The sequence below is a fragment of the Wenzhouxiangella sediminis genome, assembly GCF_003410055.1.
In the GTDB taxonomy this organism is placed as follows: Bacteria; Pseudomonadota; Gammaproteobacteria; order Xanthomonadales; family Wenzhouxiangellaceae; genus Wenzhouxiangella; species Wenzhouxiangella sediminis.
Genome location: NZ_QUZK01000052.1, coordinates 55,948 through 112,036 on the forward strand (window position 1 = coordinate 55,948; position 56,089 = coordinate 112,036).

A 56,089-nucleotide genomic window follows, 5' to 3' on the forward strand; every position below is an offset into this window, starting at 1 on the left:
GCAGGCTACCCGCGCTGCCGAAGCGGCCGGGGAAGCGCCTGGTTCAGGGGATCAGCGCTAGCTTGCCGACGGTCTGGCCCGATTCGATCCGGCGCTGGGCTTCGGCGGCCTCCGGCAGGGGGCGCGACTCGACCGGCAGCGGTTCGAGGCGGCCGTCGGCAAAGCGCTCGAGCAGCCATTCCATGCCCTCGCGCATGGTCGGCGCGTGAGACTGCAGAAAGCTCAGGTTGGCGGCCAGCACGCTGCGGTTGGACTGGGTCATGTCCATGGGGTTGAAACGCGGGGTGCGCAGCCAGTCCAGAGCGAGCGAAAGCCAGTTGCGCCGGCCGTTTTTCGGCAGCATGGAGGCGAAGCCGTAGACCACTAGCCGACCGGTCGGCGCCAGGTGCTCGTAGCTCTGCTTGAGCGTGGCCACGCCGTTGGCGTCGAACACGGCATCGAATCCGTCCGGGGCCAGGCGCTCGGCCTCTTCCCAGAGATCGCCCCGGGATTTGTCGATCACGGACTCGGCACCCATCGTGCGGGCGTGCTCGACCTTGTGGGCCGCGCCGACCACGCCGACGGCGCGAACGTCGGCCAGGTGGGCCAGTTGCAGCAATGCCGAACCCACGCCGCCGGCGGCGGAGTGGATCAGCCAGGTTTCTCCCGCCTGCGGATGGAGCTGTCGGTGCACCATCCACCAGGCAGTCAGGAAGACCGTGGGAACCGTGGCCGCCTGCTCGAAATCCAGTCGGGCCGGTTTGGGGAAGACGCCTTCGGCGGGCAGGCACAAGTGGCTGGCGTAGCCGTTGAACAGCGTCAGGCCGATCACCTCGTCACCGACTCGCCAGCCCTCGACACCGTCACCGAGCGCGGCAATCGTGCCGGCCACTTCGAAACCCGGCGTGATGGGATAACCGTGGAGTTTCCTGGCCGAGGCATAGAGACCCATGCGGATGATGCCGTCGGCGTAGTTGACGCCGCAGGCCCGGCAGGCGATGACGACTTCGCCTGCTGCAGGTTCGGGAACCGGCTTCTCGAGAAGTCTGAGCACGTCGAAGCCGCCCGGCCGGTCGATCACGATCCGGCGCATCGGCCCGCCGGTGTTCACGCTTCCTCTTCTCCTTCCTCTTCTTCCTCGTCCTCGTCGTCCCAGCCGTAGTCGAAGGTGATCTCCTCGTCGGGCTCGATCGCGCGCAGGGCGTAGAGTTCATCGCCCCACCAGTCGGCGTTGGGCTCGGCGGAATGGTTGAGGAAGCGCATCTCGTTGACCCCGTCGATGCCCTCCCATTCCTCCGTGTCCTCGTTCCACAGCCACAGGACATGCATGCCGTCGTCCTCGGCGTCCGGTCCCTCGTAGGTGCCGATGTACTCCTCGGGCTGGATGCGACGGCGGGCGAACAGGCCGCGGCCGTGAATCTCGGAATCGGCCACGTAGGCGACCGGGTTGTTGTCGTATCGTTCTTCGTTCATGTTTCTGCGGGCCGCAGGCGGCCGGTCTCCGGATCGGTGTGGAGTTGGTCGGTGGCGTCGAAGCGCGTCAGCCCGCGCGCGGCGAGATCGCGCATCACCCGGTTGGCCGACTCCGGTCGCAACGGGTAGATATGCATCATCCGGCCGTCCTCGACCACGGTCCATGCGACCAGGCCGATGTCGGGATGGTGGTGGACGGTAATGCCGTCGGGATGCCCGGTGGCGCCGGTGGATTCGATCATTGCACTGTAGTCTTCGTCGAAAACGACGGGGCCGGCCGGATGGGCCTGCCATGCAATGCCGTGGCTGTCGAGCAGGGTGGTCAGCGTTCGGAACGCGCGCAGCCACAGCGCGTAGTCGTCGGGCTCGCCGTCGAACTGGTCGAGGCTTGTGAAGGGCAGTTCGATGCGCCGGGTCCGGGCGTCCCAGCGAGCCGTCAGCCCGGCCGGCAGTTCGTGCTGGTGGTCGCGATCCCCCTCGACCAGCGTCTGTTCAACCACCGGCCAGAAGCCGCCCAGCCCGGCGCTGTCGAGCTGGACGTGCTGCAGGGCGACCAGGTCGGCCAGGGTCAGCAGCTGGCCGTGCACCGTATCCACCCCCGCCGCTTCAGCCAGGAGGGCGCGGGCGGGCGGGTCGATGCTGCCGCGCTCGAAAAGCGCTTCCTCGAGCTGTTCCTTCAGTGAATCGGCCTGTTCGGCCGGGCACAGAAGCGTCATCGGCAGGGCAATGAACTGGCCCTGCGGGGATTCCGCGGGCGGCTGCAGTTGCTCGTGCGGCATCTGCGAACGATGCGAGCCGATTGCCAGGATGCGCGGTTCGAACCCGCGCTCGCGAAGCGTCGACTGGGCCAGGTCTTCCAGCGCACACCAGGCCGGAAAGCCGGGGCGCATCAGCTCGAAGGGTTCGAACAGGCTCGCGCCGAGCACCAGCATGCAACTGTCGACCGATGGGACGACCCGCTGCAGGTCGGTAGCGAGATGGCCGGCCAACTGTTCGGCCCGGTGCCGATCGAGGGTTCTGCGGGGGCTTTCACCGGGCTGGATTTCCAGTCCGGCCAGGAGCCGGATATGATGCACGCTTTCATTCATGACGGGGTATCCCGAAGTGGCGAAGACCGGCCCTCTCGATTGGCGCGTGGAGCGCTACGAAGAACTCTCGCTCGATCGGCTCTATGCCATCCTCGCCGCCCGCGTGGCGGTGTTCGTGGTCGAGCAGGACTGTCCCTACCAGGATCTCGACGGGCTCGATGACTGCGGTTTGCACCTGAGCGCCTGGTCGGGTGAGACCGTGCTGGCCTACGCCCGGTTGTTGCCGCCGGGCAAACGTTTTGCCGAGCCTTCCATCGGCCGCGTGCTGACCGCGCAGGCCGCGCGGGGAACCGGGTTGGGCCGGGAGCTGATGCGCCGCAGCATCGATACGGCGGCGCGGGAATTTCCGCGTCGGGCCCTGCGGATTTCCGCCCAGCAATACCTCGAGCGGTTCTATACCGACTTCGGATTCGAAACGGTCAGCGAACCCTATCCCGAGGACGGCATTCCGCACGTCGAGATGTACAGGGCGCCTTCAGAACAGTGAGATGGGCGACTTGCCGCCACCGCCGCCGCCGCGAACGCGCCGACGCCGGCGCCGCATGCGCGACAGCAGGGCCTGTTCGCGGGACTTGAGGAAGTCGCTCCGGTTGAGCTCTTCGGGCTTCATGCCGCGGCGCTGGGCTTCGGCATCCCGGTACTTGACGAAATCCTGGTAGGCCTCGATCTCCGGCTTGAGCTCGCGGGTCATCAGCTCGATCATGATCGCGTCGTCGAGAAAGCCCAGGCCCGGGATGTTGTCGGGGATCAGGTCGTGCGGGTCGTTGAAGTAGGCCAGTGCGGCCAGCACGCGCTGGCGACCGACCTCCTGCATGCCCCAGCCTTCGTCTTCGAGCATGTCGATGAGCATCCGCAGCATGTCGAGGCGGCCGCGAACGAATTCGCTGCTCTTGCCCCGCCCCGAGGCTTCCTCGATCAGCTTGCGCGCGCCGGCGATGATCTGCTTCGGTTCCTGGTCGCGCGTGGTGTCCATGGCCTTCCTGGCCATGTCGCGAAAGCGTTCGAGATCCTTTTCGGAAAAGTCGAGAGTGATTCTGAGGCTCATGGGTCGTTTCCCTGCGATTCTTTACGAGAGCTGGCGGGTCAGGCGCATAGCCTAGAGCGCGGCCCGCAAGGCGTCAATGGCTCGCCCGGCGTCAGGCGCCCGCCACGAACAGCCAGATGCAGCACACCATCCCGCCCGTCCACATCAGTGATCGAGCGAGGTGGATGTCGGCGAGGTAGCAGATGCCGTAGGCGATCCGGAAGGCGATGAAGGCGATCGCCAGCGCGTCGATCGTGTTCTGGGCGGCCCCGGCCAGGTGGGCGACCAGCACGGCGGCGGCAAACAGCGGAAAGGCTTCGTGCGAGTTCTGCTGGGCCCACCAGGCCCGCTTGCGGTAGCCGGTGACGGATTCGTACCAGTCTCGCGGCCGTCGATTGTTGAACGACTTGTCACCCGCCTTGGCGATGCCCGCAAAGATGATCGGCATCAAGCCGGCGACCAGTACGCACCAGAAGGCGATGGTCATGGTCGGAGTTTCCCTCAAAAATTCAAGTCTACACCAGCCCGGCCGGAGTGTCCGGCTTGCCGAACGCTCGCCCGGGCCTTACTCTGGCTTGCCGAGGGATATTGAGCCGAAAGCGGGGATTCATCCTGGATGAAGTCGTTGATTAGCCGCCGTGCCGGAGCGCTCGCGTGCGTGCGGGACTGAGTCTGCTTGCCGCCCTGGCGGTATTCGCCGGCGGACAACTGATGCTGGCCCGTTTCATCCACGGCGAGCAGCAGCGTGATGCCGACCTGCAGCGCTTTCTGGCACTGCAGGCGTTGTCGACCTACCGGGCCCGGGTCGAAGGACGGCTCGACGCCAATCTGATCAGCGTTCGGACCCTGCGCGCGGAAATAGCGCTCAATCCCGACGTCGATCCGCGTCGTTTCGAACGGCTCGTGTCCGAACTGCTCACGGCCGATCTGCACACACAGCACATTGCCGCCGCGCCCGACCTGGTGGTGCGCTACATTTTTCCGCGCGAAGGCAACGAGGCCGCGCTCGGCTTCGACTATCGCACGAACCCGGAACAGTACCGCTCGATCCAGGCAGCCATCGAGGCCGGCGACATCGTGATCAACGGGCCTGTCGACCTGGTTCAGGGCGGCCGCGCCATGATCGGACGTGTGCCCGTCTATGAGCGCAGCGGGGGCGACTTCTGGGGCGTGCTCTCGGTGGTGATCGACCACGAGAGACTGTTCAGGGACGCCGGCCTGATGGATGCGCAACGCTGGCACATCGGCCTTCGCGGAACCGACGGCAAGGGCATGGAAGGGGGTGTGATCCTCGGAGAGGCCGATTGGTGGCGGCTCGATCCGGTGACCGTACCCGTCGAATTGCCGGTGGGTCGGTGGATACTGGCCGCGGTCCCGGCCGAGGGAGGATGGGATCCGCCCATGGGCTCCTATCCGTGGCAGTGGCTGGGTGGTTCGGTCCTCAACCTCGCGCTGGCCCTGTTGATATTCGGTCTGCTGGTCAGCCGCAGGCGACTGCAGGGAGCGCTCTCGACGATCAGTCACCAGGCGCGCTTCGACAGTCTCACCGAGTTACCCAACCGGCAGTATTTCATGTACCAGCTCGGCGAGGCGATCCACTGGTCGAGGCGCCGGCAGGGTCGCTTCGCGCTGCTGTTCATCGACCTGGATCACTTCAAGGAAATCAACGATTCGCTGGGGCACGAGGCCGGCGACGAGTTGCTCCAGGCGGTCGGGGAGCGAATCAGGGCGGCCGTGCGGGGCCAGGACCTCGTTGGCCGTTTCGGCGGCGATGAATTCGTCGTGCTGGTGCACGAGTTGGGCGATCCGGTCGACGCGGAGATCGTGGCCGACAAGTTGCTTCGTGCCTTGCACCCGGTGATTCAGATTCACGGGCACGATGTCACCATCGAAGGGTCGATCGGAATCGCCGTCTATCCCGAAGACGGACAGTCGGCAAGCGACCTGCTCAAGCATGCCGACCTGGCGATGTATGCCGCCAAGGCCGCGGGCCGCGGCACGAGTCACTTCTTCAACGACTCGCTGCGGCAGCAGGCCGAATCGCATCTGCGCCTGCACAACGAGATCAAGCGCGGCCTGGCCGAGAACGAGTTCGCGGTGCACTATCAGCCCATCGTGGATGCCGCGAGCCGCCGCCTTGTGGCTGTCGAGGCGCTGCTCCGGTGGCGCCACCCGCGGCGGGGGCTGGTCGGTCCCGGTCATTTCATTCCGGTCGCCGAGCGCACCGGCGTCATCCGCGCCCTGGGCGATTTCGTCCTGCGACAGAGTTGCCGCGATCTCGTGGCCATGCAGCGGGCCGGCCTGGATATCCGGCTCGCGATCAATCGCTCCTCGCGTGAATTCAACGACCGGCGGACGGTCATGAACTGGCTGGAGATCATCGACGAGAGCGGCGTCGCGCGCGACCGCCTCACACTCGAGATTACCGAGTCGGTACTGATGCCCGACAAGGCGCGGCAGCACCGCCTGCTTCGCCGGCTCAACGCCGAAGGTGTCGGACTAGCGATCGACGATTTCGGGCAGGGCTATTCCTCGGTGACCTATCTCAAGAAGTTCCCGGTCAGCCAGATCAAGATCGACCGGGTGTTCGTCCAGGACATGGGCGAAAGCCCGGAACAGCGCGCCCTGGTCGAAGCGCTGGTCAAGATGGCCCAGGCGCTGCACCTCCAGGTCGTGGCCGAAGGTGTGGAAACCACTGAACAGGCCGACCAATTGACCGGGCTGGGCTGCCAGATGCTGCAGGGTTTTCACTTCGGCCGCCCCATGCCGCTTGCCGAACTGATCGAGCGCTTCGGCCCGGCCAGATCCTCACGGGAGTGAAACCACCCGGATCTTGCCGGGGCGGCCCTGCCACGTCACGCGCGAGGCCATCGCCGTCGTCGCCGTGATGCTGCCGTCGGCTTCCACCCGCAGTACCGCATCGACCCCGAGCCCGGCCGCAACGACCGGCCATTCCTCGGTTCCGGCCACCGCCAGGGCCGTGGCGGCAGCATCGGCTTCGCCACCGTCCCCGTGGATCACCGTCACCGAGCTGACGTGATCGGCCGGATAGCCGTCCCGCGGGTCCAGGATATGGCCGTGCCGGACCCCCTCATGCTGGCGATAGCGCCGGTAATTGCCCGAGGTGAAGACGAACTCGCCCGGATTCACTTCGACCGTGCCGAGATAGCGGCCGCCTTCGCCGTCGGGATGCGCCACGGCCGCCCGCCAGGGCCGATGGCCGCGTCGTCCGATCGCGCCGAGGTCGCCTCCGGCGTTGACGATGGCATGCTCGATGCCGGCCTCGGCGAGGATTTGCAGCGCGCGTTCGACGGCCAAGCCCTTGAGGTAGGCGCCGAAGTCGAGTTGAACGGCCGGGTTGCGGCTGGTGAGCGTTCCGTCGCGGATGTCGAGGTCGGACATCGAAGGCGACAGGGCCACGAGTCGCTCGATTTCGTCGGATGGCGGTGGCGGACCCTCGGGCAGGCTGCTGGCATGGAAGCCCCACAGCGCGAGTAGGCGGCCGATCGCCGGGTTGAACCGTCCCCCGCTGCGGCGTTCGAGCTGGGCGGCTTCCTCGATGACCCGCACGGCTTGCGGCGACAGGGCGATCGGGTTGCCGGCGGCGATGGCGCGATTGATCTCGCCCAGCATGCCGGGTTCCCAGGCGTGCCAGTCGCGGTGCAGGCGCTGCAGTTCGCGATCGACTCGGGTGACGACGGCGGCGGTGTCCACCGTGCCGGACGAACGGATGGTCAGGGTGGTCTCGGTGCCGAAAACCGCGATGCGGTGGCGCCGGATGTCCGTCTCCCCGCCGCAGGCGGCGAGCAGGGCGAGGAGCGGCAGAAGCGCGAGGATGCGCAAGGGCTTCCCCGTCAGCGGAATCGATTCGCCTGGCCGGGCACCGGATGGAGCCAGCCTTCGGCTCGCGTCGAGCGATCGCGGCTGCCGTCGAGTTGGAGTTTCACCTCCATGGTCCAGGGCAGCTGCTCTACGTCGCCTTTTTCGAGGGCCTCCAGCCGCTGCCTCCCGGCCGGGTCGGCGGGCAGGTCGAAACGGATCACCTCGCGGCCCCGGGCCGAGATCGTCAGCGGCAGCCGACGCTCGCCCTCGGCAAGCGCTTCGCCGTCGAGACCGAGCTTCAGCCGGGTTCCGGACAGGCTCAGCGGCGCGTCGTTGACGTTGCGCAGCGCCAGCTCGATGACGACCGAGCCGTCGTGTCGCTCGAGCCCGTAGAGGGAAACCTGTGGCGGTTCGCCCACCACCTCGCGCAGGTTGCCGCTGCAGGCCGCAAGCAGAAACGTGGCCAGGACCAGTCCCGGCCACCTCGGAGTGAGATTGTTCATGTGCGTTGTTCCGCCCTTTTCGGATTGCTCCGGTCGATGTCGTTCATTATCACCTCCAGCACCGCGGACAGGCTTGCCGTCAGGCCAGTCGTTCCGTCGGGGTCCGGCGGACGCGGGGATCCAGGCGTTCCTGCAGCCCGTCGCTCAGGCTGTTGATCGACAGCACGAGGACGAACAGTGCCAGCGAGGCGGCGATGAAGTTGGTGAAATGTCCGGCGAGAATCTCCTGCGACGCCTCGGCGATCATGATGCCCCAGCTGATCGAGTCCTGCAGGCCGATGCCGAGGAAGCTGAGTACGACCTCGGCCTTGACCGCCGCCACGAATGCCAGCGAAGCCTGGACGAGCAGCAGCGGCGCCAGGTTGGGCAGGATGTGGCGAAGCAGGATGCGGCGGTTTGTCGAGCCGCTCGCCCGGGCGGCGGCGATGAACTCCCGCTCCCTGAGGCGCATTGACTCGGTGCGAACCAGGCGAGCCGTCAGCGTCCAGAAACTCAGGATCATGGCCAGTTGCATGGCGCCGGGCCAGCCTCTCATGGCGAAGGCGATCGCGGCGACGAACAGGTAGAAGGGGATCGCGTCGATCGTGCCGATCACCCAGGTCAGCAACGTGTCGATGCGTCGCCCGGCGTGGAAGCCCGCCAGTCCGCCGAGGGCGGCGCCCAGCGCCACGCTTGCGACGGCGACCAGCAGGCCCACTTCGAAGGCGGTCGCCGTGCCGGCCAGGAGGCGTTCGAGGATGTCCTGGCCGAGCCGATTCGTGCCCAGCCAGTGCTCGGGAGAGGGCGGCTCGCGCAGGGTCCCGCTGATCGTCGACCAGTCGGTGCCCCACAGGCCGCACCAGACGCCGGCCGCGGCTGCCAGGAAGACTGCCATCAGGGCGACCGGCAGTCGGTCCAGGCCGGCCAGGCGCCGGCGTAGCGTGACCGGGGCCGTCATGCGCCGCGTACCTTCGGATCGAGCAATCCGGTCAGCAGGTCGGTCACCGACAGCGCGAGCACGAAGAGGACCGAGGAAAGGCTCACGACGGCCATCATCACGGGCTGGTCCCCCGACATCATGGCGTTCCAGGTGACCATGCCGATGCCCGGGATGCCGAAATGCTTCTCGATGATCAGGCTGCCCGAAATCACGATCAGCGGAACGGCGACGAGGATGCGCGTCAGGATCGGCGGTGCGGCGGCCCGCAGCACGTAGCGAATCGCGATCCGGCCGTCCCCGAATCCATAGGCGCGGGCGGTTCTCACGGGCGGGTCGTGCAGGACGTTCCTGAACACCGAGCGGAAGAAGCGCAGGTTGTAGCCCAGTCCGGCGACGATCAGGCCCAGGCTCGGGACAGTCACGTGGCGCAGGTAGGAGGCAAGGTCGTGGACCCGCCAACCCCGGGCGGGAAACCAGTCAAGCCATACCGCGAAGACGGCCTGGAGCGCGATGACGATGATCACCAGGGAAAGGCTCATGCCGGTTGCTGAGACGATGGTGCACAAGCGGTCGACGAAGCCGCGCGGGCGCCAGGCGGCGACCATGGCCAGTGCCAGGGCCAGGACGATGCCGATCAGGAATCCCGGGGCCAGCAGCAGCAGGGAAACCGGGATGGCGCGGGCGAGCAGGTCGACGACCGGTTCCCCGCTGGCCAGCGCGTGACCGAGATCCAGGCGCGCCAGGCGAAGCAGGAAATCGGCGTAGCGCGGCAGGAATCCGCGATCCTGGCCGAGTGCCTGGCGAACCTGCTCGATCTGCTCGGGCGTGGGATTGCGGCCCAGCTGCTCCCAGGTGGGGTCGGGTCCGAAATGAACGGTCAGGGTGAAGCTGATCAGCGTCACGCCCAGCAGTAACGCCGTGGCCGTGACCAGCCGATCGAGGAGAAACCCGCCTCGGCTGCCCCCGGCGCTCATGGACGGTCTTCGACCACGTCCACGAACCGCAGGAAGTACCCGCCGACCATCTCCCGGTCCGGAAACATCCGGACGTCGGGGCGCCACAGGTACAGGCGGGTTCGCGAGAGCGATCCGATGATGACGCAGTCCTCGATGATCATCCGGTTGAGCCGGCGATAGAGCGCCGTTCGTTCCGGGCCGGCCGGCAGGGTCGACGCGCGCTCGAACAGGCGGTCGAACTCCGGGTTGTCATAGTTGACGCTGTTGGCGCCCGGTGCTGCGTTGGGGCCATAGAACAGTTGCAGGCTGTATTGGGCGTCCGGATAGGAAAGTGTCCAGCCGAGCAGGAAGAAATCGAGTTCGCGCTGGCCGATGGCGCGGGAGTACTCGCCGAAGCCGGCGAACGACCGGGGCTGGAAGTGCCCGGGTGGAAACCCGGCCTCCTGCATCCAGGCCCGGAACTGTTCGAACATCTGCCGCTGCTGGATGCTCGCTTCCAGGCCGTAGATCATGGGCGGGAGGGTGTCGGCCGTCCAGCCGGCCGATTGCAGGCGCTGCCGGGCCTGCCGCGGCCGATGGGTCACCGAATCGTCGTCGAAGGGCGGATCGTAGGCCGCGAGCACGGGCGGTATGGCGCCGGGGAAGACCCGGCCCAGGCCGTGATAGAAGGCTTCGTTACGGGCCGACCAGTCGAAGGCGTCGCGCATGGCGCAGCGCAATGCGCGGTTCTTGCGGTCGCGCACGGGATCGGCGCTGTGCCCGATCTCGGGGTTGGCCATGTTGAAGCCGTGGTAGACAAAGCCCGCTTCCAGCCCGTGGAGCGTGCGGTAGCGCTCGCGGATGGCTGGCTTGAAACGCAGCGGGCTGCGGCTCTCCAGCACGCGCTCGGCCAGTTCGGGCGGCACCATCACGACATCCACGCCCCCGTCGGAGGCGAAGCTGGTCCAGCGCGCGCTCGGTTCGGAGATGAAGTGAACCTCGATGCGGTCGACCAGGGGGTAGGGCTTGCCGTCGATGGGCTCCAGGTCGTAGCCGGCGTGGCGTTGGGGGTCGAATCCTTCCGCGGCGAGATCTACGGGGCCCCGGTCGAAGCCGGGGTTGGCTTCGAGCACGGCCATCGCCTCGTCGAAGCGGTTCAGGACGAAGGGGCCCGAGCCCACGGGATGCACGCCGAACTCCCGCCCGTAGTATTCGACGGCTTCGCGCGGCACGACAGCCGAAAGGGCCATCGCCAGTGTGTGCGTGAACTGGGGGTAGGGCTCGGTCAGTTCGATGCGAACAGTGCGCTCGTCGATCGCCGCCAAACCCGCCACCGATTGGTCGGCACTCCGGATGGTCGCGTCGCTTTCCAGGCCGACAATGCGATCACGCCACAACCAGCCGCCGCGCGAGCGGGTCTCGCTCATGAAATGCCGCTTGAGCGAGTAGACGACGTCGGCCGCCGTGACCGCGCGTCCCAGCCCCCCGGGAAAGGCCGGGTCGTCAGCGAACCGCGCCCCTTCGCGCAGGCGGATCCGGTACACGCGACCGTCCTCGGATACCTCCGGAAAGTCCTCGGCGAGGTTGGGAACCAGTTCGTAGGGGCGCGACAGGTATTTGTAGCGATACAGCGTGTCGAACAGGTTCTTGACCAGCGTGGCGGCATACACATTGTCCGCATGTGCGGGGTCGAGACTGGCCGGCGCCCCGTCGATGGCGTGCCGGTAGACCTTCTGCGCCGTTTCCGCGTCCGTTTCGCCCCGACCACAGCCGATCACCGCGATCGAGACCAACGCCAGGACGGCCGGGCGGGCGATCGGAATCCATAAACCCTTGAAGAACATGAGAAAAGCGACCCTTTCTTGTTCGTGCCCGGCTCGGTGACCCGGCGCGAGAAGTTAACAGTAGCGGAAGCGCCGGACCGGCCACAAGCCGGCCGGGCGCAATTTTTTCGGATTGAAGCTTGCAATTTATGGCAAATGCCGATATTGTCAATTACCAATATTGGCAAACGCCAGAAACGAGGAAATTTCATGGACGCCCAAGTCGCACACACGGCGCCGCTTCAGGCCACGACGGACTTCTGCACGTTCGCCGTCCATGAGATTCGTGCGCTCGAGGCCCAGGACGATCTCTTCGGCAGCGAGTACCCGTGGTACGAGGCCCTGATCCGGCCGCGGGGTATGCACCGTCACTGGTCGCCGGGCGATTTCGTCGATCGCCTCTATCTCGAGCGGCCCGTGCTCAGCACCGACCTCGAGGTATTTCGCCGCATCGCCTCATGGCTGCTGGCGCAGGAGAGGCCGACGCGCGTGAGCATCAACACGCACCCGGAATCGCTGACCAGCCGGCTGTTCGTGGAGACGGCGATCGAGTTTCAGCGGCGGGCCTGCCAGGACGGGCATTCGATCTGCCTGGAGCTGATCGAGTTCGGCCGCAGCCGGGAGAAAACTTCACTGGTGTCGAACGCGCAGCGCCTGCGAAGGGCCGGACTGCTCATCGCGCTCGACGATTTCGGTAGCCGGGTCAACTGCTTCGATCTTTGCGCGGCCGGCATCGTCGACCTGCTCAAGATCGACATCGGGGTCACCAGCGGTGTGCACGTGGATCGCAACCAGCGCGCCATCGTCGACAGCATCAAGACGCTTGGCCGGGGCCTCGGTGCCCGGGTCATCGCGGAAGGGGTGGAAACATCGAGACAGGTGGACGCCCTGCGTGAGCTAGAGGTGGACTACGCCCAGGGCTTCCATTTCCAGAAACCCCAACTCTTGGAGATCTGAAATGGGTCAGGCACTCGCCCACGAACAGCAAGGCCAGGACATCAGCTGGCTGGTCGAAGCCATGATGCGGATGATCCGACCGATCGTTCGCTTCTCGATCGGCCGCGTGTCCTGCGCCGCCCTGGTCAACCTCGTCCGTGAGGTCTACGTCGAGGAGGCCAGGAACTACCTGCAGCAGGAAAACCCCGATCGAAAGGTCACCCGGTCGGCCCTGGCCCTGCTCTGCGGTATGGATGGCCGGGCCATCAAGGCGTTCGAGGAGAATCCGGATCGCAGCTACGTCCCTTCGGACGTCTGCTCAGAGGCCGCCATCCTCGAAATGTGGAACAAGGACGAGGATTTCGCGGACTCGGAAACGGGGCAGCCGAACGAGCTTCTCATCCACGGGCCCCACGGCACTTTTCAGCGCCTCGTCAGCCGGGCCGCCGGTCGGGCGGTGACGCCCCAGACGGCGCTGGAACGGCTGCTCGAGAGCGGCAACGTGGAATTGCTCGACGACGGCATGAAGGTGCGCCTCGTCGATACCGTCTACAAGCCCGTCAAGGATTCGGAGAAGACGGCGATCGAGGCGGGAAGCCTCGCCATCAATCGCCTGGGCAAGTCGGTCATTCACAACACCAGCCGCGTGGCGGAAAGCGACGCTCCCTGGCTGCAGCAGGACCGTTGGTCCACGCGTATCCCCGCCGATCGGCTGGAGGAAGTGCGCAAGAGCGTCAGGGCGGTGCTGGAGAAGCACATTCTCGAAGTCGAGAACTGCATGGAAGACGAGGAGAAGAAGCCCTCCGAGTCGCCCGAATGTTCCGTCGGCGTCGGTTGGTACTACTGGGAGAGTTCTCCCGAACAGGCTTCATCCTGAATCGCATCGCATCACTTTCGAGCACTCCAAAGGAGGCCACCATGGCACGAGTCATCGAGAAATCAGGCACCGGAATCGGCCGCAGCGGCACCGGCATTGAAAAGAGCGGCACCGGTATCGAGAAGAGCGGCACCGGTATCGAAAAGAGCGGCACCGGCATCGCCCGTCTGTCCGTGATGCTCGTGGCTCTCGCGACCATGATGCTCAGCGGCATCGCCTTCGCGTCCGACACCCGGGTGGCGGTATCGAGCAAGAACGGTCACGCCATCGTTTCGGTTCATGGTGAGGAGGGCGTGATGATCGGCGTTTCGCCCACTGCCATCGACGCGGCCGGCTACGCCAGGGTTCCCCTGTACTCCGTCCTTCAGTCCGGCGAAGACGCTTTCTCAATGGGCCTGCTGGTCCAGGGTTCGGGCAGCGGCTCGGCCGGGGAATCCGACCAGGGCAACGAATCCGGCACGCTCGTCCAGGGCTCCGGCAGCGGCAGCTCGAAGGAATCCGTCCAGCCCGGCGGGCAGCTCATGGTCCAGGGCTCGGGCAGTGGCTCGGCCGGTGAAAGCTGCAGCGGCGGCTCGTCGATGCTGGTCCAGGGTTCGGGCAGCGGCTCGGCCGGCGAAGGCTGCAGCGGTGCGCCCACCCTGATGGTGCAGGGTTCGGGCAGCGGCTCCGCGGGCGAGAACTGCAGCGGTGCACCGACCCTGATGGTGCAGGGCTCGGGCAGCGGCTCGGCCGGAGAGGCTGCCGGCTGCGGCGTGAAGCCCTGGGGCTATGCCGAAGTGGTCGTCGATCGCGATGGCACCCACGTCATCGTCAACCGCCTGGAGCAGTCGGGCGCCGTCGAGTACCTGATGGCCTTCCTGCCGTCGGGCTCGAGCGCCGCCGTATCGGGTTCGCTCCGTGGGGGTCAGGAAAGAGGAACCCACGAATTCGTCGCCGTGCAGTGAGTCGCCGGTGATCCAGTGATGGTTTGCTTTCCAATGGGCGTTTGAGTCGTCAGTCTCCCCCTTCCCGTTGACGACTCATGCGTTGTTGGCTGCCCCGGCTCTGCCGGGGCTTTTTTATGGGCGACTGGTTATTACAGTGGCTTGTGCAGTGCGAGGGCGGCCACCGCGAGGAACACGCACAGTGCGACCAGGTAGAAGCCGACGGCGCGTGATCGGTCCCGGGCCTTGAACGCCGCGATGCCGAGCAGGATGTAGGCGAGCACCAGCAGCAGCTTGACGCCCAACCAGGACATCAGGGGCCATCCGACAACGATCCATAGCGTGACACCGGAGGCGAGCAGCACGGTGTCGACGATGTGTGGTGCGATCTTCCAGAAGCGGTGGGCCAGCGGCTGTCGCAGCACGAGGCGGATGAAGCCGCGCAGGGCGAAGCCGATTCCGCTGGTCAGCGCCAGGAAGACGTGAATGTTCTTCAAGAGGGGGTAGTACTGCATGGCCGGACCGCTTCGATAAAGTGTGCAGACGATGCATTTTAGGGAAGTGGCGGCCTTGGGTGTGGCTTTCGGGCCGACGCCAAGCGGTCGACACGTTGTTAGTGGCAGCCCCCTGCGGAGATAATGGGCTTCGGGCCATCGTGGATGGCGCAATTCGAATTTCTTGCAGGGGCTACCGACGTGACCGACAACGGGCCGACGCCTTACGACGCACTGATCGACCGCATCATCGACCGAGTCGGGAGGCGGCTCGTGGTCGGGCTTCCGCTCGGCCTGGGCAAGCCCAATCGCCTGGTCAACGCTTTGTACCGGCGCGCCTGCCGTGATCCGGAACTGCAACTGGAGATCGTCACCGCGCTCTCCCTGGACCTGCCGGAGTCTTCGCACTGGCTGGCGAAGCGGCTGATGGATCCCGCGGTCGAACGGCTGTTCGGCCGGGACTATCCGCGCCTGGAATACGTCCGCGACCAGCGCATCGACCGGGTTCCGGACAACGTCAAGGTGACGGAATTCTATTTCCAGTCCGGTGCCGCGCTGGGCCATCCGGTCATGCAGCGCCATTACGTGTCCTCGAATTACACCCACGTGGCGAGAGACCTGGTCGATCGCGGCATCAACCTGCTGCTGCAACTGGTGGCCGGGCCCGTGGGCGGCCGATACAGCTTGTCCTGCAATCCCGACGTCACCCTGGACGTGGTCGAGCGCCTGCACAGGGACGCCGATTGGCCCTGGCTTGCCGTGGGGCAAGTTCACCCGGAACTGCCGTTCATGCACGGCGATGCCGTCATCGAGCCGGGTTTCTTCGATGAAATCATCGACGAGGACCCGCGCCAGCCGCTGTTCGGCGTGCCGCGCGCCCGCGTCTCCCTGCAGGACCACGCCGTGGGCTTGCAAGCATCCCGCCTGCAGGCCGACGGCGGCACGCTGCAGATCGGCATCGGCTCGCTGAGTGACGCCCTGGTCAACGCCATGATCCACCGCCATCGCGACAATGCGGCCTACCGGCGGCTGGTCGATCGCCTCGATGCGCCTTCGGCGGAATTCGAACACCTCGGCTCCTTCGAGGAAGGCATCTACGGTGCCAGCGAGATGTTCATGGACGGGTTCATGCACCTCTACCGGGCGGGCATTCTCACGCGCGAGGTGTTCGACGATCTCGACTTGCAGCAGCGGGTCAATGCCGGGGAATCCGTCGAACAGGCCGGCGAGGGCGCCGTTATGGACGGCGGCTTCGTCCTGGGCAGCGGTGAGTTCTATCGCTTCCTGCGCGAACTGGACGACAGCGAGCGCCCGCGCTTTCGGATGCACGGGGTGGGCCGGATCAACCAGCTCTACGGCGGCGCCGAGGCGCTCGAGGTCGCCCAGCGCCGGCACGCCTGCTTCATCAATACCTGCATGATGGTCACCGCGACAGGGGCGGCCGTTTCCGACGGCCTGGCCGATCACCAGGTCGTTTCAGGCGTGGGCGGCCAGTACAACTTCGTGGCCATGGCCCATGCAATGGACGACGGACGATCCGTGCTCATGCTGCGCTCGACGCGCACGCGCAGCAGCGGCGAGGTGACATCCAATGTCGTCTGGGAGTATCCGCACACCACGATCCCCCGCCACCTGCGCGACCTGGTGGTGACCGAATACGGCGTGGCCGAACTGCGCGGCCGGACCGACGAGGAATGCATCAAGGCCCTGGTCGGCATCATGGACGCCCGTTTCCAGGACGAGCTGGTCGAGCGCGCCAAGAAGGCCGGCAAGCTGGATCCCGCCTGGGAAGTTCCCGAGCGGGCGCGGCGAAATACTCCCGAGTTTCTCGAACACGCCTTCGCCGACTGCCGTTCGGTGTTTCCGGACTACCCCTTCGGCTGCGACTTCACCGAGGTCGAACAGCGCCTGATTCCCGCGCTCGAGCGCCTCAAGGGACTATCCAACGACAAGTTCGGCCTGGCGCGCGCGCTGCTCAGGGGGCGTCCGGGCGAACACCTCGAGGAACTCGAGCGACTGGGCCTGGCCGAGCCGTCGACCTTCAGGGAGCGCATTTACGCCCGGTTGGTGGCGGCGATGTTGGACGATTGAGTTTTCAGGTTTCAGGTTTCAGGTTTCAGGGCTCAAGCTGTGTCGCCCCGGACTTGATCCGGGGCCTTCTTTCGGGTGGCAGCCTCGTTTGGGGGTCCCGGATCGGGTCCGGGACGACGCTGCGCGTCGGTTCAGGGGCCCGCGGGCGGCGCGCTCTCTTCCAGCCACGCCCTGATCGCTTCTGCTGTCGGGTCCGGCCGTTTCATCCAGGCATAGTGATCGGCTTTTTCGCCGGGCTCGGCGGCTTCGACGGTTTGCCTGGTGATCTCGCAGCTGTCGAGTTTGTCGAGCAGCCAGTCGAGCGATCGTCTCGGGACGAACCAGTCGTCGGCCATGTCGAGCGCCAGGACCGGAAGGCGCAGCGCATGAAGCCGTGCCTCGATGTCGAAATCGACACCGGCGGGTTCGTAGCGCCCCGAGCGCGCGCTGCGCGCCCAGTCGGCCATCACGCCGCGCGCCTCGTTGCCGGCGAAGCCGACACGCTTGCCGGGGTAGTAGCCGATCAGGGTCCCCAGGGTTGGAAACGCGAACATGATGGTCGCCATGACCGCTTTCATGGGCAGGGGAAAGGTGCGCCAGTAGGGTGATCCGCCCGCGAGTACGATCAGGCCGAGACAGTGCCGCGAGTCGACGGCCGCGCTCAGGCAAGCAAACTGCGACCCCAGGCTGTGACCGCCGATCAGGTGGCCGCCGGGCGCCTGTCCGGCCACGGCCTGCCGGGCGGCATCGATATCGTCGAGGAGTTCGCGGTAGCCCCAGTTCGACTCCCTCGAGGCGCGGACGCTCGACGACCCGTTCCCGCGCCATTCGTGGATGAAGACGCTGGTGCCGCTCTGGGCCAGCGCGCGGGCGAAGCGGATGAAAAGGCGCGCGCTCAATCCCATGCCCGGCAGGAAGAGGAAGGCCTGCCGCGGCCGGTCTGCGGCCACGTGGATCAGTTCAAAGCGATGGCCGTCCGGGGCTTCGACGGCGATGACGGGCTGGTCGTGGGGCATCTGAAAATTGTCTTTCAGGTTTCAGGTTTCAGGTTTCAGGACTCAAGTTCTGTCGCCCCGGACTTGATCCGGGGCCTTCTATCCGGTGGCAGCCTCGTTTTGGGGTCCCGGATCGGGGTCCGGGACGACGCTTCGCGTCGGTTCAGTGCTCCATGCTCCGTACTCCATCCTCGGTATAGTGGCCCTTTTGGAATTCAGGAGGTCTTTCTCCATGGCACACATCGATCCCTTGCCTGCAGATCATACCCCGGAGCTGGCCGACACCTTCCGCCACTTCGAAGAGATCCTGGGCTTCGTGCCCAACAGCTTGCTGACGCTTCAGCGGCGTCCGCAGATCGTGCGGGCCTTCGGCGAGTTGACCGCGGCGGTCATGGACCCGGAAGGCAGCGTCGATCCGGCCTTCAAGCGCCTGCTGGCTCACTTCGCCAGCCGGGCGGCCGGCTGCCAGTACTGCGAGGCGCATTCACTGGTGGCCGCCGGGATCAGCGGCCTGCCGCAGGAGAAGCTCGACGCTTTGTGGGAGTACCAGACCAGCGAGCAGTATTCGGAGGCCGAGCGAGCGGCGCTCGATTTCGCCCTGGCCGCCGGGGCGGTGCCCAATGCCGTGGACGACGAAGTCATGTCCCGCCTGAAGGCGCATTGGAGCGAGGAGCAGATCGTCGAGCTGCTGGCGGCCGTCTGCCTCTACGGCTTTCTCAACCGCTGGAACGACTCCATGGCCACCGACCTCGAGGAAGGTCCGAAGTCGCTCGGCGACCGGGTGCTCAAGCAGGGTGGCTGGACCGGCGGAAAGCACCTGGGATGATGTTGGCTGCTCAGCTGGTTGGCCGGTTGGGCGAATAGTCCCGATTCGCGTCAGGTTGCCTGCAGCTATTCATCCAGCGCTCCGAGGAATTCGGCGACCTGCTCTTCGGTGGTGGCCCAGGAGCAGACCAGGCGGGCCAGGTCGTCGTGGCCGGGCCAGATGTGGAACAGGAAGCCCTGTGCCTTGAGTGCCGCCAGCTTCTCCGGTTCGGCCTTCATGAACACCTCGTTGGATTCCACCGGCCAATGCAGGGATGCACGCGCATTGGCCTCGATGCCGCGGGCCAGCTGCGTGGCCCGCTCGTTGGCGGTGCCGGCGAGCGTCAGCCAGAGATCGTCGTCGAGCATCGCCAGCAATTGCGCCGACACGTAGCGCATCTTCGAAAGCAGGTGGCCGGCGCGCTTGCGTCGTCGCTCCATGCCCTCCAGCCACTCCGGGTGACCGAACACGACGATCGCCTCGGCGGTCAGCGCCCCGTTCTTGGTCGCGCCGAAACTCAGCACGTCGACACCGGCCTTCCAGGTGGTTTCGGAGGGGTGGCAGTCGAGGTGGTGAACGGCATTGGCGAAGCGCGCGCCGTCCATGTGCAGGTGCAATCCGCGCTCGTGGGTGGCGTGCGCAATGGCGCGAATCTCTTCGGGCCGGTAGGTCGTTCCGCACTCGGTGGCCTGGGTGATCGAGACCACCGAGGGCTTGACGTTGTGCACACCGTGGCTGCCTGCGCCGTCGATGGTTGCCGCCACCGTCGATGGGTCCAGCTTGCCGTTCTCTCCCGGCAGGGGCATCAGCTTGGCGCCGCCGGAGTAGAATTCCGGCGCGCCGTTCTCGTCGTTCTGGATATGGGCCAGCTGGTGGCACAGGATTGCGCCCCAGGGCGGACTCAATTCGGCAATGGCCGCGCAGTTGGCCGCCGTGCCGGTGGCGATCGGAAGGACCCGGCAATCGGTGTCGAACAATTCGCTGAAGCGTTGATCGAGCTGCCTGCTGTACTCGTCGTTGGCGTAGGCTGTCGCGAATCCTTCGTTGGCGCGCGTGATCGCCTCGATCATCGCCGGATGCGCCGGCGCTTCGTTGTCGCTGGTGAAGTTCATCGAAACTCGAAGGTCTGTTGGGGGTCTGGGGCGTAGCCTAGCACCTTGGCTGGTTCGAGCTAGCGGGCTTCGGGGGTGATGAAGGTTTCAGCTTTCAGGTTTCAGGAAAGCCATCCCGGCGCAGCCAGCCCCAATGACCGATGAAGCACCCACGCGCTCTTCCGGAACCCCGAACCCCGAACCCGGAACCCCAGGTCTCCCCTGAACCCTGAACCCTAAAACCTGAAACCTGAAACCTGAAACCTCCATTCCGAAACCTCCCGATCTGAAACAATAACGCCGATGTCAGAGATTCCCACATTCGAGCCGGACAAAGTCATGCAGCGTGATGTCGGCTGGCTCAAGCGCCGGCACAGCCAGCTCGTGCGCTTTCGGGGCCCGGCCGAAAAGCGCGCGCGCCTGCTCGAAGAATACGAGAAGCGCCTGAACGACTCCATGTCCGTGCGGGCAATGCGGGCCGAGGCGCGACCCGACACCGGTGAAGCGCCCGACCTGCCCATCTCGGCGCATGCCGGGCGCATCGTCGAGGCAATCCGGGAACATCAGGTCGTGATCGTCGCCGGCGAGACCGGCTCGGGCAAGTCGACCCAGTTGCCCAAACTCTGCCTCGACGCCGGTCGCGGCGTTCGCGGCCTGGTCGGCTGCACCCAGCCGCGGCGCATCGCCGCACGATCGGTAGCGCGCCGCGTGGCCGAGGAACTCGGCACGGAGCTCGGCGGCGCCGTCGGTTTCCAGGTGCGCTTCACCGACCGGGTGTCGTCGGATAGCTACGTCAAGTTCATGACCGATGGCATCCTGCTCGCGGAGATCCACCATGACCGATTGCTCGATGCCTACGACACCTTGATCATCGACGAGGCCCACGAGCGAAGCCTGAACATCGACTTCCTGCTCGGCTATCTCAAGCGCCTGACGTCCCGACGTCCCGATCTCAAGATCGTGATTACCTCGGCGACGATCGACACCGAACGATTCGCCGAGCACTTCGATGATGCGCCGGTGATCACCGTCGAGGGGCGCGGCTATCCGGTCGATATCCAGTACCAGTCGTCGAAGGAAGGCGAAGACCTGCCGCAGCAGGTGCGTCGGGCAGTCGAGGCGGTCAGCCGGATCGACCCGCGCGGCGATGTGCTGATCTTCCTCCCCGGTGAGCGCGAAATCTTCCAGGTCTCGCGCATTCTCAAGCGGGCGAGCCTGACCCATACCGAAGTCCTGCCGCTGTATGCGAGATTGCCGGCGGGGCAGCAGGACCGAATCTTCAAGCCGGGCGCCGGGCGGCGCATCGTGCTGGCCACCAACGTGGCCGAAACGTCGCTGACCGTGCCCGGCATCCGCTTCGTGATCGACTCGGGCCTGGCGCGCATTTCCCGCTATGCGGCCCACTCCAAGGTCCTGCGCCTGCCGGTGGAGCCCGTGTCGCAGGCTTCCTGCAACCAGCGCGCGGGTCGCTGCGGACGCGTCGGGCCGGGCACCTGCATCCGGCTGTTCGAAGAGGCCGATTTCCTGGCGCGCCCGGAATTCACCGAACCCGAGATCCAGCGCGCCGGGCTGGTCGGCGTGGTGCTGGAAATGCTCTCACTCGGCCTGGGCGACCCGGAGGACTTTCCATTCGTCGATGCTCCGCCCAAGCGCCTCATCGGCGAGGCCCGGCAGAGCCTGTTCGAACTCGGTGCGGTAGACGAAGAGCGCCGTTTGACCAAGCGGGGGCGGACGCTTGCGAGGCTGCCGGTCGACGTTCGCCACGCACGCATGCTCATGGAGGCCGCCGAGCGCGGCGCGCTCGCGGAGCTGCTGGTGCTGGTCGCCGGCCTGTCGGTGGCCGACGTGCGCGATCGCCCGCTGGACCAGCAGCAGGCCGCCGACCAGGCCCACGCGCAGTTCGTGGTGCCCGACTCCGATTTCCTGACCCTGATGAAGCTGTGGCAGTGGTGGCAGGCGGTGCGCTCGGAGCATTCCCGCAACCAGGCCGACAAGCTGGCACGCAAGCATTTCCTGGCGCCGCAGCGCCTCCACGAATGGGGGCAGCTGCACGGCCAGCTCCGGCAGATCGCCCGGGAGGAGCGCTGGCGGCCGGGTAAGTTCGGCGCGGCAGCGCCCGAAGACGTGCACCGCAGCCTGCTCGCCGGCCTGCTCGGGATGATCGGCCAGCACCAGGAAGGCGGGGAATACCAGGGCGCGCGCGGCCATAAATTCCGCATCTTCCCCGGCTCGGTCCTGGCGCGCCGCAATCCGGGCTGGATCATGGCTGCCGAGCTGGTCGAAACGGCCCGGCCCTATGCGCGCATGGTGGCGCCGGTCAAGCCGGAGTGGCTCGAAGAGCAGGGCGCGCACCTGCTCAAGCGCCGCTTCTTCGATCCGCACTGGGACAAACGTTCGGGCCGCGTCATGGGCTACGAGCAGGTCAGCCTTCACGGTCTGGTCCTGGTGGAGAAGCGCAGGGCCCACTACGGCCCCCACGATCCGGCGACCGCGCGCTCGATCTTCATCCGCCACGCCCTGGTGCGCGGCGAGATTCACTCCAGGGCCGAGTTCCTCAAGCGCAACGCCGCGCTCCGGCGCGAACTGGCCGAGCACGAGCACAAGCGGCGCCGGCGCGATGTGCTGGCGGCCGAGGCCGAACTGGAAGCCTTCTTCGCCGAGCGGCTGCCGAAGGATGTCTACACGACCCGCGCCTTCGCGCGCTGGTACGAAAAGCTCGACGAAGACGAGCGCTCGAAGCTGCTCTACGACCGGGCCACGCTGCTTCGCGACGAGGCGTCCCTGGCCGGGCGGGAGGCCTTCCCGGAGACCCTGGCCGTGGGGCCGGAGCGGTTTCGCCTGCACTACCATTTCGATCCGGCGAGCGAACGCGACGGCGTCATGCTGGACTGCCCGCTGCACCTGCTCAATCGCCTCGATCCCGGGCGGCTCCAGTGGCTGGTGCCGGGGCTCCTGGAGGAAAAGGTCACCGCCCTGATCGCCAGCCTGCCCAAGTCCAAGCGCCGCTCCCTGGTTCCTGCCGCCGACTACGCCCGCGCGGCCATCGAGTCCCTGGGTGCGCCCGAGGGGGCGCTCCACGATCGCCTGGCCGACGAACTCTCGAGGATGTCGGGAATGGACGTGCAGCCCGGCGACTTCAAGCCCGGCAAGCTGCCCCGGCACCTGCTTGTCCTGGTAAGGCTGCGCGACGAGGACGGCAGCATCCTGGGCGAAAGCCGGAATGTCGAGGCGCTGGTCGAACGCTTCAGCGAGCGCGCGCGGCGGGAATTCATGGACCGCCAGGCCGGTCAGTGGCAGCGCGACGGACTCGGGCCGGACGACTTTCCCGAGCTGCCGGAGGAGATCACCACCCGCGGCGGTCACCGGGCCTGGCCCGCTCTGACGGCCCAGGGCGATCGTGCCGGCATTCGCCTGTTCGACACCGAGGAGGATGCGCGTGAGGCCCACCGCGGGGGATTGCTGGCCCTGCTGCGCGCCGCCCTGCGCGACAAGTGCAAGTATCTGAAGAAGAATCACGGCCTCTCCCGCGAGGCCCAGCTCGCCTGGACGCGAATCGAAGACATCGCCGCGTTTGCCGAAGGTTTGCGCGACCTGGCGCTGAGGAGCTTCCTGGACACGGCCTGGTCGGTTCGCGACCGCGCTGCCTTCGATCGGCTGGTCTCCGCCGCTCGTCAGGAATTGCTGGCAACATATGGCGATCTGTCGAAAACTGCAGACAAGTGTCTGAAGGACTGGCATCAGCTCTCCATGTGGCTCGACAGCCTGGAGGAGGCTGTGCCGAAAGCCGTCGAGGACATGCGCAGCCAGCTCGATGACCTGATGTACGCCGGGTTTCTCGGCGACATCGACGTCGAAAGGTTCCAGCACTACCCGCGCTATCTCGAGGCCTTGCGCATGCGGCTGGAGGCGCTGGAACTCGATCCCGTCCGTGACAGTCAGCGCATGGCGGAGGTCGCGCCCTGGTGGCAGCGCTATCTGGACCGGCTGGCGGAGGGTTGGTACACGCCCGAGCTCGACCGATATCGCTGGCTGGTGGAAGAATTCAGGGTGCAGATCTTCGCCCAGAAGCTCGGAACCGCCGAGAAGACTTCGAACAAGCGTCTCGAGGATGCCTGGGCGGAATGCGGGGCCGAAGCGGGGGAAAATACGTGAACTGTTTCGCAAATGATGCCAGAAAGCCCTGAATTAACGGAACTTTTATGCTCTCCGGATGGTCATTTTGCAATTGGAGTCGCTACAATATTAGGCAACTGATGCACACCAGCGGGAAAAAACGGACTGTGGCAGCTTTGATGATTCGAAAATCCGCGATGCACGCCGTTGCGGCGATCGCGTTGGCGACCGGCGTCTCCTCGCTGGCGCAAGCCGGGCAGCGCGTGGCCAGCAACGTCTCTTTCGTTGTCGACGGAGGAGCGGAAATTGCCGTCTTGCCCGTCATTGCGGAAACGGCCCAGAGCGATCTGGTCACCTATGACCTGGTTGCCGGCCAGGTTCAGCTATCGGCCGGGAATCTTTCGCCTGATTACGTCGATCCGCTCTTCTGCTTTGACATGGGCTCTCAGCCGGTGGACGCCACCATTCGCGTCAAGGATCCGAACGGGCACGAGATCATCGACAACTTCTACCTGATCTCGTCGCTCGAGTACTCCTTGTCCGCGGCGCCGAGCTTATCGATTCGTCCGGCCACGAATCAGCAGTGTTTCTTCCGTTCCTCCGGCGGCACCTTCGGTCTTTTCGGCATGGAAAGCCAGGAGGGTGCCGGCGACACCGACGTCATTGCGCGCGACCGGTTCGAGATCAATCGCTCGCTCGATCTCGAGTTCCAGCGCGTGCCCACCTTCGTGACGCCGGACCAGACCTTCGATTACGACATCGTCGTGACGAATACCGGCACCGGTGCCCTCAACAACGTGGCACTCCAGGAACTGTTCCCGGAAAACCTCGACGTCTACTCGGCAGCGCTGACCCCGGCGACCTGGACCTGCACGGCGACCGGTGATGCGGTGTGCCCCACCGTCAGCGCCAACGCCAGCTCCCTGCGTTTCGAGCAGATGAATGCCGGGGGCATCGACTTGCCGGCGGGCGACAGCCTGACGTTCACCATCGAGCGAACCGTGGCCACCAACTCCGCCACCGGCGAGGACATCCATCTGCACGCAGGCACGGTGGCCGACCCCCTCTCCACGGGCACGCCTTTCGCGGTGGGCGAGGCGACGATGACGGTCATCGGCGAATCGGACGGTCTCAGTGTCTCGGCCACGGATGCAACCGCAGATTCGGCAATCACGACCGGCAATACCGGAGACGATGCTCAGATTACCGTCACCGTGCTCGACGCCAGTCTGAATCCAGTGCCCAACGAGCCGGTTGCGGTCGACAATGCAGGCGGGCTGACGATCACTTCGCCCTCTTCGGGCACGACTGACATCAACGGCGAAGTCAGCTTTACGGCGGCCCCTCCTGCTACCCTGTCGAACGCGGGTGATTACACCATTTCATTCACGTCGGGCAACCTTAGCGGCAACGGTGTAGTGACCATACTGCCCGGCGAGCCGGCCAGTTTCTTCATGCAGGCTTCCGTGCCGACCGCCACAGCAGACGGCCAGGATCCGGTGGAAATCCAGGCCCTGGTCGAAGATCAGTTTGAAAACCCCGTGGACGCGGCGGAGGTCGAGGTCGCTCAGGATGACGGTCTCGCCTCGCTTCCAGCGAGCGCGTTTACCGATATCAACGGGATCGCGGTCTTCAACGCGACATCGACTTCTACCGGTACTTTCGAGCCGAGCTTCTCGGTGGCCGGGGTCGGCACCTCCCCGGCGACGGTTTCTTTCGAGGCGGGCGCGCCGGACGATCTCGTCTTCACTCTGCAGCCGCCCAATCCGGTCGTTGCCGGCACCTCGTTCGACGTCAGCCTCAACGTGGTGGATGCCGAGGAAAATTTGGTCACCGATGATCAACTGACTTTCGTGACGCTGAATCTGCAGCAGGGCGGTAGCACCGTTCGCACTCTGACCAGTGGTTTGGTGACCAACGGCCAGATCACGCTGACCGTCGGGTCGATCGATTCCAATGACATCGGCACCGACTACCGGATTCAGGCAGTTGCCTCTGGTACTGGTTTCTTCGGTGCCAACAGCACTACCTTCGAGGTGGTGGCGCCTCAGTAAGCGTCTGTCGATAAGGGAGCAGGGGAAGCAACAAACAGGGGATCGGGGGTTTACAGGGGAACGGGGATTTCACTTCCACGCCACCTTCGATTTCCGGAAATCTGGTTCCTGACAGAACGGTCGGTTATTCTCCGGCGATGAGGCGTAGTTACCCGCTCAAACGCAGACCGTGAGCCGCGATCTCCAATCCGAGCAGCGCGCACTCGAGCACTGGATTCGCTCGCAGTCCGAATCGCAGCCGGGTATCAAGATCGATCGCCTGCGTTCGCGCGTCGAACTCCTGGTTGATGCAACCGGCGCGCGGGGAGCAACGGCGCTTGCGCTGGTGCACGGGGCGTTGAGTGCACTGAGCCGGCTCGGTCCCGATCCGGTTGTGATCGAGGCCACCATCCTTCTGCCGCTGGCGCTCGAGGAGCAGCGCCGAGAGGCGCTTCCCGACGATTGCGATCCTCGCGTGCACGAGCTCCTCGAGCAGCTGCGGACGCTGACCTTCTTCGGGCGAACCTACCTGCCCGACGACCAGACCCGCGCCGAAGGCCTCCGGCAGTTGCTGATGGCCCTGGTTGCCGACGTGCGCGTGGTGCTCATCGCACTGGCCTGGCAAGTCGCGCGCCTGCACCTGGCCCGGAACGAAGACGAGGCCACGCGCCGGGAGATCGCGCGCGAGACGCAGATGATTCACGCGCCCCTGGCCAATCGCCTGGGCATCTGGCAGCTCAAGTGGGAGCTCGAGGACCTGGCCTTCCGTTACCTGGAGCCCGAGACCTACCAGCGCATCAGCCGGCTGGTGGCGGAAAAGCGTTCCGACCGGCAGGCCTTCATCGAGCAATTCATGAGCCGGCTGCGCGCCTTGCTCGAGGACGCCGGCATCCATGCAGACGTGACCGGCCGGGCCAAGCACATCTACTCGATCTGGCGGAAGATGCAGCGCAAGGGGCTCGATTTCCACGAGTTGTTCGATGTGCGCGCGGTGCGCGTCCTGGTGGACAGCGTGGAGCAGTGCTATTCCGTGCTCGGGCTGGTGCACACGCGCTGGCAGCCGGTGCCGGGCGAGTTCGACGACTACATCACCAATCCCAAGGCCAATCTCTATCAGTCGCTGCACACGGCGGTGAGCACCAGCAGCGGTCGCGTCGTGGAAGTGCAGATCCGGACCCACGAAATGCATCGCCACGCCGAACTCGGCGTTGCCGCCCACTGGCGCTACAAGGAAGGCGGTCCGCGCGACGACGCGCTCGAAAAGCGCATCGGCGTCATGCGCCAGCTACTGGAAGGGCAGGATGGCGAGGACGACGACGAGGCGCTGCTGGAGAGTTTCCGCAACCTCACGACCGAAGACCGGGTCTACGTGCTCACGCCGCGCGGCGAGGTGCGCGACCTGGCCGCCGGGGCAACGCCGCTGGATTTTGCCTACCTGATTCATACCGAGGTGGGTCACCGCTGCCGGGGCGCCCGTGTCAACGGTCGCATCGTGCCGCTCACCTACCAGCTGCGTAACGGCGACCGGGTCGAGATCCTGACCGCCAAGGAGCCCAGGCCCTCGCGCGACTGGCTGATTCCGCGCCTGGGCTACATCCACACCGCGCGGGCGCGCGCGAAGGTGCGGCAGTGGTTTCGCCAGGCCAACCAGGAGGAGAACCTGGCCGCGGGGCGGCAGGCGGTGGAGGCCGAGTTCCGTCGCCTGGACCTGGGCCTCGACGAGATTCGGCGCGTCATGGAGAAGTTCAACGCCACACGCGTCGACGACCTCTACGTCAGTGTCGGCGCCGGCGACGTTACCGCAACGCAGGTGGCTCAGGCGGTCGAGCGCCTGCACGCGCGCGAGCAAAAGGAAAGCGAGGGCATCGCCGTTCAGCGAAAGCCGGTCGACACGGCGGCCGGCGACGACGATGTGCGCATCGAGGGCGTCGGCAGCCTGATGCACCAGATGGCGCGGTGCTGCCAGCCCGTTCCCGGCGACCCGATCGCCGGCTACATCACCCGGGGAAGGGGCGTGAGCATCCATCGCCAGGATTGCCGGCAGTTCCTCAACCTGCAGCGTCGCCAGCCCGAGCGTGTCCTCGACGTGCAGTGGGCCAGCGGATCACGCAGCCGCTACCCCTCGCGCATTGTGGTCAGGGCCTGGGACCGCCGCGAGTTGATCAAGGACATCGGCACGCTCCTGGCCGCCGAGCGGGTCAACGTGACGGGGATGAACGCCCAGCACGGCGACACCGGCGACGAGGTCACCATCGAACTGACCGTCCAGGTCGAGGACTTCGACCAGCTCTCCACGCTGCTCAGCCGCCTCCAGGCCATCCCCAGCGTCACCGACGCGCGGCGGCTGCGTTGAGGGGGAAAATCCTGTAAACGCGAAGACGCGAAGACGCAAAGAAAACCGGGGAACCACGGAAGACACGGAAAGCAGGGAATGAGTGGCATTCGAGCAACGGCCGCGCCGGCACCTTGCCCTGCCGGCCTTGAGTGCCCCTGAGTCCAATCGACTCATCCTCTTTCCGTGTATTCCGTGAAATTCCGTGGTTGTGGTGTTTTGGTTTTGCTTTGCGTCTTCGCGTCTTTGCGTTTCAGGAAGTTTTTAGTGCTTCCAGCAGTTCGGTGATGGCCCGCCGGGCGGCGTCGAAGCTGAAGTGTTTCTCGACATTGGCCAGGCCGCCGTCGGACAGCTTCAGCCATAGCGCTTCGTCTTCGTAGGCCCGCACCACCGCCTCGGCGAAGGCCTCTGAGGTGTCGGCCACGAGCACGTCCTCCCCGTCCTCGAGGTACATGCCTTCGGCTGCGCAGCCGGTGGCCACCACCGGCAGGCCCCAGGCCATGGCCTGGTTGACCTTGCCCTTCACGCCCGCGCCGTAACGCAGGGGCGCCACGGACAGGCGGCAGCCTTCGAGGTAGGGTCCGAGGTCGGCGACGTAGCCGTGCACGACCACGCCTTCGCTCCTTCGCTCGCGCAGGCTCTCGGGCATGCGGCTGCCGATCAGGTGCAGCCGGGCCTCGGGAATCCGGTTTCGCACCAGCGGCATGATTTCGTCGATCAGCCACTCGGCGGCATCTAGGTTGGGCGGGTGCTGGAATCCGCCGACGAAGAGCAGGTCGCGCCTTTCGGACCAACCCCGCCGCCGGCCGTGGATGCGGTGGATGTTCGAGAGGACCCGAATGCGGGCGTCGGGCACCAGTTCCCGCAACAGTTCCTGCTCGACCGGACTGACCACCAGCGTGGCATCGGCTTGCCGGATCAGGGACAGTTCGGCCTCACGGGTCTTGCGCGCGATGCGCGCAGCCTTCTCGTCCCCGGCGATCTCGGCCATGCGCTCCTCGCGCAGGAAGTGCAGGTCGACGGTATCGAAGACCAACGCCGCATCTCGGCAGTGTCGGCGGATGACAGGCATCAGCGGTTCGAGCACGTAGTGCCGACTGACCAGTACCTGGTCCAGACGCGCGCCGTGCCGGGCCAGCCATTCCTCGATGCTGCCGCTCCAGGGCTGATGGAGCACTTCCACGCCCGCGGTCTGCAGCTGGCGGGTGTAGCGCGCCACCCAGGCCAGGTTCTCGGGCACGAAGCTGACCCGATAGCCCAGGTCGCGCAGGATGGTCAGCATGGCCACCATGCGCATCGAACCGGAATCCTTGTCGGGTTCGGGCGTGGTCGCGTCGATCACCAGCACGTGCCCGCGTGCCCGGTGATGGCGCGCCCGGTAGACGGCCTCGACGGCCTCGGGGCCGGGCACCGGCTCGGGCTGCCGGGCCAGCTGATTCTTCCAACGCGCCAGGAACTTCTCGCGATTGACGGCCTGGTAGCGCTTGGTGCCCGAGGATTCGTCGGTGCCGGAACTGATGCCCTCGTGATGAACGATGGTGCAGGCGGGCTGGTAGATGACTCGCAGCCCGGCTTCGCGTACGCGGAAACACAGGTCGGTGTCCTCGTAGTAGGCCGGCGCGTAGTGCTTGTCGAAGCCGCCCAGTCGAGCAAACAGCGTCCGCTCGATGCCCAGGCAGGCGCCGGAGACGTAGTCGGCCTGGCAGGCGAAGTTGTACTCGGGTCGGTCGGGGTCGTCACCGCGACCGTAGTTCCAGCCCGATCCGTCATTGAAGACGATGCCGCCGGCTTCCTGCAGGCGGCCGTCCGGATACACCAGCCGGGCGCCGACGATGCCGGTGTCGGGAAACGACGCAAAGGTCTGCACCAGGGCCTCGATCCAGCCGTCGGTGACCGTCGTATCGTTGTTGAGGAAGACCAGGTAACGGCCCTTCGCGGCTTCAGCGCCCGCGTTGCAGCTGGCGATGAAGCCGCTGTTGGTCTCGTTGCGTACTGCGACCACGCCCCGGCATTGCGCCAGGTATTCGGCGGTGTCGTCCGTGGAGCAGTCGTCGACGACGATCACCTCGAGCGGGGTCGTGCCGGATCGGGCGGCGATCGAATTCAGGCACGCCGAAGTGTAGTGGGCCTTGTTGAAGACCGGCACGACGATGCTGACTACCGGTTCGTCGGGTGGTTCCAGGCAGACCGGGCAGAGCGTTTCACCCGGCGCCTCGACGGTCTCGACGCCTTCGGGCATCGCCACTCGGGGCGGGGCACCCTGCTGCATCAGCTCGAGCGTGCCGCGTGCGCCGTAGAGCCGAAGGTTGTGGAACAGTCGGGCGAGCATCCGCGGCCAGCGCAGCGGGTTGTAGACGCGTCGGCGAAGCGCATTGGCAACGATGCGGTTGGTGACGCGCATCGGTCGCGTCATCCGCCACGACCGGCTCGCGAATATGGTCTGGAGCTCCTCTTCCAGGTGCTCGGTCCGGCCGCGCTGGGCCTGGAGTTCGTTGCGCATCGATTCCAGCTCGGATTCCGTCACCTCGAGCCGCCGCAGTTTGTCGGCGACTTCCTGCCGGTAGTCGTCCAGCTCGCTTTCAAGGCGCTTAGCCCAGTTCGTGCGCTCTCCTGCCAGGCGTTCCTGCTTTCGGGCCCAGTCCGTCCGCCGTTCGAGATCGCGGCGAAGCGCTTCGATTTCGTCGCGCATTGCCCGGTGCTCCAGGCGGGAGTCGGCAAGGCGGGCGGCACGGACTGCGGCCTGCAGCTCGGCGCCCGAGCTCGCGGCCGCGCCACGCGGGCGGGCCGGCTCGAGGCCGACGCACTCCTCGATCGAAGACAACGCCCCGCTCACCGGCGGCTCAGCCGGCAGTGCCCGGCGCATCGCCTCGAGTCGTTCGGGCTGCTCGCGCAGGGATTGCACCGCCTGCACCAGTGAAGCGGCGTTCGGTTCGAACAGCAGGCCGTCGACCTCGTGGCGTATGCGCTCGACGAAACTGCCGGTTCGCGTGGCCAGCGGCACCAGGCCGAGCGACCGGGTCTCGGACAGGACGTAGTTCCAGGTCTCGGCCACGGTGGACAGAAAGAGCGCGGCCTGGGCGCCGAGGCGCGCCAGGTGCCGCGGCAGGTCTTCGTGGCGGTAATCGAGGACGATATCGACGCCGGGTCGGCCGAAGAAGCGCATGCCGTCGCTGCCGCAACCCAGCAGCGTGACCCGGGCTTGGCCGCGCAGTTCCTCGAGCGCGGCCTCGAGCAGGCGAAGGCCTTTGCCCGCGGACAGGCGGCCGACCACCACCAGGTTGAGCCGGCCGTCGGGCAGCGGTCTCGGTTGGATCAGCGCTGTTTCGGCAGGCCAGCCGGCGAACCCGTGCGGCACCACGTGCGCCCCTTCGAGCGGATCGGCAACCAGTTTTCGCCAGCGCTCGAGAACCTGGCCGGTGGGGGCAGCCAGGGCCACGCCGTTGTCGCGAACAGCACCCAGCCAGGCCGTGGCCAGTTGTTGCCAGGCCCCGCTGCGGCGCTCCTCGAAAAGGAAGGCCTCGCCGGACTCGGCAACGGCGCGGTCGAGGTCGATGCGTCCGTCCTCGCCGGCGAAGGCCAGCGGGTCGTGATCGAGCACCGGCCAGGCGGGATAGTAGTCGTGCAGCATCTCCAGCGTGGGTTGGCCGGTGGCCAGGGCGTCCAGGCTGTGTCCGATCAGCGATGAAACCAGGATGCGCGCCACGCCGAAGCGGTCAATCACGCTCGAGAGAATCTCCCGATAGCCGGCGTGTTCGACATCCGTTCCCGAAATGGCGGGAGAAAGCGTCCATTGGCGGATGCAGGACCGCCCGGGGCCGGCGGCGTAGAGCTTGAGCCACTGTCCGTGGACGCGGCCGTCGGTGCGACCACCTGCCGAGAGAACGAGGTGGTTGTGTTCCGGGTCGGCGGCCACGACATCGGCGATCCAGCGGGCCACGCCGCCGCCCCAGTCGTGGCTGATGTGAAGCACGACCGGCCGTGGGTCGAATCCATGAAGGGGCAGGGGAGCGAAATCGCCGGCCGTCGCCAGTTCGCCGAGCCGTTCCCGCAGCTGGCCGAGCGCGGCGCGCAGGTCGGGCGCGGTCTCCTCTTCGCCGGGACCGGCCTCCGGATCCCGGATCCAGAGGCCGTCGTATATCCAGCCACGCCCGCTCTCGGCCAGTGCGATCGCCTCGCTTGCACGCCCGGCCAGCACCACGGCGAGTCGCTCCGGTCGAAGGCGGGCGGGGGAGAACTTCAGCTCGGCGGCCGCCTGCATGAGGGAATCGATCGGCGCGCCCGCGTCCAACAGCCCGGCCGCCGGGTCGAGTCCGGCCTGGTGGTTGCCGGGAAGGGTCAGCAGCGCAGGGCAGTCGGGGGAAGCCAGGGCATGCGCGAGGCGCTGCCCGAATCGCTCGGGCAGGACCAGCTGCGGCGCCACGAGCAGGACGCCATGGCGCGTACGTTCGGCGTCGAGCTGGCCCAGCCAGGTCCACCAGGGCCCACGGCTGCCGGGCAGGACTTCCAGCCCGTCGGGCGCATGTCCGCCCTCGCTGGCGACGACCTCGCCGCTGCAGTGGGCCTGCAGCGCCTCGAGCCAGGCCGGTTCGACCGACCGGTCCGGCTGGGTCAGCACGATCACCAGTGCGTGGTCGATGAATTGGCTGTCGGGATCAGTCACCGGGCTGGCGTGCCATGAGCTAGTTCGAGAATGATGGTGCGACGGTATACTGCATTGCCGCGGTCCACATCAGTGCAACCGCCGGACCCGTCGCCGCAAACGGGCAATTATCGTTCAACCATGGTGTTCTGTCATCTCGCGTATGGCCCGCAAGCCACGGCGCAGCCGTAAATCACGTTCCGCAAAGAAGCGCAGCGGCGCCCGCCGCTGGTCGCGCTGGCTGCTGCGTCCGCTGCTGTTCGTGCTGGGCCTGGCGCTGGGGCTGTTCGGCCCCTGGGTATGGTGGCTCGATCGAGAGGTATCCCTGCGCTTCGCCGATCGGCACCTGGCCGAAGCCAGCCGGGTCTACGCCCGCCCCCTCGAGTTGCACGACGGACTGCTGCTGTCGCGCCGTGACCTGCTTGTCGAACTCGAAGCCGCCGGTCTGCGGGCCGGCTCGCCCGCCCGGGCCGGGCGTTTCCGGGTCGACGGCGAGCGAATCGAACTGCACCTGCCGGCTTTCGACTTTCCCGACGGACGACAGGACGCCCGGCGCGCGTCGTTGAACCTGAACGGCGGCCGGGTCGACCTGCGCGGGGAGACCACGGTGTTGCGACTGCCGCCGGCCGAACTCGGGCGCATCCTGCCCCTGGACGACCGCGTGCGTACCCCGCTGGCCATCGAGGAATACCCTCCGCTGCTGGTCGCCGGCGCGCAGGCCGTCGAGGACCGTCGCTTCAAGCACCACTTCGGTGTCGACCCGGTGGGGCTGGCGCGGGCAATGTGGGCCAACCTGCGCGCCGGACGGGTAGTGCAGGGCGGCAGCACGATCACCCAGCAGCTCGTCAAGAACCTGTTCCTGTCGCCCGAGCGCAGCCTCCTGCGCAAGTTCAACGAGGCGATCATGGCCGTCAGCCTGGAGCTGCGATTCTCCAAGGCGGAGATCCTCGAGGCCTGGCTCAACGAGGTCTACCTGGGCCAGGACGGTCGGCGCGCCATCCACGGCTTCGGCCGGGCCGCGGAATACTATTTCGGGCAGCCGGTCGAAGCGCTCGACGCCGGCCAGATCGCGCTGCTCGTGGGCATGGTGCGCGGCGCGTCCTGGTACCACCCGCTGCGCAATCCCGGGCGTGCACGGGAGCGTCGCGATCTCGTCCTGGCGATGTTCCACGAGACCGGCCTGATCGACGAGAACACGCTTCGCCGTCAGCAGGCCGCCGGCCTGGGCCTTCGACCTTCGCTTCGGTCCGGGGCCAGCCAGTACGGTGCTTTCATGGACCTGGTCGGGCGTCAGCTCCGGGCCGATTACCGCGACGCCGACCTGCGCGGCACCGGGCTGCGTGTGTTCACCACGCTGTCGCCTTCGGCGCAGCGCCGGGCGGAGACGGCCCTGGCCGAGGGGCTGTCCGGCGTCGAGCGCGAGCCCGATTCGCTGCAGGGCGCCATCGTCCTGGTCGAGCCCGGTGACGGCGAAGTGCGCGCCCTGGTGGGGGATCGGGTGCGCGGAAGGCGCGGCTTCAATCGCGCGCTGGACGCCCGCCGCCCGGTCGGCTCGGTCATCAAGCCCCTGGTCTACCTGCTGGCGCTATCGCGTCCGGACCGCTTCACCCTGGTCACGCCGGTGGAGGATGAAGCGCTGACGGTCGATATCCCCGGTTCCGGGCCCTGGCAGCCGGTCAACTACGATGGCGTCAGCCACGGTACGGTGCCGCTGCTCGAAGCGCTGGCTCAGTCCTACAATCAGGCCAGCGTCCGGATCGGCATGGCCGTGGGCGTGGATGCCCTGTTCGACCTGATGCGCCGACTCGGCGTCGAGCCGGGCCGCGAGGCACACCCGGCCGCTTTTCTCGGCGCCGTGAGTCTCACGCCGCTGCAGGTCGCCCAGCTTTACCAGCCCATCGCGGCGGAAGGCTACAGCGCCCCGATCCGGGCGGTGCGAGAGGTCGTCGATCGCGACGGCAAGACGATCGCCCGCTATCCGCTCCGACTCAAGCCGCTGCCCCAGCGCGAGTCCCTGGCGCTGCTGGATTTCGCCCTGCGGCGGGTGGTCACCCACGGGACCGGCCGATCGCTGGCGGGCATGCTGGCTGACGATCCGGGGGTGCGCGGCAAGACCGGCACCACCAACGACCGGCGCGATGCCTGGTTCGTGGGCTACACGAGCGACTGGCTGGGCGTGGTCTGGACCGGCCGCGACGACAATCGGCCCGCCGGCGTGGGGGGTGCCAGCACCGCTCTGCCGGTCTGGGCCGGTTTGTTCGACGAGCTGCCCACGCGTGCGGTTCGCCCCGGCTGGCCGGACAGCGTCGAGTGGTTCTGGGTGGATTGGCCGCACGCGCGCCTGGCCGCCGAACACTGCGAGGGCGCCGTGGCCGTGCCCTTCATCGCCGGCAGTCAGCCCGAGACACTTTCCGATTGCCTGGAAAAGCGCGGAATCTGGCCCTTCGGTCGTTGACGCGACCGCATTGTTCAGCGATCAACGCATTCCTAGTACCATTGACTGCGGTTTTGACATGACGCGTCGAGCATTTCAATGAAGGCCGGAATCACCCGTTTCCCGATTTTCGGGCTGACCATTCTGGCGGTCCTTCTGCTGGCCGCCTGTGCACCCTGGCAGCCGACCCTGGACGATCCGGAGATCGCCGAGCAGGTGCGCGCCCCGGAAGGCGGCGGAGAGCCGCGCGGGCTGCAGGTCTATCCATTGCGCAACCCGGCCGTTCGCGAGCTCGAGAAGGCCGCCGAGGCCGCTCGTTCCGAGGGCGATTTCGATCGCGCCGAGAGCCTGCTCGAGCGCGCCCTTCGCATCGAGGATCGCGACCCTGAACTGTTGCAGCGGATGGCCGAACTGCAGCTCTCCCGCGGCCGGTGGGAGCAGGCGGAAAGCTACGCCATGCGTTCCTGGGAACTGGGCCCGCAGGTCGGTGATATCTGCCGGCGCAACTGGCGCACGATGGCGCTGGCGCGAGAGCGCGACGGCGACGTGATCAAGGCCGCCCAGGCGCGCGAGCGCGTCGAGATCTGTCCCGTCGAGCCGCCCGAGCGCTACTGATCGTGGCTTGTGCCCTGACTGCGACCGGATGAGCGAATCCCTCACCAACCTCTTCGGTCCCGAGGGTGCGCTGGCCGGCGCCTTGCCTGACTTTCGCCCTCGCGAAGGGCAGCTGAGGCTGGCGGAAACCATCGATCACTGTCTCCAGGGTGGACAGGACCTGGTCGCCGAGGCGGCCACCGGCACCGGCAAGACCCTGGCCTACCTGGTGCCTGTGTTGCTGCGGGGCGAGCGCACGATCATCTCGACCGGCACCCTCAACCTGCAGGACCAGCTCTTCCGTCGCGACCTGCCGCTGGCGCTCAAGGCGCTGGGCGTGGAGCGCAAGGTGGCGCTGCTGAAGGGTCGGGCCAACTATCTGTGCCTTCACCGGCTCGAGCGTCACATCTCCGAACCGGAACTGTTCGACGACGTCATGGACGAACTGCGCATCGTCCAGCGCTGGGCCCGGCACACCAACAGCGGGGAGATCAGCGAAATCGACGACATCCCCTCGGGCTCGCGCACCTGGCCCCTGGTGACTTCCACGCAGGACAACTGTCTCGGCAGCGAGTGTCCTTTCCTGTCCGACTGTCACCTGGTCCATGCGCGAAGGCAGGCCCAGGAGGCGGACGTCGTGGTGGTCAATCATCATCTGCTGTTCGCCGACATGGCGCTCAAGCAGACCGGCTTCGGCGAGGTGCTGCCGGGCGCCGACACGGTGGTCATCGACGAAGCGCACCAGGTGCCCGACACCGCCATGCGGTTTTTCTCGCGCGGGATCAGCGCCTGGCAGGTCCGCGAGCTGGCCCGCGATACGCTGGCCGCCAGCGCCGGCGCGGCGGGCAGCCTGAGGCTGCTGCAGTCGCCCGTGGCCAACCTGCGCGCCGCGCTCGAACAGGCGGTGAGCGCCTGCGTCGACCTGCCGCGCCGGGGTGAGTATTCGGCGCTGCGCGATTGCCTGGACGAGTTTCACGTGCTTTCGCGCGCGCTCAACGACCTGTCGCGAGCCCTTGATCCGCTCGCCGAGCGCACGCGAGACCTTTCCAATTGCTCCGATCGCGCGGTCGCTTTGCACGACGGCCTGCACGCCTTTCTGGAAGGCAAGGAAGGCTACGTGCGCTGGTTCAGCAGCCGCCAGGGGCGCTTCCAGCTCAATCTCACGCCGCTGGACGTGGCCGCGCCGCTGACCGAACTGCGCGAGCGTGTGCCGGCGACCTGGGTGATGACCTCCGCGACCCTGGCGGTCAACGGCCGTTTCGAGCATTTCACGCGCCGGCTCGGGCTGGACTCGGCCGAGGAGCTGGTCGTGGAAAGCCCCTTCGACTATCCCGAGCAGACGCGGCTGTGGATTCCCGAGAACCTGCCCGAGCCGCGCGATCCGGCCCACACCGAGCGCCTGCTCGAGGAAGTCATGCCCCTGGTGCGCGCCGCCGGAGGGCGGGGCTTTCTTCTGTTCACCGCTCATCGGGCCCTGCAGCGAGCGGCGCATTGGCTGCGGGCGCACACCGATTTCAACCTGCTCATCCAGGAAGACGCGCCGCGCCATGTGCTGCTCGAGCGATTCCGCACGACGCCGAACAGCCTGCTGCTCGGCGCCGCCAGCTTCTGGGAAGGGGTCGACGTGCCCGGCCAGGCGCTGAGCATCGTGGTGATCGACAAGCTGCCCTTCGCCGCGCCCGACGACCCGGTGCTGGAGGCGACGCTCAAGGCCGTGCGCGAGTCGGGGGAGAACCCGTTTACCACCGTTCAGCTGCCCCAGGCCGTGCTGGCGCTCAAGCAGGGCGCCGGCCGGCTGATCCGGCAGTGGAACGATTTCGGCGTGCTGGTCCTGGGTGATCCGCGCATCACGCAGAAACCCTACGGCCGGCTTTTCCTCAAGAGCCTGCCGCCGATGACCCGCGCGCACAGTGCCGCCGAGGCCGCGGAGTTCCTGCGCGAGAGGTTGGCGGCATGAATCGGCTGGGACTGGAGACAGCCACCGATTTCTGCTCCGTGGCGCTGGATGTCGACGGCGAGGTCAGCCTGCGCGAGGAACTGGCGCCGCGCCGCCACGCCGAGTTGCTCATTCCCTGGATCCGGGAGCTGCTCGCCGAGCGCGGCCTGGGCTTCGGCGATCTCGACGCCCTGGCCGTCTCGCGCGGCCCCGGCGGATTCACCAGTCTGCGCATCGGACTGGGCGTGGCCCAGGGCATCGCGCTCGCCCATGGCCTGCCCATCCACGCCGTCTCGACCCTTGCCGCGCTCGCCCGCGCCGCCGACCCCGAGGGCCGTGCCGACCACGTCCTCGCCGTCCTGGACGCACGCATGTCGGAAGTCTACGCCGGGTTCTTCGAGGGCCGAGAAGGCGTTCACCATCCGATCGGCGCGGAGGTCGTGGTGCCGCCGGCAAAGCTCGAACTGCCCCATGACGGCCCCTGGCTCGCCGCCGGCTCCGGCCTGGCGAGCTACGGCGATGTGCTCGAAAGCGTTCTCACCGGCAAGGTCTCCGCGAAGCATCCGGACATCTGGCCTGACGCCCGCAGCGTCCTGGCATTGGCCGACACCGTCGACCCGGTCCCCGCCTGGGAACTGGAGCCGAAATACGTCCGCGACGACGTCACGAGTTAAAGCGCCCCGATCGATACCGAAGGCTGGGCCGGTGCGCTCGCATGAGTCGAGCTCAATGGGGTTCCGGTTGAGAGCATTAATTATTTCGTGGTAACTTCCACTCCGGCTTGGCGGATTTTATGTCCATGAAAGTAGAACGAATTATCTGGGTCTTCGCCACCTTGGCACTGGCTGCGAGCACGGCCGTCAGTGCCATGTTGTACGTGAATGAGCGTGAAATGCGCGAGGCGATGGATGTGCGTATTGCGATGCATAACTCCAATTTGCTCCACGCCCTCAACCAGAATGATCGCGATGGTCTGCGCCAGCAGATCCAAGTCGTGCTCGAGGGACAGTTGAGCGCTCTGGACGGCTACATGGAATGGCGCGGCAAGTCGCATTCCAGAATGTATCAATCGCTTGTCTCGAAGCTAGAGCAGCAGCATCCCGAATACCACGCTTATCTGATTCGCGGGCGTGATGACGGTGCCAAGTCCGAGGTGAGTGATCCAGCCAACGGTTGACTCCCGAGTAAGGCGCAAAGCGTGCGCATAAACAGGCGCGGGTCGTCCAAGATTGGTACGGACCCGAACCGTTGTCTGGTTGGCAAAGCCGTTCCCAAATCCCTACGCACCACCAAATCCCGCCTTTCCGGAACCCCGAACCCGGAACCCCTAGTCTCTTCCTGAAACCTGAAACCTGAAACCTGAAACCTGAAAAGCCGGGACCTCCCAAACGAAGCCGCCATTCGATGAAAGGCCCCGGATCAAGTCCGGGGCGACGGGCATGAATCCCTGAAACCTAATCCAGTTCCCGAAACAACCGGTCGTAGCGCACGGCGATCTCCTGCCAGCTCAGGCTTCGCGCCATTTCGTGGCCGGCTTCGCCGAGAGCCCGGCGGCGGTCGTCGTTGTCCAGCAAGTCCGCCACGGCCCGCGCGAACTCGTCCCAGTCGTCGCGGATCAGCAGCTGTTCGTCATCGGTGACGGGCAGGCCTTCGCAGCCCTTGGTCGTGCTGACCACCGGCAGGCCCGCGGCGAAGTAGTCGAGGATCTTCATGCGCGTGCCGCCGCCGGAGGTGAGGGGAACCACGGCGATGTCGCAGGCCTTGAGCGGCCCCGCCAGTTCCCGCACGCTGCCGGGCAGGCGCAGGTCGGGGTGGGCGATTTCCGGCGGCGCATCGCGACCGATGCCCAGAACCTGAACCCGGTGCCCCAGCCTCGCCAGCCGGGGCAGGATATCTTCGACGAGCAGCTTCAGCGCCTGGCGGTTGGGCGGATAGGAGAAGGTGCCGTGATAGACGAGCACGGGCCGGTCCGGGTCGAGGTCGAATTCAGCCGCAAGGTCGGCGGCCGGCGCGGCATCGAAGGCGGGCAGGTCGACGCCGTGCGGAATGGTGACCTGCCGTCTTGCCGCAAGCCCGTCGGCGATGAGCGCGGCGCGATCGCGATCGGATACGCAGACCACGGCATCCATGCGGCCGGCCAGCTGCAGCTCGCTCGCCTTCAGCTTCTCGAAGGCCCGGCTGGACAGATGGGGCAGCTGCTCGGCCAGGCGCCGGTATTCGACGTTGTGTTCGGCCAGCACGGCCCGCCCGGCGTTGAGCATGCGGCAGATGCGCGCGGGCTGGGCATAGCCCGGAAATTCCGCCAGCGTCACCGAGGCGCCGATCCGGCGACCCACCCAGGCGGCGCGAAGGCCGTAGCCCGGGTCGTAAAGCGGCCAGTACAGGAACGCATTGCTGGCCGGCAGGCCGCGCAGACGATGAACGATGTGGCTGACCGCCCTGGGCAGGGCCAGCAGGCGCAGCCAGAAGGGCAGCGGCGCTTCGTGAATCGCTTCCGGCGCGACCCGCCAGTAGCGGCTGCGATCGGCCGTGACGATGGCAACCTCGCGTCCGAGCCGTGCCAGGCCGCGGGCGGTCTCTAAGATCTTCACCGCGGCGCCGTGGTCGGACGGGAACAGATCCTTGCGCGTGATCACGACCACGCCGTCGCCGGAGACTTCGCGACGTAGAGGCTGCAACAGTCGCTGCGCGATCCGGCCCATGCGGCTCGGCGAGGGCGGCCTTTCCGCGGGCGTCGCCTCGGCGGCGGAGCTGAAACGTCTCTGCGGCCTCCGCGGGGACTTGAGCCACTCGACCAGCGGTCGGCAGCAGTCTTCGGGGTTGAATCGTTCCCGGGCCAGACGATGCGCGCCGCGGGCCCGGGCGAGCCAGGCTTCGGGCCGATCGACCGATTCGGCGACGGCGTCGCGTGCAGCGCGGCGGGAATCGACCACCCAGCCGGCTTGATACTCGCGCACCAGCTCGGCGATGGGCAGGTAGTCGTTGACCAGAACCGGCAGCCCGGCCTGCAGGAAGGAGGCGATTCGAAAAGGCTGCGCCAGCTCGCGCTCGAAGTTCGCTTCGGAGAGCTCGACGCCGATATGTGCCTGCCGTCCGAGAAATTCCTGCCACTGACGCCACGAAGCCAGGCCGTGTTCGACCGCTTCGGTCCCGATTTCGGCCGAGCCGAAATGATGCAGCTCGGCGCGCCCGCGTTGCTCGGGGGCGATGAGCCCGCTCAACCAGTCGGTCGCTTCCCGCCAGGGCCAGTCCTGGCCGCCGGTGACCAGCACCAGCGGCGAGCGGTGATCCTGGCGAGCTTGTGGCGGGGGTTCGACCGCCAGTGGCACTTCGGCGATCGGGACGCTTGCCCGCAGGTCCTCGCCGGCAGCGAGCAGCCAGGCGGCCAGCAGGGTCCGCTGGCGGGCGTTTCCGACCAGGAGCAGGCCGGCCCGGGACAGGGCGCGGGTGTAGCGCCGGATGAATGCGGCCGTGGCCATCGGGTCGACGAAATGCTCCTCGAGCGGACGCGGCGCGATGCAGTCGACGACGACCGGTGGAGCGGCTTTCGCCGGCAAGTGCTCGGCCAGCTGCCAGTAGCCGAGCAGCACGGCGTCCGGCTTCGCCGCCTCGATCCGACGCGCCATCTCGCGCGGCGTCCACTGCGCCTGGTCGTGCTGGACGACTTCGTGGCCGGCGCGGCCCAGCGCGTCGGCGAGCATGGCCGCACGCAGCTGGTTGCCGGTGGCGACCTTGTCCGCATGCAGGGGCGGCTCGAGCGTCAGGTAGAGGATCCGCATGCGGCTGTCAGGATCCGCCCTTGTGCCGAAGTCTCTCGAGCAACTTGTCGCCGCGCTGGTCGCCGCTGGAACGGAAGCGCTCCACGATTTCACGGCAGCGCTTCGCGCTGGCTTCGATCATGCTCTTCTTGACCGCTGCCACGCGAGCCGGCGGCATGCTGAAATGAGTAACGCCCAGGCCCAGCAGCAGCCGGGCGGCGCGCTCGTCGCCGGCCAGTTCGCCGCAGACGGTGACTTCCAGTTCATGGCGGCGGCCGATCCGGACGATGCGGTCCAGTAGTTCGACGATCGCCGGGTGGGCCGGGTCGTACAAGTAGCTGACCAGTTCGTCCTGACGGTCGATGGCCAGGACATACTGGATCAGGTCGTTGGTGCCGACCGACAGGAAGTCCAGTTCGGTGGCCATGGCATCGACGTTGAGTGCCGCCGCGGGCGTTTCGATCATGCCCCCGACCGGCAACTCGGGGTCGATGTTCAGACCCTCGCCGCGCAACTGTTCGCGGCACTCGGCAATGAGCTGGCGGGCCTGGGCGATTTCCTCGACGTTGGTGAGCATTGGCAGGAGGATACGAACCGGGCCTTCGGCAGAGGCGCGAAGGATGGCGCGCAGCTGGTCCCGGAACAGGTCGGTGACCGACAGCGACAGGCGCAATCCGCGCAGGCCCAGGGCGGGATTGGGGCCGCGCGTGAGCGAGAGCGAATCGGGCAGTTTGTCGCCGCCGGCGTCGAGTGTTCGGATCGTCACCGGCTTGCCGCCCATCGCTCGGATGGCGTTGCGGTAGGCCCGGTACTGGGTCTGCTCGTCGGGAATGCGGTGGTCGAGGAACAGGTATTCGGTGCGCATCAGGCCGATGCCGTCCACGCCGGCGTCCATGCAGCGCTCGAACTCGATCGGCAGCTCGGCGTTGCCGTGAACCTGGAAGTGCTTGCCGTCGCCCGTTCGCGACGGCCGGGCGATGAAGCGCTTCAGTTCGCTGCGGTGGCGCTGGCTGGTGGACTGTTTCTCGGCGTAGTGGCGCTGCAGGTTGTCGTCGGGATTGACCAGCACGGCGCCGTAGTGGCCGTCGAGGACCACCGATTCGCCTTCGGTCAGCAGATCCAGGGCGTGGTGCACGCCGACGACCATTGGAATCTCCAGGCTTCGGGCGAGGATGGCCGTGTGTGACCACGGACCACCGTGTTCGGTCACCAGGCCCGCCACGCGGCGCTGGCTGAGGATGGTCAGGTCGGCCGGCGTCAGTTCGGCGGCGATCAGGATGGTGTCGTCGAGACGGTGCGGCACCTGGGTGCTGAACAGGGCCGAGGGCTGGTCGGCGAGTTCGCGCTGGATCAGGCTGACGACCTGCTCGAGGTCTTCGCGCCTGAGGGCGAGATATTCGTCGTCCAGTCGCCTGAACTCCTCACGCAGCTGGTCGGCCTGCTGCGCAAGCGACCACTCGGCGTTGATGCGGTTCTCGCGGATGCGGTCGCAGGCCGACTCGACCAGCATCGGATCCTGCAGGATCAGGCGGTGCGCCTCGAGCAATTCGCGTGCGGTCTCGCCCCCCGACTCGCCGACGCGGTCGAGTACGCCCGAAAGAAAGTCGTCGCCGCGCTTGACGGCGCGGCGCACCCGTTCGACCTCGGCTTCGACGGCATCGGCCTCGAGGTGGTATTCGGGCAGGGCGAGTTCGCCCGGCGTGAGCCGGTGCACCTTGCCCAGCGCAATGCCCGCGGTGACGCCGATGCCGGTCAGGGTCAGGCTCATTCGCCTTCTCCGAAACGGTCGGCGACCAGGCCCGCGATGGCCTCGGCAGCCTCGTTTTCATCGGAGCCGTCGACTTCCAGCGTCAGTCGGCTGCCGCAGGGTGCCGCCAGCAACAGCACGCCCATGATGGACTTGGCATTGACGCGTTTGCCGCGGTGGCTCAGCCAGACCTGGCTGTCGAATCTCGAAGCCGTCTGCACGACCTTGCTGGCCGCCCGGGCGTGCAGGCCGAGTCGGTTGATCAGTTCGAGCTCGACTTCCTTCATGCCCGCACGATCCCTTGCGACCCGCCGTCGGCGGCCAGCGCGGCCAGTTCGGCAGGCGGCTTGTCGGCGTGGTTGATCGTCTTGAGCAGCATCGGCAGGTTGAGCCCCGACACCACCGGGATGCCGTGCTCTTCGGCGGCCTGGTTGGCGAGGTTGTGCGGGGTGGCGCCGGGCAGGTCGGTGAGCACCACGGCACCCTGGGCATCGGCGCCGGTGGCCACGGCGATGCGCAGGGCCGCGAGCGTTTCCTCCACGTCGGCGCGGTAGCTCACGGCCACGGTCGTCAACGCAACCGGCCGGTCGAGGATGTTCTCGGCCTCGCGCCGGACGGCTTCACCCAGGGCGTCGTGGGTGACGAGAATGATGCCGGTCACTGCTCCAGCTCCCGGTGGCTGACGAGCACGCGAACGCCTTCCTCGCGCAGTTCGCGGGCGATGCGGTCGACGATGTAGACCGAGCGATGCTGGCCGCCGGTGCAGCCGATGGCCACGGTGACCAGGCTGCGCTGGTCTTCGGCCAGCGCCGGCAACCAGCGCCGCACGAAGGCCAGGATATCGCCGCAGAACTCGTCGACGATGGGGTGCGATTCAAGGTACTCGCGCACCTGTTCCTCCAGGCCGGTGTGGGCGCGAAGGCCCGGCTGCCAGTGCGGATTGGGCAGGCAGCGCGCGTCGAAGACCATGTCCACATCGCGCGGCACGCCTCTCTTGAAGGCGAAGGACTCGAGCACCAGCGACTGGACGGACTCGTTTTCGGTCACGCCGATGGCGCGCCAGACCTGGCGACGGAGCTGGTGAATATTGCTCTCGGAGGTGTCGATGATCCAGTCGGCTTTCTCGCGGATGGGCTCGAGCAGCTGGCGTTCGGCGGCGATGGCCGTCTCCACGCCGCCGAGGTCGCTCAGAGGGTGGCGGCGGCGCGTCTCGCTGAAGCGGCGCACGAGAACCTTCTCGTCGGTGTCCAGGAAAAGCAGCTGGAAAGGGCGGTCGCCGGGCAGTGAATCGAGCAGTTCGGGCATGCGCTCGAGGCCCTCCGGGCCGCTGCGGGCGTCGATGCCGATGGCCACGCGCGGATAGCGATCGGGCTGGCTTCGCACCTCGCGCGCCAGTTCCGGCAGCAGGCCGCCCGGCAGGTTGTCCACGCAGTAGTAGCCCAGGTCCTCCAGGGCGTGCAGGGCGACGGTCTTGCCGCTGCCCGACAGTCCGGAAATGATGATCAGCGGGCTGGTCATTGCTTGTCGGCGAGCAGGCGGCCGTGACGTTCGACGAATTCGGCCGCCGCGTCGAAGCCCTTCATCCGAAGCATGAAATCACGCACTGCGGCTTCGGCGATCACCGCCATGTTGCGCCCGGCCAGAACGGGCAGGTTGATCTGGGGAATCCTGAGGTCGAGCACCTCGCGCTGGGTATCGTCGCCCTGGAGGCGGTCGGCCTCGGTTTCGTCGGGCCGGGGCAGGTGCAGGTGGATGATCAGCCGCAGGTACTTGCTGGCCTTGATCGCGGCATCCCCGAACATGCGGCGGATGTTGAGGATGCCCAGGCCGCGTACCTCGAGGCACTCCTTGAGCACCGGCGGGCAGGAGCCCTCGATGATGTCGGGCGTGAGCTGGGTGAATTCGGGCGCGTCGTCGGCGATCAGGCGATGACCGCGGGTCAGGAGTTCCAGCGCCAGTTCGCTCTTGCCGGTACCCGACTCCCCGGTGATCAGCACCCCGATGGTGAAGATTTCCATGAACACGCCGTGCAGGGTCTCGCGGGCGGCCAGGCGGCGTGAAATCTGGTATTCGAGGAAATTGACCAGCTCCCAGTCGTTCTGGCTGGAGGTCAGCAGGGGCGTATCGTTCTCGCGTGCCAGCTTGGCCAGGTCGTCGGCGACTTCCAGGCCGTTGGCCACGATGATGGCTGCCGGCTGATCGTCCATGATGCGCGCCAGTGTCTCCCAGCGCGTTCTCGAATCCAGACCCTCGAGCCAGTCGAATTCCTCGCGACCGATGACCTGGATGCGGGTGGAATGAATCGGCGTCAGAAACCCGACCAGGGAGGGGCGGGAATGGAAACCCGTTGGCTCGAGGTTGCGCTTGCCGGCCTCTGACTTGCCGCAGACCCAGCGCAGGTCCAGGCGGTCGGAGAACTGCTCGTAGAGTTCGGCCGGCGTAACGCGCTGGGTCATTGCGCCTGGGCGTCGGCCGGGCTGGTCGACAGCAAGCGCAGCAACTCGTCGGGGTCGTCGATGGTGCGCAACGCGTGGCGCTGCGACTCCCGGCCGAGTCGTTCGGCCATTTCGGCGAGCAGCCGCAGGTGAGTGTCCGTACACTGCCCGGGCACGGCCAGGGCGAAGAACAGGTCGACTTTCTCGTGGTCGGGCGCGTCGAAATCGATCGGACGCTTGAGACGGATCATGGCGCCCGATACCTCGGCCTGGCTGTCGACGCGGCCGTGCGGGATGGCCACGCCGTGCCCGAGGCCGGTCGAGCCCAGCCGCTCGCGCTGACAAAGGCTGTCGAAGATGTCCCGGGAGCCGGCGCTCCCGGGCGCGGTGGACAGAAGTTCCGCCGCTTTCTCCAGCAGGGTCTTCTTGCTCGACACGGAGATGTCGACCGCGATGCGGTCGGGCGCGAGCACGTCAACAAGCTGCATGAGATCGAACCCCTTTTATCGCGCGCCGCGGCGCGTCAGCCGGCCTCGGCCGGGCGTGAGTTGCGGTGGGACGTGACCTTGTCCTTGTGCCGGCGGACCTGCCGATCCAGCTTGTCCATAAGGGCATCGATCGCTGCGTACATGTCTTCGGCCTGGGCCTCGGCATGGAGCGGATTGGTGCGGCCACCGACGGTGATCGTGCCCTCGACGGTGTGCTGCAACTTTTCGAGATGCAGGACGAAATGGGCCGAGATCAGGTTGTCGAAGTGGCGCTCGAGGCGCTCGCTCTTCTCGGCGATGTAGGCCTTCAGGGCCTGGGTGATTTCGATGTTCTGTCCGGTGACTTCGAGTTGCATCTAGGTTGCTCCTTGTTGCACGAGTCAATGTTAATACAGTAGCAGTAGCGGGTTCAGCCCGTTTGCAGTCTCGCGGCTCGCCGGCGCTGGGCCGATCCGGGGATGCCGAGCTGCTCGCGGTACTTTGCGACCGTGCGCCGGGCCAGCTTGATGCCCGACTCGGACAGGCGGTCGGCCAGGGCCTGGTCGGAGAGCGGCTTGCCCGGCATCTCTTCGCCGATCAGGCGCCGTACCCGCGCCTTGACCGCCGTGGCGGCCACCTGCTGGCCGTCCTGGGTATCGATTCCGACTGAAAAGAAGTACTTGAGTTCGAAAGTGCCCCGCGGGGTATGCGCGTACTTCTCCGTGGTGGCTCGCGAGACGGTCGATTCGTGCACCCCGATCGTCTCGGCGACTTCGCGCTGGAGCAGCGGCCGAAGGCCGGTTTCGCCTTCGCTGAAGAAGCCGTGCTGGCGCTCGACGATCGCGCGCGTGACCGCCTGCAGCGTCTGGTTGCGCATTTCCAGGCCGCTGATCAGCCAGCGCGCCTCCTGCAGCCGGTCGCTGAGATACTTCTTGTCCTCGCCGCGGGCCTGCTTGGCGAGTTTCACGTACATGTCGTTGAGCTGCAGGCCGGGATCGTTATCCGGGTTGAGCGTGACCCGCCAGCCGTCCTCGGCCGGGTGAACGTAGACGTCGGGCACGATGTAGTTCTCGTCGTCGCGGCCGAAGCGGGAACAGGGATGGGGGTTGCAGCGACGGATGACCTCCAGCGCGGCGTGTATTTCCTTCTCGCCCATGCCGGTGGCCCGTACGAGGGCCCGGATGTCCTGCTTGCCCAGTTCCTCGAGGTGACGCTCGACGAGGTGGCAGGCCAGGCCCAGCGCCGGTGTATTCGAGGGCATGGCCTTGAGTTGCACCAGCAGGCTCTCGCCCACGCTGCGGCTGGCCACGCCGATGGGCTCGAAGTGCTGGATACGCTCGAGCACGGCGGCCACCTCCTCGATGCTGACCAGGTACTCCGGCGCCAGCGAGGCGCGCAGGGTGGCCAGGTCGTCGTGGAGGTAGCCGTCCTCGTCGAGGGCGTAGATGATGGCGCGCGCGATGGCCTCGTCGGTCTCGCTGAACCCGGCCAGGTTGACTTGCCACAGCAGGTGGTGCTGCAGCGATTCGTCGGCGCGGTCGCTGACGAAGTCGTCGTAGTTGGGAGCCGGGCCGGAGCTGACCGAATAGCCTTCGGGCAGATCGTCGAATCCGTAGTCGTCGCCGTAGTCGACCTCGAGATCGCCTTCGAACTCGTCGCCGCCGGCATCTTCCCCGCTTTCGCCCAGCGGCTCGTCGGCGCGCTCGAGCAGGGGGTTGGTGTTGAGCGCCTCGCGGATGGTCTGGCGCAGCTCGACCCGGTTGAGCTGCAGCAGTGCGATGGCCTGCCGCAACTGCGGCGCCAGCTTGAGCTTCTGGCCCAGCTTGAGCTGGAGACTTGCACCCTGTTTCATAGGCTCGATTCTACGCCCAAAAGCAAGAATCGAGCCAGTTGGTGGCTTCGGGCGAGCCGCAAACCGGGAACCACGGAAGACACGGAAAAGCACGGGTAGACAAGAAGGAAGTCTGGGCAGGCCCTGGCCCGGGGGCTTTGCATGTCATGGAATCGCGCGAGCCGTTGCCCCTACCGAGAACCGGGCCCGACGCGTCAGGGGGTTCTCAGACTGTCCGGGGCAAATTTCGGTGTTCTTCCGTGATCTTCCGTGGCTGCACGGTTTTGATTGTCACAGCCGGAATTCGCGTCCGAGGTAGACGTTGCGCACGTTTTCGTCGGCCATCACCGCTTCCGGGCTGCCGTGGGTCAGCAGGCGCCCTTCGCTGATGATGTAGGCGCGGTCGCAGATGCCGAGGGTCTCGCGCACGTTGTGGTCGGTGATCAGGATGCCGATGTCGCGTTCGGTCAGATGCTTGACGATGTGCTGGATCTCGCCGACGGAAATCGGGTCGACGCCGGCAAAGGGTTCGTCGAGGAGGATGTAGGAGGGGTTGGCCGCCAGCGCGCGGGCGATTTCCACGCGGCGACGCTCGCCCCCCGACAGGCTGATGCCGGACTGGCCGGCCAGGTGGCTCACCGAGAACTCCTCCATCAGCCGGTCGAGTTCCTCCCGGCGGCCGGCTCGGTCGAGGTCGCGCCGCAGTTCAAGCACGGCCATGATGTTGTCGGCCACCGACAGGCGGCGAAAGATCGAGGCCTCCTGGGGCAGGTAGCCCAGGCCGTAGCGCGAGCGCTGGTTCATGCTCGAGCGGGTGATGTCGCGATCGTCGAGCTCGATGCGGCCGCCGTCGGGCGCCACCAGTCCCACGACCATGTAGAAGCAGGTCGTCTTGCCGGCCCCGTTGGGCCCCAGGAGTCCGACGATCTCGCCGGTGTCGACGTGCAGGGACATGCCGTGGACGACGGCGCGGCCCTTGTAGCGCTTGGCGAGCTGTTCGGCGACGAGCACGGCTCAGTCCGTCTCCGGCTCGCCGGGTCCCGCGTCGCTGTCTTCCGGCTCGTCGACGACTTCCGGCTCGATGGAAAGCCGCACGCCGCCTTCGCCGCGCACGCGTTCGGTGTCGAGGTTGTAGACCAGCCGTTCGCCCGAATACGTGCCTCTCGGCTCCTCGATGTGCGCTTCGCCGACCAGGGTGATCGTGCGCTCGAGCAAGCTGTAGATGACCTGGTTGGAGTGGCCGGTGGTTTCACCGCCTTCCTCCGTCACGGTGCGCCAGCGCACCGGGCTTCCGAACAGCTCGATGCGTTCGTAGCCGGTCTCGCCGCGATAGGCGAAGGCCTCGTCGGCATTGACTTCCATCTCGCCGCGCGTGATGCGAACGTCTCCCTGCAGGTGTGTGGCGTTCTCCCCGGCGTCGTAGGATGCGTTTTCCGCCTCGACGCCGATGGGGCCGTTCTGCTGGGCTTCAGCTGCTGTCGCCAGCCCCGCCAGCATCAGCATCAGGACCAGCGCTGCCGGCCACGGCCGGGTCGAGTTCACCTTGTACGCCATCGGTCAGTTCCAGAAGGTTTTTGTCGAGTTCGATTCTCAGACCGCCGGATTGCAGTCTTGACTCCGCCTGCGTGATCGCCACCGGCGTGTCGGAAGTGATTGTACGCGCGCGCCGGTCGTAGCGCAGGCGCTCGGTCTGCACGCGAATCTCGCCGCGTTCGGCCCGGTGGACGAGGGTCACGTTGCCCTCCAGGACCAGCATTTCGTCGTCGCGCAGCACCCGGCCAGTGTCCGAGGAACCGCGCCAGTCGGCATCCTCGGGCTCGATGTGGAACTCGGGCGCCTGCAGCCGGGCGACGCGCTCGGCCCACACGTGCTCCAGCCGCGGACCGGAGAGCGTGAGCTCGACGCGATCCTCGGCGTCCCGGAAGCGCGCCGAGTAGTCGCTCAGGGTGTAGTCGAACTGGGTGTCGGGCATGGAGATCGGCGGGGTGGCACTGCGGTCGGTCGGCATCAGCCAGCGGATGCCCAGCGCCACCACCAGCGCGAGGCAGGCGATCAGCACGACCCGCCAGGTCACTCGAAGCGACCCTGCCAGGCGTCCAGAAGGCCCTGGTCGGCCAGGATGCGCTCGCAGACCTCGCGCACCGCACCGTGCCCGCCCGGGTGGTGGGTGACGAAATCGGCCCGCAGCCGAATCCACGCGCTGGCGTCGGCCGGGGCGCACTTGAATCCGCAGCGGCGCATGGCCGGCCAGTCGACCAGGTCGTCGCCGGTGTAGGCGCACTGTTCGGCGGAGATCGACAGCCGCGCGATGAGCACTTCCAGCGCGGCCGCCTTGTCCTCACGGCCCTGGAGGACGTGTTCGATGCCCAGCTCGGCGGCGCGCCGTTCGACGATGGTCGAGCGCCGGGCCGTGATGATGGCCACGCCGATGCCGTTGGACTGCAGCGCCTTCAGGCCCAGGCCGTCGCGGGTGTGAAAGGTCTTGATTTCGCGGCCGTCGTCGCTGTAGGCGATGCGCCCGTCGGTCATTACTCCGTCGACATCGAAGATGGCCAGTCGGACGACGCCGCTCATACCACGCCCGCCTGCAGCAGGTCCTGGAAGTTGAGCGCGCCGACCAGCCGACCGTCGGCGTCGGTGACCAGCACGCCCTGGATGCGGTGGCTCTGCATCAGGTCCACGGCCGCGGCCGCGAGTTCGTCGTCCCGGATGGTGCGTGGATCTGCCGACATGATGTTGCCCACGGGGTTGCTGCGAATATCGCCAAGGTCGTTGACGTGGCGTCGCAGGTCGCCGTCGGTGACGATGCCGACCAGTTCGTTCGCCTCGTCGAGCACCGCGCACATGCCCAGGCGGCTTCGCGTCATCTGCATGATGGCCTCGGCGATGCTGTCGCCGGAGTGGATCGTCGGCAATTCGTCCCCGGTGTGCATGAGGTCGCTGATGCGAAGCAGCAGGCGGCGGCCCAGGCTGCCGGCCGGATGCGAACGTGCAAAGTCTTCGGCGGTGAAGCCCCGGGCGTCGAGCAGGGCGATCGCCAGGGCGTCGCCCAGCGCCAGTTGCGCGGAAGTGGATGCCGTCGGCGCCAGGCCGAGCGGGCAGGCCTCGCGGTCGACGCTGGTGTCGAGGTGCACGTCGGCATGCCGTGCCAGCGTCGACGAGGGGTTGCCCGTCATCGCGATCAGGCCCACGCCCAGGCGCTTGAGGCCGGGCAGGAGACGGATGACTTCTTCGGTTTCGCCGGAATTGGACAGCGCCAGCACGGTGTTGTGCTCGGCGATCATGCCGAGGTCGCCGTGGCTGGCTTCGGCCGGGTGCACGAAAAACGCCGGGGTGCCGGTGGAGGCCAGGGTGGCGGCCAGTTTGTTGGCAATGTGCCCGGACTTGCCCATGCCGGTGACCACGACATGGCCCGGACCATCCAGGATCATCCGGCAAGCGCTCACGAAGTCGTCGCCGAGTCGCCCGGCAAGTGAACGGATTGCGCGGGCCTCGGTTTCCAGGACTTCGCCGGCGGCGGCCAGCAGTCGGCGGGCGTCGATAGTCATGGCCGTGATTCTAATCCAAGGGCGCGTGGAGTTTCGCGCGGGACCCTCGCCGTCAGCGTGACAGTACCGCTTCCCAGATCACCAGGGTCTGGTAGCCCAGGTAGGAGGCGAAGAGCACGATGGCAGCCGGTCGCGTGATCAGACCCTGGCCCTCGCGGCGCCAGGAAAGAAACAGCAGGAGAATGGAAATGGCGAACATGACCAGCATGTCGCGGTTGAGCAGCACCGGCTCGATGACCATCGGGTGGATGACAGCCGCGATCCCGAGCACGCCGAGCAGGTTGAACATGTTCGAGCCCAGGATGTTGCCGATCGCCAGGTCGTCCTCGCGCTTGTAGGCGGAGGCCGCGGCGGCGGCCAGCTCGGGCAGGCTGGTGCCCAGGGCGACCACGGTCAGGCCCACGACGGCCTCGGATACGCCCATGATGAGGGCCAGTGTCACCGCTCCCTTGACAAGCACCTGGGCGCTCAGTGGCAGCAGAATCAGACCGACCAGGGTCCACATCACTGCGGTGCGCATCGGCATGCCGCTGGGCACCTCCTCGGCCAGCGCGGCACTCATCGGATCCTTGCCGCCGCTCTTGATGCCGAGAACGACCATGGCGCCGATCAGCGCCAGCAGGCCGATCAGCAGGATCAGGCCGTCGGGGCGGGAAAACTGCAGGTCCCACATCAAGACCAGGGTGAGCAGCATGATCAGTGCCAGGATCGGCACTTCGCGCTTGAGCGTGGCTGATTCGACCCGCAGCGGGTAGATGATCGCCGTCAGGCCCAGGATCAGGCCGATGTTGGCGATATTCGAGCCCAGCGCGTTGCCGATCGCCAGCGACGGGTTGCCCTGCAGCGATGCCATGGCCGAGACGATCATCTCCGGCGCCGAGGTGCCGAAGCCGACGATGGTCAGGCCGACGACAAGGGTCGAAACGCCGAAATTGCGGGCCAGTGCAGAAGCGCCGGCGACCAGCCGGTCGGCGGCCCAGATCAGCAGCACGAAGCCGGCAAGCATTTGCAGCAGGGCAATGGTGATCGTCATTCGGGTACCTGGAAAGCTCGGGCGGGCGGGTCGGGCGATTGCGTTAAAATAGTCAGCCGCCCGATGCTAATCAATCGGCCAACGGCTTTTACTTCCCCTCGAGCTGAACATGGATGTCACTGCAATCGAAGCGCGTATTCTACAGGCTATGCCCGGCGCGCAGGTCAAGGTCGAATCGGACGACAACGTGCATTATGTCGCCCGGATCGTGAGCGACGCGTTCGCGGGTCAGTCCCGCATCAAGCGTCATCGCCAGATTCACGCTGCGCTCGGAGAAGCGCTGGGGCGTGAGATCCACGCCATGAGCTTCGACCTCAAGACGCCCGGGGAAGCCGGGCAATCGACCACGGAAGGCTGACGCGAATGGCCAGAATCCAGATTGTCGGCGGTCGGCCCCTGGAAGGTTCGGTCGAGATTTCCGGCGCCAAGAACGCGGTGCTGCCGATCCTGATGGCGGCCTTGCTGACCGAGGAGCCGTGCCGGCTCGAGGGTGTGCCGCACCTCAAGGATGTCACCACGACCATGGAATTGCTGGGCCAGATGGGTGTGTCGATCGCGCTGGGCGACCGGCTGAGCGTGGAGCTCGATCCTTCGGCCATGGACAGCGACGTGGCGCCCTATGACCTGGTCAAGACCATGCGCGCTTCCATCCTGGTGCTCGGCCCCCTGGTGGCGCGGCGCGGTGCGGCGCAGGTCTCGCTGCCCGGTGGCTGCGCCATCGGCGCGCGCCCGGTGGATCTCCACCTCAAGGGCCTGGAGGCGCTGGGCGCGGAAATCTCCGTCGAGGCCGGCTACATCCAGGCTCGGGCGGACCGTCTCAAGGGCGCGCGGATCGTCCTGGACACCGCCACGGTCACCGGCACCGAAAATCTGATGATGGCCGCCACCCTGGCGCAGGGAACGACGATCATCGAGAACGCCGCCCAGGAACCCGAAGTGGTCGACCTGGCAGAGTGCCTCAACTCGATGGGAGCCGGCATTACCGGCCACGGCACCAATACCATCGTCATCGAAGGGGTCGAGCGTCTTTCCGGCTATGACTACGCCGTCGTCCCCGATCGCATCGAGGCGGGCACCTTCCTGACGGCCGCGGCCATGACAGGCGGCCGGGTGCGGGCGCTCAACGCCGCGCCGCACACGCTCGACGCCGTGCTGGCCAAGCTCGAGGAAGCCGGCGGGCACATCACCACCGGGGAAGACTGGATCGAGCTCGACATGGGAGGCCGGCGGCCGCGTGCGGTCAACGTGACGACCGCGCCTTATCCAGGCTTTCCCACCGACATGCAGGCGCAGTTCACCGCGCTCAACGCGATTGCCGAGGGCACGGGTATCGTGCGCGAGACGGTTTTCGAGAACCGGTTCATGCATGTGCTGGAACTGCAGCGGCTCGGCGCGGATATCCGGCTGGAAGGCAATTCGGTCGTGATCAAGGGCGTGGAGCGGCTGACCGCTGCGCCCCTGATGGCTACCGACCTGCGCGCTTCGGCGTGCCTCGTGCTCGCCGGTCTCGTGGCAAAGGGCGAGACGGTGATCGATCGCGTCTATCACATCGATCGCGGCTACGAGAACATCGAGGAGAAATTCCGGCAGCTCGGTGCCGATATCCGGCGATTGGTCGGCTGACCGTCAGTCGGGTGCCGAGTCCAGCCCCATTCCCGGCACCTGGCCGGTCAGAAGGCCCTCGCGCCAGGCCAGTTTTCCGCTGACCCAGGTGGCGGCAACGGTCGCCGGCAGTTTGCGGCCGGCGAACGGTGTCCAGCCGCAGTGCGATAGAAGCCTTTGCTCGTCGACCACGCAGCGGCGTCCCGAGTCCAGCATCGCAAGATCCGCCCAATAGCCTTCGCGCGCGAAGCCGCGGTCGACCAGGCCGAAGCGCCGAGCCGGGTTGTGAGCGACCTTTTCGACCAGCTTATCCGGGCTGAGCATGCGGGCGGCCACCATGGACCAGGCGACGGGAAGCGCGAACTGCACCACGGGCATGCCGGCGGCGGCCGCGTTGTAGCGCGGGCCCTTCTCACGCAGCAGATGCGGCGCATGGCCCGAGGCAATGATGTCGATGCGATCGTCGGACAGGGCGCGCCTGAGGGCCTGGCGGTCCGACGCGGTCTTGATGGACGGTTCGGCCTTGATCAGGTTGCCGAGGCTGTCGTAGTCGGCATCCATGAAATAGAGATTTGGCAACAGCACACTGGCCGTGCTTGTCTTCTGGTCGAGGCGCCCGGCCTCGAGCGCCTCGGCTTCCTCGATCGTGCTGATGCCGTCTAAGTGGAGTCGCTGTCGGCCGGCGAGTCGCGACACCAGGTCCAGGGCTGCCCGGCTTGCTTCGCGGGAATGAATTTCCGGGTGCACCGACGCCTTGAGCTCCCCGTCGTGCCGGGACAGTGCGCGTGCACGGTTGGCCTCCACGACGGCGCTGTTCTCGCCGTGCAGCACGGTGGGCAGGGCGGTTGCGGACAGGTACTGCGCAAGCCGTTCGGGGTCTTCGATGGCGTCGTCGCGGCCGCTGCCCCCCACGCAAATGTATACGCCGCAGGTTTCCGCCGCTCCGGTCGCGCGAATTTCTGCGAGGTTGCCGGCCGCTGCGCCCAGGAAAAAGCCGTAGTTGGCCGAAGAGCGCCCCTGCGCGCGGCTGAACTTGTCGGCCAGGGCTCGCCGGGTGGTCGTGGCGGGCAGCGTGTCGGGCAGGTCCAGGAAACTGGTGATGCCGCCGGCCACCGCGGCGCGGGATTCGGTCGCGATGCTGCCCTTGCGCGTCAGGCCGGGCTCGCGGAAATGCACGTGGGTGTCGATCATTCCGGGCAGCAAATAGCGCCCGTTGGCGTCCACGACCATTTCGCGCGGTCGTGCGCTCAGTCCGCCATCAATCCGGTCGATCCGCCCCCTCTCAATCCGGACATCCGTCTCGATTGTTTCCCCATCACTGACCAGCCGGGCGTTGGTGATCAGCCAGCGGCTCATTTCACCTCGTCGTCTCGGTAGCCGGGTACCGGGTCCTTTCCCCCGGGGCAAAACGGATGACAGCGCAACAGGCGCTTGATCGCCATCCAGCTCCCTCGCCATGGCCCGTAGAGTTCGATCGCCTGCATGGCGTAGACCGAACAGGTGGGCTCGAAACGGCATTGACCGCCGATCCAGGGAGACAGCACGTAGCGGTAGGCCCGGATCAGGGCGAGTAGCAAGGTCTGCATTGGGGGTTGCCCGGAATTCGGTCCTAGGATATATAATCGGCGGTTTTGCAACAACCTGGCTTGAAGAGGCCAAGAGCTGATGCCCAGCAAGATTGTCGATTTACCGAAAGGCTACAAGCCTTCCGAAGACGAAGAATACATGTGCCAGGAGCACCTGGAGTACTTTCGCCGCAAGCTGCTGCAGTGGCGCGAGGACCTGATCCAGGAGTCCCAGGAGACGATCAACAACCTTCGCGGCGAAGTG

General features: G+C 66.7%; 50 protein-coding genes (2 of these 50 running past the window's edge). 19 read left to right on the forward strand and 31 right to left on the reverse strand.

Going from position 1 to position 56,089, the window contains the following annotated elements:
- Positions 1-61 carry the 3' portion of a nuclear transport factor 2 family protein gene (locus DZC52_RS14575; RefSeq protein ID WP_116651883.1) on the forward strand. Its footprint begins 428 nt before the window's first position, so 61 of the gene's 489 nt are visible here — the last part of the coding sequence; the start codon falls outside the window, past its left edge; its stop codon occupies positions 59-61.
- Here the strand turns inward: DZC52_RS14575 and DZC52_RS14580 are convergent.
- The 3 genes from DZC52_RS14580 to DZC52_RS14590 are packed head-to-tail and all read right to left on the reverse strand — an operon-like array spanning position 44 to position 2,540.
- Positions 44-1,090, reverse strand: a complete 1,047-nt coding sequence (locus DZC52_RS14580) for a synaptic vesicle VAT-1 family membrane protein (RefSeq protein ID WP_220338402.1) — start codon at positions 1,088-1,090, stop codon at positions 44-46. The two genes, DZC52_RS14575 and DZC52_RS14580, sit on opposite strands and share 18 nt — an antisense overlap.
- Positions 1,087-1,452, reverse strand: coding sequence for an SET domain-containing protein (locus DZC52_RS14585; RefSeq protein ID WP_116651884.1), 366 nt, complete (start codon positions 1,450-1,452; stop codon positions 1,087-1,089). Before DZC52_RS14585 ends, DZC52_RS14580 begins: the two co-directional genes overlap by 4 nt.
- Entirely contained in the window at positions 1,449-2,540 is a 1,092-nt protein-coding gene (locus tag DZC52_RS14590) for a hypothetical protein (RefSeq protein ID WP_116651885.1), read from the reverse strand. The genes DZC52_RS14585 and DZC52_RS14590 overlap by 4 nt, the downstream gene beginning before the upstream one ends.
- On the opposite strand from DZC52_RS14590, the gene DZC52_RS14595 reads away from it, so the two are divergent.
- Positions 2,539-3,027, forward strand: coding sequence for a GNAT family N-acetyltransferase (locus DZC52_RS14595; RefSeq protein WP_116651886.1), 489 nt, complete (start codon positions 2,539-2,541; stop codon positions 3,025-3,027). The two genes, DZC52_RS14590 and DZC52_RS14595, sit on opposite strands and share 2 nt — an antisense overlap.
- Here DZC52_RS14595 and DZC52_RS14600 read toward each other — a convergent pair.
- Both DZC52_RS14600 and DZC52_RS14605 read right to left on the reverse strand, forming a co-directional pair.
- Positions 3,016-3,585, reverse strand: a complete 570-nt coding sequence (locus tag DZC52_RS14600; protein ID WP_116651887.1) for a YkvA family protein — start codon at positions 3,583-3,585, stop codon at positions 3,016-3,018. The genes DZC52_RS14595 and DZC52_RS14600 overlap by 12 nt on opposite strands.
- Positions 3,586-3,676: 91 nt before the next feature.
- Complete coding sequence (locus DZC52_RS14605) at positions 3,677-4,051, reverse strand: MAPEG family protein (protein ID WP_116651888.1); 375 nt, start codon at positions 4,049-4,051, stop codon at positions 3,677-3,679.
- A 167-nt stretch (positions 4,052-4,218) separates the two neighbouring features.
- Between DZC52_RS14605 and DZC52_RS14610 the strand changes: the two genes are divergently transcribed.
- Positions 4,219-6,384 (forward strand): putative bifunctional diguanylate cyclase/phosphodiesterase, encoded by a 2,166-nt coding sequence (locus tag DZC52_RS14610; RefSeq protein WP_147307727.1) that lies wholly within the window; start codon positions 4,219-4,221, stop codon positions 6,382-6,384.
- Here DZC52_RS14610 and DZC52_RS14615 read toward each other — a convergent pair.
- The 5 genes from DZC52_RS14615 to DZC52_RS14635 all read right to left on the reverse strand — a co-directional run bounded on the left by DZC52_RS14615 (position 6,373) and on the right by DZC52_RS14635 (position 11,587).
- Positions 6,373-7,407, reverse strand: coding sequence for an FAD:protein FMN transferase (locus DZC52_RS14615; protein ID WP_181918972.1), 1,035 nt, complete (start codon positions 7,405-7,407; stop codon positions 6,373-6,375). The genes DZC52_RS14610 and DZC52_RS14615 overlap by 12 nt on opposite strands.
- A gap of 11 nt (positions 7,408-7,418) precedes the next feature.
- Entirely contained in the window at positions 7,419-7,889 is a 471-nt protein-coding gene (locus DZC52_RS14620; protein WP_116651890.1) for an LEA/WHy family protein, read from the reverse strand.
- Positions 7,890-7,968: 79 nt separating this feature from the next.
- Entirely contained in the window at positions 7,969-8,826 is an 858-nt protein-coding gene (locus tag DZC52_RS14625) for an ABC transporter permease (protein WP_116651891.1), read from the reverse strand.
- Positions 8,823-9,782 carry an ABC transporter permease gene (locus DZC52_RS14630; protein WP_116651892.1) on the reverse strand — a complete coding sequence of 320 codons (960 nt, stop codon included), beginning with the start codon at positions 9,780-9,782 and terminating at the stop codon, positions 8,823-8,825. Before DZC52_RS14630 ends, DZC52_RS14625 begins: the two co-directional genes overlap by 4 nt.
- Positions 9,779-11,587: an ABC transporter substrate-binding protein gene (locus DZC52_RS14635; RefSeq protein ID WP_116651893.1), complete on the reverse strand. Its 1,809-nt coding sequence runs from the start codon at positions 11,585-11,587 to the stop codon at positions 9,779-9,781. Before DZC52_RS14635 ends, DZC52_RS14630 begins: the two co-directional genes overlap by 4 nt.
- Before the next feature lie 189 nt (positions 11,588-11,776).
- On the opposite strand from DZC52_RS14635, the gene DZC52_RS14640 reads away from it, so the two are divergent.
- Genes DZC52_RS14640 through DZC52_RS14650 form a run of 3 tightly spaced genes read left to right on the forward strand, consistent with a single transcriptional unit; the run spans position 11,777 to position 14,323 of the window.
- Entirely contained in the window at positions 11,777-12,523 is a 747-nt protein-coding gene (locus DZC52_RS14640) for an EAL domain-containing protein (protein ID WP_181918973.1), read from the forward strand.
- 1 nt (position 12,524) lies between these two features.
- Positions 12,525-13,379, forward strand: a complete 855-nt coding sequence (locus DZC52_RS14645) for a DUF6502 family protein (protein ID WP_116651895.1) — start codon at positions 12,525-12,527, stop codon at positions 13,377-13,379.
- A 41-nt stretch (positions 13,380-13,420) separates the two neighbouring features.
- Positions 13,421-14,323, forward strand: coding sequence for a hypothetical protein (locus tag DZC52_RS14650; RefSeq protein WP_116651896.1), 903 nt, complete (start codon positions 13,421-13,423; stop codon positions 14,321-14,323).
- 131 nt (positions 14,324-14,454) lie between these two features.
- On the opposite strand, the gene DZC52_RS14655 is transcribed toward DZC52_RS14650, so the two are convergent.
- Positions 14,455-14,817: a SirB2 family protein gene (locus DZC52_RS14655; RefSeq protein WP_116651897.1), complete on the reverse strand. Its 363-nt coding sequence runs from the start codon at positions 14,815-14,817 to the stop codon at positions 14,455-14,457.
- 144 nt (positions 14,818-14,961) lie between these two features.
- On the opposite strand from DZC52_RS14655, the gene DZC52_RS14660 reads away from it, so the two are divergent.
- Positions 14,962-16,887: an acetyl-CoA hydrolase/transferase C-terminal domain-containing protein gene (locus tag DZC52_RS14660; RefSeq protein ID WP_116651898.1), complete on the forward strand. Its 1,926-nt coding sequence runs from the start codon at positions 14,962-14,964 to the stop codon at positions 16,885-16,887.
- 131 nt (positions 16,888-17,018) lie between these two features.
- Here the strand turns inward: DZC52_RS14660 and DZC52_RS14665 are convergent, their stop codons facing one another.
- On the reverse strand, positions 17,019-17,882 hold the full coding sequence (locus DZC52_RS14665; protein ID WP_116651899.1) for an alpha/beta hydrolase family protein: 864 nt from the start codon (positions 17,880-17,882) through the stop codon (positions 17,019-17,021).
- A 211-nt stretch (positions 17,883-18,093) separates the two neighbouring features.
- Between DZC52_RS14665 and DZC52_RS14670 the strand changes: the two genes are divergently transcribed.
- On the forward strand, positions 18,094-18,687 hold the full coding sequence (locus tag DZC52_RS14670; protein WP_116651900.1) for a carboxymuconolactone decarboxylase family protein: 594 nt from the start codon (positions 18,094-18,096) through the stop codon (positions 18,685-18,687).
- Between the two features lie 65 nt (positions 18,688-18,752).
- Here DZC52_RS14670 and DZC52_RS14675 read toward each other — a convergent pair whose 3' ends face one another.
- Positions 18,753-19,778 carry a threonine aldolase family protein gene (locus DZC52_RS14675; protein WP_116651901.1) on the reverse strand — a complete coding sequence of 342 codons (1,026 nt, stop codon included), beginning with the start codon at positions 19,776-19,778 and terminating at the stop codon, positions 18,753-18,755.
- A gap of 282 nt (positions 19,779-20,060) precedes the next feature.
- Here DZC52_RS14675 and hrpA point away from each other — a divergent pair, with 282 nt between their 5' ends.
- The 3 genes from hrpA (at position 20,061) to DZC52_RS14690 (ending at position 28,256) form a co-directional block, all read left to right on the forward strand.
- Positions 20,061-23,909, forward strand: coding sequence for an ATP-dependent RNA helicase HrpA (gene hrpA / locus DZC52_RS14680; RefSeq protein ID WP_116651902.1), 3,849 nt, complete (start codon positions 20,061-20,063; stop codon positions 23,907-23,909).
- Between the two features lie 101 nt (positions 23,910-24,010).
- Complete coding sequence (locus DZC52_RS14685; RefSeq protein ID WP_181918974.1) at positions 24,011-25,924, forward strand: Ig-like domain-containing protein; 1,914 nt, start codon at positions 24,011-24,013, stop codon at positions 25,922-25,924.
- 169 nt (positions 25,925-26,093) lie between these two features.
- On the forward strand, positions 26,094-28,256 hold the full coding sequence (locus tag DZC52_RS14690; RefSeq protein WP_116651904.1) for a RelA/SpoT family protein: 2,163 nt from the start codon (positions 26,094-26,096) through the stop codon (positions 28,254-28,256).
- A 232-nt stretch (positions 28,257-28,488) separates the two neighbouring features.
- Here DZC52_RS14690 and DZC52_RS14695 read toward each other — a convergent pair whose 3' ends face one another.
- Positions 28,489-32,895 carry a glycosyltransferase gene (locus DZC52_RS14695; protein WP_116651905.1) on the reverse strand — a complete coding sequence of 1,469 codons (4,407 nt, stop codon included), beginning with the start codon at positions 32,893-32,895 and terminating at the stop codon, positions 28,489-28,491.
- A gap of 142 nt (positions 32,896-33,037) precedes the next feature.
- On the opposite strand from DZC52_RS14695, the gene mrcB reads away from it, so the two are divergent.
- From mrcB to DZC52_RS14720, 5 genes are all read left to right on the forward strand, one after another.
- Positions 33,038-35,329, forward strand: coding sequence for a penicillin-binding protein 1B (gene mrcB / locus DZC52_RS14700; RefSeq protein WP_116651906.1), 2,292 nt, complete (start codon positions 33,038-33,040; stop codon positions 35,327-35,329).
- A gap of 78 nt (positions 35,330-35,407) precedes the next feature.
- Positions 35,408-35,923, forward strand: coding sequence for a tetratricopeptide repeat protein (locus tag DZC52_RS14705; RefSeq protein WP_116651907.1), 516 nt, complete (start codon positions 35,408-35,410; stop codon positions 35,921-35,923).
- 28 nt (positions 35,924-35,951) lie between these two features.
- Entirely contained in the window at positions 35,952-37,859 is a 1,908-nt protein-coding gene (gene yoaA / locus DZC52_RS14710) for a DNA repair helicase YoaA (protein WP_116651908.1), read from the forward strand.
- The gene (tsaB, locus tag DZC52_RS14715) at positions 37,856-38,512 is read left to right on the forward strand and encodes a tRNA (adenosine(37)-N6)-threonylcarbamoyltransferase complex dimerization subunit type 1 TsaB (RefSeq protein ID WP_116651909.1); all 657 of its coding nucleotides are present in this window, start codon (positions 37,856-37,858) and stop codon (positions 38,510-38,512) included. The genes yoaA and tsaB overlap by 4 nt, the downstream gene beginning before the upstream one ends.
- Before the next feature lie 125 nt (positions 38,513-38,637).
- A complete protein-coding gene (locus DZC52_RS14720) occupies positions 38,638-39,015 on the forward strand; it encodes a hypothetical protein (protein WP_147307729.1) in 378 nt (125 codons plus the stop codon).
- 277 nt (positions 39,016-39,292) lie between these two features.
- Here the strand turns inward: DZC52_RS14720 and DZC52_RS14725 are convergent, their stop codons facing one another.
- The 15 genes from DZC52_RS14725 to DZC52_RS14795 form a co-directional block, all read right to left on the reverse strand.
- Positions 39,293-41,617 (reverse strand): glycosyltransferase, encoded by a 2,325-nt coding sequence (locus tag DZC52_RS14725; protein WP_116651911.1) that lies wholly within the window; start codon positions 41,615-41,617, stop codon positions 39,293-39,295.
- A 7-nt stretch (positions 41,618-41,624) separates the two neighbouring features.
- Positions 41,625-43,364 carry a phosphoenolpyruvate--protein phosphotransferase gene (gene ptsP, locus DZC52_RS14730; RefSeq protein ID WP_116651912.1) on the reverse strand — a complete coding sequence of 580 codons (1,740 nt, stop codon included), beginning with the start codon at positions 43,362-43,364 and terminating at the stop codon, positions 41,625-41,627.
- Positions 43,361-43,630 (reverse strand): HPr family phosphocarrier protein, encoded by a 270-nt coding sequence (locus DZC52_RS14735; RefSeq protein WP_116651913.1) that lies wholly within the window; start codon positions 43,628-43,630, stop codon positions 43,361-43,363. The genes ptsP and DZC52_RS14735 overlap by 4 nt, the downstream gene beginning before the upstream one ends.
- A complete protein-coding gene (locus DZC52_RS14740) occupies positions 43,627-44,004 on the reverse strand; it encodes a PTS sugar transporter subunit IIA (protein ID WP_181918975.1) in 378 nt (125 codons plus the stop codon). Before DZC52_RS14740 ends, DZC52_RS14735 begins: the two co-directional genes overlap by 4 nt.
- Positions 44,001-44,861, reverse strand: a complete 861-nt coding sequence (gene rapZ, locus DZC52_RS14745) for an RNase adapter RapZ (RefSeq protein WP_116651915.1) — start codon at positions 44,859-44,861, stop codon at positions 44,001-44,003. The genes DZC52_RS14740 and rapZ overlap by 4 nt, the downstream gene beginning before the upstream one ends.
- Positions 44,858-45,799, reverse strand: a complete 942-nt coding sequence (hprK, locus tag DZC52_RS14750) for an HPr(Ser) kinase/phosphatase (RefSeq protein WP_116651916.1) — start codon at positions 45,797-45,799, stop codon at positions 44,858-44,860. Before hprK ends, rapZ begins: the two co-directional genes overlap by 4 nt.
- Complete coding sequence (locus DZC52_RS14755) at positions 45,796-46,266, reverse strand: PTS sugar transporter subunit IIA (protein ID WP_116651917.1); 471 nt, start codon at positions 46,264-46,266, stop codon at positions 45,796-45,798. Before DZC52_RS14755 ends, hprK begins: the two co-directional genes overlap by 4 nt.
- Positions 46,267-46,301: 35 nt before the next feature.
- Complete coding sequence (gene hpf, locus DZC52_RS14760) at positions 46,302-46,622, reverse strand: ribosome hibernation-promoting factor, HPF/YfiA family (RefSeq protein WP_116651918.1); 321 nt, start codon at positions 46,620-46,622, stop codon at positions 46,302-46,304.
- A gap of 53 nt (positions 46,623-46,675) precedes the next feature.
- On the reverse strand, positions 46,676-48,097 hold the full coding sequence (locus DZC52_RS14765) for an RNA polymerase factor sigma-54 (protein ID WP_116651919.1): 1,422 nt from the start codon (positions 48,095-48,097) through the stop codon (positions 46,676-46,678).
- Positions 48,098-48,367: 270 nt separating this feature from the next.
- Entirely contained in the window at positions 48,368-49,087 is a 720-nt protein-coding gene (gene lptB / locus DZC52_RS14770) for an LPS export ABC transporter ATP-binding protein (protein ID WP_116651920.1), read from the reverse strand.
- Positions 49,088-49,090: 3 nt separating this feature from the next.
- Positions 49,091-49,630: a lipopolysaccharide transport periplasmic protein LptA gene (lptA, locus tag DZC52_RS14775; RefSeq protein WP_116651921.1), complete on the reverse strand. Its 540-nt coding sequence runs from the start codon at positions 49,628-49,630 to the stop codon at positions 49,091-49,093.
- A complete protein-coding gene (gene lptC, locus DZC52_RS14780) occupies positions 49,545-50,150 on the reverse strand; it encodes an LPS export ABC transporter periplasmic protein LptC (protein WP_181918976.1) in 606 nt (201 codons plus the stop codon). The genes lptA and lptC overlap by 86 nt, the downstream gene beginning before the upstream one ends.
- Complete coding sequence (locus DZC52_RS14785; RefSeq protein ID WP_116651923.1) at positions 50,147-50,650, reverse strand: KdsC family phosphatase; 504 nt, start codon at positions 50,648-50,650, stop codon at positions 50,147-50,149. Before DZC52_RS14785 ends, lptC begins: the two co-directional genes overlap by 4 nt.
- On the reverse strand, positions 50,647-51,624 hold the full coding sequence (locus tag DZC52_RS14790; protein ID WP_116651924.1) for a KpsF/GutQ family sugar-phosphate isomerase: 978 nt from the start codon (positions 51,622-51,624) through the stop codon (positions 50,647-50,649). Before DZC52_RS14790 ends, DZC52_RS14785 begins: the two co-directional genes overlap by 4 nt.
- Positions 51,625-51,676: 52 nt before the next feature.
- Positions 51,677-52,657, reverse strand: coding sequence for a calcium/sodium antiporter (locus DZC52_RS14795; protein ID WP_245960840.1), 981 nt, complete (start codon positions 52,655-52,657; stop codon positions 51,677-51,679).
- A 109-nt stretch (positions 52,658-52,766) separates the two neighbouring features.
- Between DZC52_RS14795 and DZC52_RS14800 the strand changes: the two genes are divergently transcribed.
- Both DZC52_RS14800 and murA read left to right on the forward strand, forming a co-directional pair.
- Positions 52,767-53,015, forward strand: a complete 249-nt coding sequence (locus DZC52_RS14800; protein ID WP_116651925.1) for a BolA/IbaG family iron-sulfur metabolism protein — start codon at positions 52,767-52,769, stop codon at positions 53,013-53,015.
- A gap of 5 nt (positions 53,016-53,020) precedes the next feature.
- Entirely contained in the window at positions 53,021-54,280 is a 1,260-nt protein-coding gene (murA, locus tag DZC52_RS14805) for a UDP-N-acetylglucosamine 1-carboxyvinyltransferase (RefSeq protein WP_116651926.1), read from the forward strand.
- 3 nt (positions 54,281-54,283) lie between these two features.
- Here murA and DZC52_RS14810 read toward each other — a convergent pair whose 3' ends face one another.
- Positions 54,284-55,615 (reverse strand): amidohydrolase family protein, encoded by a 1,332-nt coding sequence (locus tag DZC52_RS14810; RefSeq protein WP_181918977.1) that lies wholly within the window; start codon positions 55,613-55,615, stop codon positions 54,284-54,286.
- Positions 55,612-55,845 (reverse strand): membrane protein insertion efficiency factor YidD, encoded by a 234-nt coding sequence (gene yidD, locus DZC52_RS14815; RefSeq protein WP_116651977.1) that lies wholly within the window; start codon positions 55,843-55,845, stop codon positions 55,612-55,614. Before yidD ends, DZC52_RS14810 begins: the two co-directional genes overlap by 4 nt.
- 79 nt (positions 55,846-55,924) lie before the next feature.
- Here yidD and dksA point away from each other — a divergent pair, with 79 nt between their 5' ends.
- On the forward strand, positions 55,925-56,089 hold the start of the coding sequence (gene dksA, locus DZC52_RS14820; RefSeq protein ID WP_116651928.1) for an RNA polymerase-binding protein DksA. 261 nt of this gene lie beyond the right edge of the window; the window shows 165 of its 426 coding nt (coding positions 1-165); the start codon lies at positions 55,925-55,927; its stop codon lies beyond the right edge, outside the window.

What these genes read in the sequence shown, in the direction of transcription:
- DZC52_RS14595 (WP_116651886.1), top strand. Translation starts at nt 2,539, where the DNA reads ATGACGGGGTATCCCGAAGTGGCGAAGACCGGCCCTCTCGATTGGCGC.
- DZC52_RS14625 (WP_116651891.1), bottom strand. Translation starts at nt 8,826, where the DNA reads ATGACGGCCCCGGTCACGCTACGCCGGCGCCTGGCCGGCCTGGACCGA.
- mrcB (WP_116651906.1), top strand. Translation starts at nt 33,038, where the DNA reads ATGGCCCGCAAGCCACGGCGCAGCCGTAAATCACGTTCCGCAAAGAAG.
- yoaA (WP_116651908.1), top strand. Translation starts at nt 35,952, where the DNA reads ATGAGCGAATCCCTCACCAACCTCTTCGGTCCCGAGGGTGCGCTGGCC.
- rapZ (WP_116651915.1), bottom strand. Translation starts at nt 44,861, where the DNA reads ATGACCAGCCCGCTGATCATCATTTCCGGACTGTCGGGCAGCGGCAAG.
- DZC52_RS14655 (WP_116651897.1), bottom strand. Translation starts at nt 14,817, where the DNA reads ATGCAGTACTACCCCCTCTTGAAGAACATTCACGTCTTCCTGGCGCTG.
- tsaB (WP_116651909.1), top strand. Translation starts at nt 37,856, where the DNA reads ATGAATCGGCTGGGACTGGAGACAGCCACCGATTTCTGCTCCGTGGCG.
- DZC52_RS14685 (WP_181918974.1), top strand. Translation starts at nt 24,011, where the DNA reads ATGCACACCAGCGGGAAAAAACGGACTGTGGCAGCTTTGATGATTCGA.
- DZC52_RS14705 (WP_116651907.1), top strand. Translation starts at nt 35,408, where the DNA reads ATGAAGGCCGGAATCACCCGTTTCCCGATTTTCGGGCTGACCATTCTG.
- DZC52_RS14585 (WP_116651884.1), bottom strand. Translation starts at nt 1,452, where the DNA reads ATGAACGAAGAACGATACGACAACAACCCGGTCGCCTACGTGGCCGAT.
- DZC52_RS14605 (WP_116651888.1), bottom strand. Translation starts at nt 4,051, where the DNA reads ATGACCATCGCCTTCTGGTGCGTACTGGTCGCCGGCTTGATGCCGATC.
- DZC52_RS14720 (WP_147307729.1), top strand. Translation starts at nt 38,638, where the DNA reads ATGAAAGTAGAACGAATTATCTGGGTCTTCGCCACCTTGGCACTGGCT.
- DZC52_RS14675 (WP_116651901.1), bottom strand. Translation starts at nt 19,778, where the DNA reads ATGAACTTCACCAGCGACAACGAAGCGCCGGCGCATCCGGCGATGATC.
- hpf (WP_116651918.1), bottom strand. Translation starts at nt 46,622, where the DNA reads ATGCAACTCGAAGTCACCGGACAGAACATCGAAATCACCCAGGCCCTG.
- hrpA (WP_116651902.1), top strand. Translation starts at nt 20,061, where the DNA reads ATGTCAGAGATTCCCACATTCGAGCCGGACAAAGTCATGCAGCGTGAT.
- lptA (WP_116651921.1), bottom strand. Translation starts at nt 49,630, where the DNA reads ATGGCGTACAAGGTGAACTCGACCCGGCCGTGGCCGGCAGCGCTGGTC.
- DZC52_RS14785 (WP_116651923.1), bottom strand. Translation starts at nt 50,650, where the DNA reads ATGAGCGGCGTCGTCCGACTGGCCATCTTCGATGTCGACGGAGTAATG.
- DZC52_RS14600 (WP_116651887.1), bottom strand. Translation starts at nt 3,585, where the DNA reads ATGAGCCTCAGAATCACTCTCGACTTTTCCGAAAAGGATCTCGAACGC.
- DZC52_RS14670 (WP_116651900.1), top strand. Translation starts at nt 18,094, where the DNA reads ATGGCACACATCGATCCCTTGCCTGCAGATCATACCCCGGAGCTGGCC.
- DZC52_RS14795 (WP_245960840.1), bottom strand. Translation starts at nt 52,657, where the DNA reads ATGACGATCACCATTGCCCTGCTGCAAATGCTTGCCGGCTTCGTGCTG.
- DZC52_RS14735 (WP_116651913.1), bottom strand. Translation starts at nt 43,630, where the DNA reads ATGAAGGAAGTCGAGCTCGAACTGATCAACCGACTCGGCCTGCACGCC.
- DZC52_RS14590 (WP_116651885.1), bottom strand. Translation starts at nt 2,540, where the DNA reads ATGAATGAAAGCGTGCATCATATCCGGCTCCTGGCCGGACTGGAAATC.
- DZC52_RS14660 (WP_116651898.1), top strand. Translation starts at nt 14,962, where the DNA reads ATGGCGCAATTCGAATTTCTTGCAGGGGCTACCGACGTGACCGACAAC.
- DZC52_RS14790 (WP_116651924.1), bottom strand. Translation starts at nt 51,624, where the DNA reads ATGACTATCGACGCCCGCCGACTGCTGGCCGCCGCCGGCGAAGTCCTG.
- ptsP (WP_116651912.1), bottom strand. Translation starts at nt 43,364, where the DNA reads ATGAGCCTGACCCTGACCGGCATCGGCGTCACCGCGGGCATTGCGCTG.
- DZC52_RS14725 (WP_116651911.1), bottom strand. Translation starts at nt 41,617, where the DNA reads ATGCGGATCCTCTACCTGACGCTCGAGCCGCCCCTGCATGCGGACAAG.
- DZC52_RS14645 (WP_116651895.1), top strand. Translation starts at nt 12,525, where the DNA reads ATGGGTCAGGCACTCGCCCACGAACAGCAAGGCCAGGACATCAGCTGG.
- DZC52_RS14755 (WP_116651917.1), bottom strand. Translation starts at nt 46,266, where the DNA reads ATGCAGCTTGTTGACGTGCTCGCGCCCGACCGCATCGCGGTCGACATC.
- murA (WP_116651926.1), top strand. Translation starts at nt 53,021, where the DNA reads ATGGCCAGAATCCAGATTGTCGGCGGTCGGCCCCTGGAAGGTTCGGTC.
- DZC52_RS14640 (WP_181918973.1), top strand. Translation starts at nt 11,777, where the DNA reads ATGGACGCCCAAGTCGCACACACGGCGCCGCTTCAGGCCACGACGGAC.
- DZC52_RS14635 (WP_116651893.1), bottom strand. Translation starts at nt 11,587, where the DNA reads ATGTTCTTCAAGGGTTTATGGATTCCGATCGCCCGCCCGGCCGTCCTG.
- DZC52_RS14630 (WP_116651892.1), bottom strand. Translation starts at nt 9,782, where the DNA reads ATGAGCGCCGGGGGCAGCCGAGGCGGGTTTCTCCTCGATCGGCTGGTC.
- DZC52_RS14765 (WP_116651919.1), bottom strand. Translation starts at nt 48,097, where the DNA reads ATGAAACAGGGTGCAAGTCTCCAGCTCAAGCTGGGCCAGAAGCTCAAG.
- DZC52_RS14620 (WP_116651890.1), bottom strand. Translation starts at nt 7,889, where the DNA reads ATGAACAATCTCACTCCGAGGTGGCCGGGACTGGTCCTGGCCACGTTT.
- DZC52_RS14665 (WP_116651899.1), bottom strand. Translation starts at nt 17,882, where the DNA reads ATGCCCCACGACCAGCCCGTCATCGCCGTCGAAGCCCCGGACGGCCAT.
- yidD (WP_116651977.1), bottom strand. Translation starts at nt 55,845, where the DNA reads ATGCAGACCTTGCTACTCGCCCTGATCCGGGCCTACCGCTACGTGCTG.
- DZC52_RS14650 (WP_116651896.1), top strand. Translation starts at nt 13,421, where the DNA reads ATGGCACGAGTCATCGAGAAATCAGGCACCGGAATCGGCCGCAGCGGC.
- hprK (WP_116651916.1), bottom strand. Translation starts at nt 45,799, where the DNA reads ATGACCCAGCGCGTTACGCCGGCCGAACTCTACGAGCAGTTCTCCGAC.
- DZC52_RS14810 (WP_181918977.1), bottom strand. Translation starts at nt 55,615, where the DNA reads ATGAGCCGCTGGCTGATCACCAACGCCCGGCTGGTCAGTGATGGGGAA.
- DZC52_RS14800 (WP_116651925.1), top strand. Translation starts at nt 52,767, where the DNA reads ATGGATGTCACTGCAATCGAAGCGCGTATTCTACAGGCTATGCCCGGC.